The 57671-nt window shown below is 55.7% G+C and carries 51 protein-coding genes and 2 pseudogenes (2 of these 53 running past the window's edge); 24 read left to right on the top strand and 29 right to left on the bottom strand.

Features of this window, described 5'->3' with window-relative positions; all coding sequences use genetic code 11:
• On the bottom strand, positions 1-1508 hold the 5' portion of the coding sequence (locus ABQ278_RS17875; protein WP_349322384.1) for a TonB-dependent receptor. It extends 655 nt beyond the left edge of the window; 1508 of the gene's 2163 nt are visible here — the first part of the coding sequence; its start codon is at positions 1506-1508; its stop codon lies off the left edge, out of view.
• A gap of 115 nt (positions 1509-1623) precedes the next feature.
• Positions 1624-3024, bottom strand: a complete 1401-nt coding sequence (locus ABQ278_RS17870) for a P1 family peptidase (protein ID WP_349322383.1) — start codon at positions 3022-3024, stop codon at positions 1624-1626.
• 340 nt (positions 3025-3364) lie between these two features.
• Here ABQ278_RS17870 and ABQ278_RS17865 point away from each other — a divergent pair, with 340 nt between their 5' ends.
• Entirely contained in the window at positions 3365-3985 is a 621-nt protein-coding gene (locus tag ABQ278_RS17865; protein WP_349322382.1) for an FMN-binding negative transcriptional regulator, read from the top strand.
• 343 nt (positions 3986-4328) lie between these two features.
• Here the strand turns inward: ABQ278_RS17865 and ABQ278_RS17860 are convergent, their stop codons facing one another.
• From ABQ278_RS17860 to ABQ278_RS17845, 4 genes are all read right to left on the bottom strand, one after another.
• Positions 4329-5240: an NAD(P)/FAD-dependent oxidoreductase gene (locus tag ABQ278_RS17860; RefSeq protein WP_349322381.1), complete on the bottom strand. Its 912-nt coding sequence runs from the start codon at positions 5238-5240 to the stop codon at positions 4329-4331.
• A complete protein-coding gene (locus tag ABQ278_RS17855; protein WP_349322380.1) occupies positions 5230-5691 on the bottom strand; it encodes an Rrf2 family transcriptional regulator in 462 nt (153 codons plus the stop codon). Before ABQ278_RS17855 ends, ABQ278_RS17860 begins: the two co-directional genes overlap by 11 nt.
• A gap of 148 nt (positions 5692-5839) precedes the next feature.
• Positions 5840-6823 (bottom strand): FecR domain-containing protein, encoded by a 984-nt coding sequence (locus ABQ278_RS17850; RefSeq protein WP_349322379.1) that lies wholly within the window; start codon positions 6821-6823, stop codon positions 5840-5842.
• A gap of 58 nt (positions 6824-6881) precedes the next feature.
• Complete coding sequence (locus tag ABQ278_RS17845) at positions 6882-7748, bottom strand: RNA polymerase sigma factor (protein WP_349322378.1); 867 nt, start codon at positions 7746-7748, stop codon at positions 6882-6884.
• Positions 7749-7880: 132 nt separating this feature from the next.
• Here ABQ278_RS17845 and ABQ278_RS17840 point away from each other — a divergent pair, with 132 nt between their 5' ends.
• Positions 7881-8192, top strand: coding sequence for a helix-turn-helix transcriptional regulator (locus ABQ278_RS17840; RefSeq protein ID WP_349322377.1), 312 nt, complete (start codon positions 7881-7883; stop codon positions 8190-8192).
• 169 nt (positions 8193-8361) lie between these two features.
• On the opposite strand, the gene ABQ278_RS17835 is transcribed toward ABQ278_RS17840, so the two are convergent.
• From ABQ278_RS17835 to ABQ278_RS17805, 7 genes and pseudogenes are all read right to left on the bottom strand, one after another.
• Positions 8362-8970 carry a hypothetical protein gene (locus tag ABQ278_RS17835; RefSeq protein WP_349320115.1) on the bottom strand — a complete coding sequence of 203 codons (609 nt, stop codon included), beginning with the start codon at positions 8968-8970 and terminating at the stop codon, positions 8362-8364.
• Positions 8960-9466, bottom strand: a complete 507-nt coding sequence (locus ABQ278_RS17830) for an RNA polymerase sigma factor (RefSeq protein ID WP_349322376.1) — start codon at positions 9464-9466, stop codon at positions 8960-8962. Before ABQ278_RS17830 ends, ABQ278_RS17835 begins: the two co-directional genes overlap by 11 nt.
• Before the next feature lie 9 nt (positions 9467-9475).
• Positions 9476-9646 (bottom strand): hypothetical protein, encoded by a 171-nt coding sequence (locus ABQ278_RS17825; protein WP_349322375.1) that lies wholly within the window; start codon positions 9644-9646, stop codon positions 9476-9478.
• Positions 9647-9935: 289 nt separating this feature from the next.
• A complete protein-coding gene (locus ABQ278_RS17820; protein WP_349322374.1) occupies positions 9936-10463 on the bottom strand; it encodes a DUF3299 domain-containing protein in 528 nt (175 codons plus the stop codon).
• A complete protein-coding gene (locus ABQ278_RS17815; protein ID WP_349322373.1) occupies positions 10460-11680 on the bottom strand; it encodes an ABC transporter permease in 1221 nt (406 codons plus the stop codon). The genes ABQ278_RS17820 and ABQ278_RS17815 overlap by 4 nt, the downstream gene beginning before the upstream one ends.
• Positions 11677-12318 (bottom strand): ATP-binding cassette domain-containing protein, encoded by a 642-nt coding sequence (locus tag ABQ278_RS17810; RefSeq protein ID WP_349322372.1) that lies wholly within the window; start codon positions 12316-12318, stop codon positions 11677-11679. Before ABQ278_RS17810 ends, ABQ278_RS17815 begins: the two co-directional genes overlap by 4 nt.
• Positions 12319-12416: 98 nt before the next feature.
• Positions 12417-14396 (bottom strand): annotated as a pseudogene (locus tag ABQ278_RS17805) (S46 family peptidase).
• 316 nt (positions 14397-14712) lie between these two features.
• On the opposite strand from ABQ278_RS17805, the gene ABQ278_RS17800 reads away from it, so the two are divergent.
• The 4 genes from ABQ278_RS17800 to ABQ278_RS17785 all read left to right on the top strand — a co-directional run bounded on the left by ABQ278_RS17800 (position 14713) and on the right by ABQ278_RS17785 (position 19969).
• Entirely contained in the window at positions 14713-15528 is an 816-nt protein-coding gene (locus ABQ278_RS17800; protein ID WP_349322371.1) for a hypothetical protein, read from the top strand.
• Between the two features lie 380 nt (positions 15529-15908).
• Positions 15909-17186 (top strand): histidine-type phosphatase, encoded by a 1278-nt coding sequence (locus ABQ278_RS17795; RefSeq protein ID WP_349322370.1) that lies wholly within the window; start codon positions 15909-15911, stop codon positions 17184-17186.
• Positions 17187-17295: 109 nt separating this feature from the next.
• Positions 17296-19101, top strand: a complete 1806-nt coding sequence (locus ABQ278_RS17790; protein WP_349322369.1) for a DUF885 family protein — start codon at positions 17296-17298, stop codon at positions 19099-19101.
• Between the two features lie 295 nt (positions 19102-19396).
• Positions 19397-19969: a DUF3299 domain-containing protein gene (locus ABQ278_RS17785; RefSeq protein ID WP_349322368.1), complete on the top strand. Its 573-nt coding sequence runs from the start codon at positions 19397-19399 to the stop codon at positions 19967-19969.
• Positions 19970-20345: 376 nt separating this feature from the next.
• Here ABQ278_RS17785 and ABQ278_RS17780 read toward each other — a convergent pair whose 3' ends face one another.
• The gene (locus ABQ278_RS17780; protein WP_349322367.1) at positions 20346-20777 is read right to left on the bottom strand and encodes a hypothetical protein; all 432 of its coding nucleotides are present in this window, start codon (positions 20775-20777) and stop codon (positions 20346-20348) included.
• A 459-nt stretch (positions 20778-21236) separates the two neighbouring features.
• A complete protein-coding gene (locus ABQ278_RS17775; protein WP_349322366.1) occupies positions 21237-24467 on the bottom strand; it encodes an error-prone DNA polymerase in 3231 nt (1076 codons plus the stop codon).
• Positions 24468-24650: 183 nt separating this feature from the next.
• On the opposite strand from ABQ278_RS17775, the gene ABQ278_RS17770 reads away from it, so the two are divergent.
• Positions 24651-25772 carry a tetratricopeptide repeat protein gene (locus ABQ278_RS17770; RefSeq protein WP_349322365.1) on the top strand — a complete coding sequence of 374 codons (1122 nt, stop codon included), beginning with the start codon at positions 24651-24653 and terminating at the stop codon, positions 25770-25772.
• Between the two features lie 2 nt (positions 25773-25774).
• On the opposite strand, the gene ABQ278_RS17765 is transcribed toward ABQ278_RS17770, so the two are convergent.
• Together ABQ278_RS17765 and ABQ278_RS17760 are read right to left on the bottom strand one after the other, a co-directional pair.
• A complete protein-coding gene (locus ABQ278_RS17765) occupies positions 25775-27238 on the bottom strand; it encodes a DNA polymerase Y family protein (RefSeq protein WP_349322364.1) in 1464 nt (487 codons plus the stop codon).
• Positions 27213-27971, bottom strand: a complete 759-nt coding sequence (locus tag ABQ278_RS17760; RefSeq protein ID WP_349322363.1) for a damage-inducible protein — start codon at positions 27969-27971, stop codon at positions 27213-27215. The genes ABQ278_RS17765 and ABQ278_RS17760 overlap by 26 nt, the downstream gene beginning before the upstream one ends.
• A 399-nt stretch (positions 27972-28370) precedes the next feature.
• Here ABQ278_RS17760 and ABQ278_RS17755 point away from each other — a divergent pair, with 399 nt between their 5' ends.
• The 6 genes from ABQ278_RS17755 (at position 28371) to ABQ278_RS17730 (ending at position 33469) form a co-directional block, all read left to right on the top strand.
• Positions 28371-28775 carry a helix-turn-helix transcriptional regulator gene (locus ABQ278_RS17755; RefSeq protein ID WP_349322362.1) on the top strand — a complete coding sequence of 135 codons (405 nt, stop codon included), beginning with the start codon at positions 28371-28373 and terminating at the stop codon, positions 28773-28775.
• 202 nt (positions 28776-28977) lie between these two features.
• On the top strand, positions 28978-30186 hold the full coding sequence (locus tag ABQ278_RS17750) for an oxygenase MpaB family protein (RefSeq protein WP_349322361.1): 1209 nt from the start codon (positions 28978-28980) through the stop codon (positions 30184-30186).
• Positions 30187-30391: 205 nt separating this feature from the next.
• Positions 30392-30637 carry a hypothetical protein gene (locus ABQ278_RS17745; RefSeq protein ID WP_349322360.1) on the top strand — a complete coding sequence of 82 codons (246 nt, stop codon included), beginning with the start codon at positions 30392-30394 and terminating at the stop codon, positions 30635-30637.
• A gap of 75 nt (positions 30638-30712) precedes the next feature.
• Positions 30713-31384 carry an SOS response-associated peptidase family protein gene (locus ABQ278_RS17740; RefSeq protein WP_349322359.1) on the top strand — a complete coding sequence of 224 codons (672 nt, stop codon included), beginning with the start codon at positions 30713-30715 and terminating at the stop codon, positions 31382-31384.
• Positions 31385-31786: 402 nt separating this feature from the next.
• Positions 31787-32977: a Fic family protein gene (locus ABQ278_RS17735; protein ID WP_349322358.1), complete on the top strand. Its 1191-nt coding sequence runs from the start codon at positions 31787-31789 to the stop codon at positions 32975-32977.
• A 216-nt stretch (positions 32978-33193) separates the two neighbouring features.
• Positions 33194-33469, top strand: coding sequence for an HU family DNA-binding protein (locus ABQ278_RS17730; RefSeq protein WP_349322357.1), 276 nt, complete (start codon positions 33194-33196; stop codon positions 33467-33469).
• Positions 33470-33866: 397 nt separating this feature from the next.
• On the opposite strand, the gene ABQ278_RS17725 is transcribed toward ABQ278_RS17730, so the two are convergent.
• From ABQ278_RS17725 to ABQ278_RS17695, 7 genes are all read right to left on the bottom strand, one after another.
• Positions 33867-35216, bottom strand: coding sequence for an EAL domain-containing protein (locus ABQ278_RS17725; RefSeq protein WP_349322356.1), 1350 nt, complete (start codon positions 35214-35216; stop codon positions 33867-33869).
• 208 nt (positions 35217-35424) lie between these two features.
• Positions 35425-37065 carry an ABC transporter ATP-binding protein gene (locus ABQ278_RS17720; protein ID WP_349322355.1) on the bottom strand — a complete coding sequence of 547 codons (1641 nt, stop codon included), beginning with the start codon at positions 37063-37065 and terminating at the stop codon, positions 35425-35427.
• Between the two features lie 86 nt (positions 37066-37151).
• Complete coding sequence (locus tag ABQ278_RS17715) at positions 37152-37805, bottom strand: DUF2285 domain-containing protein (RefSeq protein WP_349322354.1); 654 nt, start codon at positions 37803-37805, stop codon at positions 37152-37154.
• Between the two features lie 280 nt (positions 37806-38085).
• Positions 38086-38316, bottom strand: coding sequence for a hypothetical protein (locus ABQ278_RS17710; RefSeq protein ID WP_349322353.1), 231 nt, complete (start codon positions 38314-38316; stop codon positions 38086-38088).
• A gap of 13 nt (positions 38317-38329) precedes the next feature.
• Positions 38330-38965 carry an acyl-homoserine-lactone synthase gene (locus tag ABQ278_RS17705; RefSeq protein ID WP_349322352.1) on the bottom strand — a complete coding sequence of 212 codons (636 nt, stop codon included), beginning with the start codon at positions 38963-38965 and terminating at the stop codon, positions 38330-38332.
• Positions 38966-39045: 80 nt separating this feature from the next.
• On the bottom strand, positions 39046-39765 hold the full coding sequence (locus tag ABQ278_RS17700; RefSeq protein WP_349322351.1) for an autoinducer binding domain-containing protein: 720 nt from the start codon (positions 39763-39765) through the stop codon (positions 39046-39048).
• 706 nt (positions 39766-40471) lie between these two features.
• On the bottom strand, positions 40472-42139 hold the full coding sequence (locus ABQ278_RS17695) for a Fic family protein (protein ID WP_349322350.1): 1668 nt from the start codon (positions 42137-42139) through the stop codon (positions 40472-40474).
• A gap of 266 nt (positions 42140-42405) precedes the next feature.
• On the opposite strand from ABQ278_RS17695, the gene ABQ278_RS17690 reads away from it, so the two are divergent.
• From ABQ278_RS17690 to ABQ278_RS17660, 7 genes and pseudogenes are all read left to right on the top strand, one after another.
• On the top strand, positions 42406-42690 hold the full coding sequence (locus tag ABQ278_RS17690) for a hypothetical protein (RefSeq protein WP_349322349.1): 285 nt from the start codon (positions 42406-42408) through the stop codon (positions 42688-42690).
• 823 nt (positions 42691-43513) lie between these two features.
• Entirely contained in the window at positions 43514-45277 is a 1764-nt protein-coding gene (locus ABQ278_RS17685; RefSeq protein ID WP_349322348.1) for a hypothetical protein, read from the top strand.
• Between the two features lie 134 nt (positions 45278-45411).
• A complete protein-coding gene (locus ABQ278_RS17680; RefSeq protein ID WP_349322660.1) occupies positions 45412-46704 on the top strand; it encodes an ATP-binding protein in 1293 nt (430 codons plus the stop codon).
• A 147-nt stretch (positions 46705-46851) separates the two neighbouring features.
• Positions 46852-47274, top strand: a complete 423-nt coding sequence (locus tag ABQ278_RS17675; RefSeq protein WP_349322347.1) for an SWIM zinc finger family protein — start codon at positions 46852-46854, stop codon at positions 47272-47274.
• 414 nt (positions 47275-47688) lie between these two features.
• Positions 47689-47802, top strand: a pseudogene (locus ABQ278_RS17670) (DUF2837 family protein); the annotation flags it as partial.
• Positions 47803-48267: 465 nt separating this feature from the next.
• Complete coding sequence (locus tag ABQ278_RS17665) at positions 48268-49179, top strand: hypothetical protein (protein ID WP_349322346.1); 912 nt, start codon at positions 48268-48270, stop codon at positions 49177-49179.
• Positions 49176-50525 (top strand): S1 RNA-binding domain-containing protein, encoded by a 1350-nt coding sequence (locus tag ABQ278_RS17660; protein ID WP_349322345.1) that lies wholly within the window; start codon positions 49176-49178, stop codon positions 50523-50525. Before ABQ278_RS17665 ends, ABQ278_RS17660 begins: the two co-directional genes overlap by 4 nt.
• 741 nt (positions 50526-51266) lie before the next feature.
• Here the strand turns inward: ABQ278_RS17660 and ABQ278_RS17655 are convergent.
• Positions 51267-52199, bottom strand: coding sequence for an IS3 family transposase (locus ABQ278_RS17655; protein ID WP_349322344.1), 933 nt, complete (start codon positions 52197-52199; stop codon positions 51267-51269).
• Positions 52200-52289: 90 nt separating this feature from the next.
• Between ABQ278_RS17655 and ABQ278_RS17650 the strand changes: the two genes are divergently transcribed.
• Positions 52290-53435, top strand: coding sequence for an IS110 family transposase (locus ABQ278_RS17650; RefSeq protein WP_349322343.1), 1146 nt, complete (start codon positions 52290-52292; stop codon positions 53433-53435).
• 183 nt (positions 53436-53618) lie between these two features.
• Here the strand turns inward: ABQ278_RS17650 and ABQ278_RS17645 are convergent, their stop codons facing one another.
• Both ABQ278_RS17645 and ABQ278_RS17640 read right to left on the bottom strand, forming a co-directional pair.
• Positions 53619-53981 carry a transposase gene (locus ABQ278_RS17645; protein WP_349322342.1) on the bottom strand — a complete coding sequence of 121 codons (363 nt, stop codon included), beginning with the start codon at positions 53979-53981 and terminating at the stop codon, positions 53619-53621.
• 79 nt (positions 53982-54060) lie between these two features.
• Positions 54061-54627 (bottom strand): hypothetical protein, encoded by a 567-nt coding sequence (locus ABQ278_RS17640; RefSeq protein ID WP_349322341.1) that lies wholly within the window; start codon positions 54625-54627, stop codon positions 54061-54063.
• Between the two features lie 300 nt (positions 54628-54927).
• On the opposite strand from ABQ278_RS17640, the gene ABQ278_RS17635 reads away from it, so the two are divergent.
• From ABQ278_RS17635 to ABQ278_RS17625, 3 genes are all read left to right on the top strand, one after another.
• Positions 54928-55407: a hypothetical protein gene (locus ABQ278_RS17635; protein ID WP_349322340.1), complete on the top strand. Its 480-nt coding sequence runs from the start codon at positions 54928-54930 to the stop codon at positions 55405-55407.
• Positions 55408-55587: 180 nt separating this feature from the next.
• Positions 55588-55794 (top strand): hypothetical protein, encoded by a 207-nt coding sequence (locus ABQ278_RS17630; RefSeq protein WP_349322339.1) that lies wholly within the window; start codon positions 55588-55590, stop codon positions 55792-55794.
• Complete coding sequence (locus tag ABQ278_RS17625) at positions 55784-56521, top strand: hypothetical protein (protein ID WP_349322338.1); 738 nt, start codon at positions 55784-55786, stop codon at positions 56519-56521. Before ABQ278_RS17630 ends, ABQ278_RS17625 begins: the two co-directional genes overlap by 11 nt.
• Positions 56522-56696: 175 nt before the next feature.
• Here ABQ278_RS17625 and ABQ278_RS17620 read toward each other — a convergent pair whose 3' ends face one another.
• Together ABQ278_RS17620 and ABQ278_RS17615 are read right to left on the bottom strand one after the other, a co-directional pair.
• Positions 56697-57614, bottom strand: coding sequence for a hypothetical protein (locus ABQ278_RS17620; RefSeq protein ID WP_349322337.1), 918 nt, complete (start codon positions 57612-57614; stop codon positions 56697-56699).
• A protein-coding gene (locus tag ABQ278_RS17615; protein ID WP_349322336.1) for an AAA family ATPase crosses the window boundary here: on the bottom strand, positions 57604-57671 show its 3' end. Its footprint extends 1369 nt past the window's final position; 68 of the gene's 1437 nt are visible here — the last part of the coding sequence; its start codon lies off the right edge, out of view — the gene reads right to left on this strand; its stop codon occupies positions 57604-57606. The genes ABQ278_RS17620 and ABQ278_RS17615 overlap by 11 nt, the downstream gene beginning before the upstream one ends.

The following is a 57671-nucleotide window of genomic DNA, read 5'->3' as shown; positions in this document are numbered from 1 at the left end:
GCTGGCAGGCCTGCGCTGTTGAAACCGCCCGAGCGGAAGCCTTTGGAGATATTGCCGTAGAGATTCCATTTCGGTGTCAGGGCGTAGGTTACATAGACGCGCGGATCGATCGAGTCGAACGTCGCTTTCTGCTCTGTGCCGGCCAGGTCCGTGGCGGTCTGATCATCCTTGAAGGACCGAATACCGGCGCCGATCAGGAGCTTGTCGGTGATCTTGTAGCCAATATCGGCAAAGGCCGAGATCGACCTGGACGTATCGTACTTGCGATAGGTGAAGGGATAGGTGCCGCCGGCATAGTAGGAAACGCCCTTATCATCGAGATTGCCCTGGGCATCCTTGTAAAAGGCCCCGATCGTATATTGCCACGGACCGCTGCCCTCAGAGGTCAGTCGGATTTCCTGCGTAAACTGCTGGGCGCGATCGCTGATGCCGTCGAAGCCTTCGTTCTGAATACCGGCGGATGTCGTCTTGGGTCCGGCGATGTAGGTTGTGGCATAGTTGCGGTCGAGTTCGACAAAGCTGGTTGAACTGGTCAGGCGGCCTATGCCGGTCTTGTAGTTGGCCGTGACGTTGAGGATTTGCGAGCGGTCATGGCGCGACGGCAAAAGGTCGTAATCCGGACTTACCGGAACGGGGCGGGTGCGGTCCGGGTTTTCGTAGTCGAGGCCGAACCGGCTCTTCATCGAATAGGTGGTGGCCGTAAACGTCATGTCGAAATCATCTGTCGGCTTCCACAACAGCTTGGCTCGCAGATTGTAGATGTCCTGGTTGTTACCGTCCTTGATACCGAGTCCGGGCTGGTCGATCCACCCCCCGCCGGATTCATAGGCGCCCGCCAGGCGCAGGCCCAGTGTGCCCTTGATGAGGGGCAGGCTGACCGCGCCGGACACCTTGGAATTGGTATCACCCTCGTCGATCGACGAGATATCGGCCCTGATGAAGCCGTCCACAGTATAGAGACTGGGATTGCGTGTAATAAAGCGCACCGTACCCGCCATGGCACCCTGGCCATAAAGCGTGCCCTGTGGTCCTTTCAGCACCTCAACACGGTCCAGATCAAGGGCACGCAGGTCGACCTGACGGAAGCCACCGGTCAGCGTCACCGGCGTATCGTCCATATAGGATGAGACCAGGGCGTCAGACCCGCGGATGTTGGTGGCGCCGCGCAGGAAGATCTGCGAAGAACCGGGACCGTCATACCGCAGGATCAAACCTGGCACCGAGAAGGACAGATCCTGAACCGTCTGGATATTGCGCTTTTCCAGGGTCTCGGCGCTGAGCACATTGACCGCGACCGGCACGTCGATCTGACGCTGGCGGCGCTTCTGTGACGTCACCACCACCTCGATGACGTCGTTCGTCTTGTCCGCCACGTGAGCAGCGGCTTCCTCGGTCTGGGCATGGGCCGTGACGGCGACGCTGCTGAGCAGCCCCCCCGCCACCATGACGGACAGAAGCGCGTGTACCGATACGCTCCCTTTCGTTGCTTTGAAAAATCTCGATGTCATTGTTGTTATCCCCTTCGTGTGTGTGGGTATCCACGGCATCAGATTGTTTTTGTGACGGTCCTGTGACTAGGCGCGTAGCCGGTTCGGAGCGGTGCGCACAACGCACCGCAAGCGGTTATTTTTTCGCCTTCTGCCAGAGACCGGTCTGCTTCCAAAGGCCAGGGTTCATGACAAGCGTACCTGACTGGTTGAAATCAAGCACCGTGGGGTAGCGTCCCGGCACCGCGAAGAGGCCAGGCCCGACCGGTAACAGCTCGACCGTCTGATCAAGCGGCACGTTGAAAGCTTTGCGCGCACCGGTCGCACGGCCATAGAGCTTGCCGTCCTTTTCACTGACCGTGACGGTGACGAAGTTCGAAAACCGGTACTCGCCCGCATAGCCCGCCAGAGCTTTGACTGGGATGGCCGGCTGCGCTGTGATGACGGGCAGCGGGTCCTGCGCGGGCACCGAATTGAGGATGGCGTCCCACATCAGGTCGGACGCGATGGCGCCGATTTCGGTGCTGTCGACGATACCCTTCTCAGCCTCAATCTCGCCCGTGGATACGGCGTAAAGCGCATCGCCGTCATTCATTGTCGAGAAAGGCTGGATACCACGCGCCATGGAGGTATGAACCTGGATCGCCAGGCGCTGAAGTTCCGCGGCGTCCATCTTCTGGTTGACGACCACAAGGCTGATCGTGGTGTTATGCATCGGCCCGCTGGGCGTGGCCCATCCGGCCTTGCGGCTTTCCGGCAGGTTGTGCATCAGGTCATTGACGGTAATATTGGCCGGCCAGCCGGCATCATTGTAACAGGCGGCCAGTTTGCCATCGCGGTTGACGACCACACCGTAGGGGTTGGCCACGGTGAAGACCGCGATCTTCAGGTCGCCGATTTGGCGGAAGGCACCGCCCTGCCCGGAATGCGCCTTGCAGCCGAAGAAGTATCCTGACATGGTCATGCGTCCGGCCCCGGCGGCGCCGTTTCGGAAGACACCCGGCTGAGCGGCGCGATAGGCGGCCTGAGCCAACCGCTTGTCGGGATAAATTTCATTGAGGCGGCGGTCGCCATAGTCGAAAATGATAGCGCCCAGGGCGACCGCGATGGAATCCCAGTTGCCGGTATTTTTGCCATCATCCTTTAGCGCGCTGGCCACAGCCGTCGTGGTTTCCAGTCCATAGGCCGAACCACCAGCAAAAACCACGGCGTCAAAATCCGAGGTCGGATAGCCCAGTCGCGCCAGGTCGGTATTGACGGTGGCAGGCGCGCCACCGCGTACATCCACCGCTGCCATGACCTTTTTATCGAAACTGAAGACCGTCACGCCGGTCGGCCCTTCGCTGTACTCACCCGTGCCTATCTTCAGCATCGGCCAGTCAAACTTCAGCTCCTTGCCACCAAAATTGATGACAGGCTTGAGATCAGCCTGACTATCGGGTGGAGTCGGCGCCGGCACTTGAGCGAACCCCGGGCTTGCGTAAAGCGCCGGCGCCAAAAACAGAGTAAGGGCAAGAGACAGGAAGGACCTGGGCATGGGGTTGTATCCTCGTGAAGTGAAGCAATAGTGGGCCAGCATCAGATTATGCCGCATTGCAAAAAATGTCGTGCGTGGTGCGCAAAAGTCACCACAAGGTGAAGGAACTGACTCTACTTGCGGCTACACACCTTATGCGTCCAGCCCTGTGGTGGATGAATCCAAGCTAGAACAAGGCTTTGTAACTGTCAGGATGCAAAGGCCGGAGGTGACGGTGACACAGGCTCACCACCCGATCCGCATTTTGTCGGTGTCTTGCAGCATTATGAGGGTTATGTAGGCAGGTCTTATGATGTGTTTTCAGAACACAGGCATGACCGACACACTTTCAGGAATTCCGATGAGCCCTACCCTCTTCCGTGCCGAGCCTTATATCGCCTCTGATCCGGCTGCCATTGTGCGTGACTATCCCTTCGCAACCCTGATCCTGGCCGATATGTCGGCCACGACCACTGCCATCGTTTTCGAGACGGATGACAGTCAGACAACTCTTATCGGGCATATGGCGGCACGAAACCCGCAAGCGAAGACGATGCGCACCGGCGACAGGGCGCTGGCGATCTTCGCAGGGCCGCACGCCTATATCTCGCCGCGCTGGTATGTGGAAAAGCCAGAAGTGCCGACCTGGAACTATGTCGCTGCCCATGTACGCGGCACGCTGGAGGTCATCGACGATGAGGCGGGTCAAACAGACGTGTTGCGCCGTACCATTGACATAGCTGAGAACGCGTTCAGTGCACCCTGGACGATCGATATGGCGCCCGAAGGTCGCGTGGCGTTCTTACTCCCTAAGATCCGCTCCTTCCGCGTCCATGTCGACAGCCTCGAAGGTACGACCAAATTAAGCCAGACACACCCTGAAGGCGACCGCGAACGCATCATTGCAGGCTTGAAAGAGCGTTCCGATCCAACCATTTCCGATCTGATGTCTGCACAGTGGCGTCGACCGCCGGCTGGCTGAAGGCATCTGCCTTTAAGGTGGGCTTTTCTGCAACCTTTGACCGGCAAGGGCTCGACACTGTCGGACCGTCTCGCCGTGGACCCGTTTGGTCCGGGCTGTCGCTCTTGCTGTGAGCGGCCTCGGCCCACCCGCTTACAGTCGACAGCAACACGCCACGCACCCGCGCTCCGCGTCGCCATCAACCGGATCAGTCTGACCTGAAAATTGGCCTCGTTACTCACGCCGGCACGGGTAAGGGTGAGCATCCGGCTTTCCTTCACCACCCATTTTTCCTACACAATCTGCGGGCGTGATGGACGACAAGCGACAGGGTGATCGTCACGGCCAACCACCAAACCGGCGGTTAAAATGTCATGCCGAGGGGATCGAAGATCAGCGAGCGATGCGCGGCCGAACCGGCCATCACCCCATCAGACGTTGCCCAGGTCGCATTATGGGCCGAACGAGCGATATCGCCTGCGGCATAGACGCCAGGCACACTGGTCTGGCCCATGCCATCGATCTGAATGACCGGCCCGAACATGCCGTCCTGTAAGGCACAGCCCAGCACGCCGGCGATCGGGCTGTTCAGTTCGGTGCGCGAACCCAGGTAAAGGGCCGTAATCGGGACAGTCCGGCCGTCTTCCAGCATGACGCCCGCCATATCAGGCGCCGCGCCGACAAATCCGGATATGCGGGCGGGTTCGATAATCACGTGCCGTTGCTGCAATCGCGCCCGTGTCTGGCTGTCGGGCATCTCACCGCCATTGAGGAAGAACGTGGTTGGCCCCCATTCCGGGATCATCAGCGCCTGATGCGCCGACATGGGGGTGAGGCTCAGCACGCCGAGCGGCTGTCCCTGGAACTCATAGCCGTGGCAATAAGGGCAATGCAGCACAGAATGGCCCCAGCGTTCTTTCAGGCCTCGCATATCTGGCAGGTTGTCGCGGATACCGAACGCGAGGATCAATTTTCGTCCCTGAATATCCTGACCGCCGGCTGTGACGGTAAAGTCCTCATTCTGGCCACGTGTTCCGGTTGCTTGCGCGTCAATGAAGGTGACGTTGGGATAGGCCGCCACCTTCTCGCGTCCGGCGCCGATCAAGACGCGTGGCGCGTCGCCGTCATGGGCGAAAAAACCGTGAGAATGGGAGGCGAAACGGTTTCGCGGTTGGCCGGCGTCGATCACGCACACCGAGCGGCGGCCTCGCGCCAGTTGTATGGCGGCGGAAAGGCCGGCGAAGCTGCCGCCGATGATAATGGCGTCAAAGATCATGGTTTTGCTCCTCAAGGGTCTGGCGGCGCGCCCGCATGCGCTGGCGGAAGTCTGCGGCCAGGGCGCCAAGAGTGACGTCCGCGAACCGCGCCATCAGCAGGGCTTCGGCCTCGGCGAAGGCATCGTCTAAGGCGGCATTGACCGCCTGCTCGACCAGGCATGATGGCCGTTCGGTGCGGTGGCCGAGCGCGAAGATCTCCGGCGCACCAACGGCGGCATAGATATCGGCCATCGTGACGGCTGCGAGATCACGGGCGATCGTCCAGCCGCCGCCGTGGCCTTTTTCCGAATGAACGAGGCCGCGTTCTCGCAGGCCCGCCATGATGCGGCGGACGACCACCGGGTTGGTGCCCATCATGGCCGCCAGTTTTTCGGACGTGGCGGGTGTGTCGAGGCTGGCCATGTGGAGAATCACGTGGAGAATGCCCGAAAGTTTGCTGTCCTGTTTCATGTAACTTTATATGTTACATGATGGCGGTCATTTCAAGGCTGGTGTTGAGAATAACCGAGGAAAGCGTGACGGTCGCCAAATTTGATAGGTAGGTTTCCAGCCGAACGCGTCTAGCTCGCACCTTTTGACCTCAAGCCCCTAAGTTCGACTATGACCGCGTCAATGCAATCACATCGCCTTCGTCTGATGCCTGGATACCAAAACTACCCTTTAGTGACTGCAGGAAGGCCTGGGCGTCATGAACATTGAACCGCCCGCCAAGCCTAAGGCCTTCGATAGACCGGTCGCGGATCACGATCTTGCGGGTGAGATAGCGATTGAATTCCGCAACGACGGCCGCGAGGGTCTGGCCCGTGAAAAACAGTTCGTCAGATTGCCATGCCTGAACGGTTTGGATGTCCGTCTCGGTTAAGGTCTTTATGCCCAGGTTCGACGACGCTGAAGAATAGGCCTGGCCCGGTTTGAGCATAGGCGGCGCGGCTTCCTCAACAACGACATTTGGGGCCCGCCTCACCGGTGGCTCAAAAATCTGAACCATGCCCTTCAGACATGTGACCTCCAGCGCACCGTTTCGGATACGCACATTGACCTCGCCCTCAGAGGGCTTAATTTCGTAGCCCAACGCATGGATCGAAACGTCTTGCGACGACGCCGGCACGGAAACAGCGATTTCGCCCTGCTTCAGCCAGACCTCTTTTTTACGCTCACCCCACGTCCACGACAGCCGGGTGTCCGTGTTCACCTCCAGGCGCGCGCCATCGGTCAAGGTCAGGCTTTTCCGCTCACCAATTTGGGTTTCCGCACGGGCGTGGCGATTGAGAAGCGCAAATAGCCCCCCTCCCCCAAGTACCACAGCCGCCGCGCCGGCAATGGCGCCACCTAACCATTGCCGACGGCTCATCGTCCCAGGCGGCACCTCGAATTCATCGACTTCGTCAATAAGCCGGAACTTCACATCCTCGATCAATTCATCCGTGCCCACGATGCGAGCGAAGGCCGCGGCATGGCGCGGGTCGGCATCGCGCCAGCGCTCAAAGTCCTTAAGCTTGGCCGTGCCTAGGTCAAGCCGCGCATGCCATGACGCTGCGGCTTCAAGGAGGTCATCCACTTCTTTGTCGAGAGGTTCAGTCACGTCAAACACTTCCAGCCACGGTCCGGTGCATCCCGATACCGTCCCAGCTTAAGGCAGTTCAATCTGAGATGGAAGTGTCGGCGGTGCTGTCTTGCGTATAGAGGGTCGCGTTCAACCCCAACCCCACAGCGTCTGCCTCTAAATGTTTGTTGAGGGCGACCATGCCGCGCGTCAGGTGGATCTCTACACCCTTCAAACTGATACCCAGCCGCTTGGCGATTTCTTGTCCCGACAAACCCTGGACCTTCCTCAGGATCATGACACGCCGACTTTTGGGGGGTAGCTTATTCATCGCCACCAACACGCGGCGCAGATGATCCCTTTGTTCGGCCTCCACGTCCGGACCTGGCAGTTCATCCTTCACATCGTCTTTGACATCGTCGCCGTGCGCTAAGGGCACGATGCGGCTCTTGGCCAAAAAAGCATAGGCCGCATGTACAACCGATTTGCGAAGATAGGCTTTCGGGTTCTCAATCGTACGCCACCGGTCGCCCACGAGAACCTGAGCATACACATCGTGGACCAGATCGCGCGCAGCCCCCTTAGAGCCGATCAGGTCTTTCGCCACGCTCAGGAGCAGATTTTCATAGGGCGCCACCCGGTCGCGGAACCAGCAATCGACCTCGCGCAACCAGCCCGGCCTTCGCGACGCCCCGTCAGGCGTCTCCAGAAAATCCAGAAAGAAATACCGGTCGGCCACGTCCAGAGCAGCACCAATAAACGCCAGACGCCGCGGCCCAATACGCATGGTGCCTGTTTCCATGGCCTCCAGCTCATCAAGCCTCAACCCCATGGCATCTGCCAGCCACTGCTCAGACATCTGGAGCAAAATCCGCCGGGACAGCAATCGCGCACCGATGTGGCGATCCAGCGCGCCAACAGCGCGGGCATTTATATAGAACTTTTCAACTTGATCGATATCCATTGTGCCACTCTGTTCGGAATGATGTTTGGTTGTTTAGAAAGGCGATTGACTGTAAAGATTTAGCCCAATTTGGTCTATAAATAGACCATATTGTGCGTACAATTGCACGCAGTTTTAGAACACTTTGTTCTAATGAAAGTCCTCGGTGAAAATCTAAAATTGCGCGCGAAAGAGCTCAAGCTCACTGATACGGCGGTTGCAGAGCGCGCCGGGCTTGATCCACGTCGTTATAGTCATTACGCGACAGGCGACCGTGACCCTGACTTCGGCACGCTCATTGGTATTTCAAAGGCACTGCTGACAACGCCGAATGCTTTGCTCGGCGTGCCCAACGCAGAGTCCAATCCTCGTATTAAGCGTCTTGTAAATACGTGCGCAAATCTTGGTGACGACCACCTCGATACACTTATCGCTGTTGCTGAATCACTGGCCGTCAAGGCGTAATTGGCGTTCAAATCTGCAGAGATGACAGGGCCATCCGACCTGTTTGCGCCCAAGGCGGAAGTGGAACTGAGAGAATATCTGCTTGATTAAAACCTTCCCGAAAGTAGACAGCAAACGGTTTGGGGTCTGAGAATCCTAACATGGTGCATCCGGTTGAACAGTACGCATGTCAATTCTCGACTTCGTATTGGTCGAGCAGGCGTTGCAACCGCTTACCTTCTGGTCGTAATAGGCGTACGTATCGGATGGTGTGCATAAGGCTCGATAGCCCCAGGGCGGCACCGAAAAGGATCGAGCCTTGCACCACATGCTGTAGCTCCATCTTACCGACCGAATAAAGCTGCCACAGACATAGGCCCAAAACCGCTATAAAGGCGATCAGCGCCATCGCCATCATGCGGGTTCTGGCTTGCGCAGTGCGGTTCTCATCAATCAGTGCCCGGAGAACTTCCGGCATTGTGTCGGTCGTGTGCGGGTGCGCATTCATATGCCGCCATTGTTGTACAATCGCTGCAAAGAAAGCTACCCATGAGACGATGAGCAGCGCGACTATCCCCCATTCACGAGCAAGACTAGCGATCTTGCCCACGGCTAAGGCATAGAGAATCATAAATGTCCATGTCGTCAGGGCGAGTCCAACCAGCCCCATACCGGTTGCGACCTTGCGCCGCCGGTTTTTCAGTGTCTTCAGGGTTGATTTGACGACATAGGTCTCAGCCACGCTGGCCTGATGATTGGCCTCACTCCGCCACAGGCGCTCAAGGGTATCAAAATCCATCAGACATCTCCCCGACAATGGCCACCAGCCGCGCACGGGCACGGCTCAGGCGGACGCCAATTGTATTTTCGCTCAGGCCATGTAGCGCAGACATGTCGGCATAGGCCACACCGTCCAGCGACAGCAGCATCAACGACCGGTCAACCGGCGCAAGCTGACGGATAGCGGTATAAAGCCCATCCAGCCTTTGTTGATCAGGCTCACGGCAAGTATCGGCGGCCATATCCGCCAATTCATGCCGCGCATTCAAAAAACGCAGGCCCATGAGGGCATCGCGCCGTTTCCAGGTCAGGGCACGGTTATGGGCCACGCGGTAAATAAAGGTCGCCGGTGACGCTTCGCCCCGAAAGGCCGGACGCGCCTTCCACACCGAAATCAGCAGTTCCTGCATGAGGTCGTGCTGATCTGCCGGGGCGGCGAAGGCACGGCTGATCCGCGCCAACCGGCTGAGGTGCGGCGTGATCCATCCGGTAAAATCGTCGTCCGCCTCTGGCATAGGCTTCCCTTAGCGTGCGTCTGTCACCTTGGCGGCTTCACGCTCGGCCCTCAGCGCTTCGCGGTTGTTACGTTGGAACGCGCCGGTGCTGAATCCATATACAAGGCCCGATATCGCCAGCGCTATCGCGATGAAAAACGCCACAAGGCGGTGCTTTGGTTCAATAAAAAATGCCAACATATCGGTCTCCTTCTTAAGGGTGTCAGGAGATTAGACTCAAGCTTATCCGCGAAACTTACAGGTCGTTGTAAATAATCTTCAGGCCTTCCTGATTACAACCTCTACTCCTGTGCACCAAAGGCGGAAGTTTGGCCATGATTTCCGACCCACGCCTGAAACCCGACATAACCAACGTCTGTGTTATACTGAGGTTATGCAGAAGCGAGTTGCGGTGGAAGGGCTGACAGAGACGCTGTCATGTCTGGAGATCTATTCCCCTGCCACATTCCCCCATGGAGTATCTGCCGCACTACCCCCTGACCTGACGTGCATTTGTCAGCTTGAAGAAAACGCCCATTTCACCATTGTTGATCAGGCTGAATGTCCCTTCGATCGTCGTCATTTTCTCGTCCCAGACGACCGGACTTTTTGAGATGACCTCGATTACTTCATTCGGCTGCCCCGGAGGATGGTAGAAGCAGACGGGTGTGTTCACACCAATCAGAAAGTGATTGGTCCGGTCGTTGCCATCTAACGGGAGCGTGAACCCTTTAGCTCTGACGATCTTTCCGGCCAGGGCCTTGACCTCCGGCGTGGCAACTATCGCATACATACCGGTCTTCTGGTTTTCAGATACCTTGCACTGACGTAGGAGCGACCACAAGGGATCGGGTGAGCGTGGCAGGCCCGCCTGGCTTTGCCTTTCAGCGCACAGTTCGACATCCACGCAATTGGATGTCGCGGCCGGCTTCGCGCTTTTCTTCGGTGCCGCCCCGCAGATGAGCGGCAAGGACAGCATCGCCAGTCCCGCTGTCAAGAGCCCACGTCGTTCCATCATGCTTTCAGGCCCTCCTCCACGGATGAGGCCGCAACCCTTACCACGGGAATGATGCTGGCCAGCAAGGCCAGGACAAGCGTACCCACATAGATAAGTAGCAATTCGCGCAGGCTTGGCCAGTTGGAAATCAACAGGCCATAGCTCAGCATACGGTCGGCGACAAGCGAGCCAAGCCCCGCCATTACAGCGATTCCGAGCAGGAACGCGCCGTGCACCAGGATTAGAGACTCCTGAAAAGCCATGCGCGCGACCTTGAAGCGGGAGGCGCCAAGGATGCGCAAAAGTGCGAGGTCACGTGCCCTCTGGTTTAATCCGCTGACAAGGCTGATCGCAGCCATGCAGGCGGCAACGATGCCGAACAGCACGCCGAACAGCACCATGATATTGAATACGGGACGCACAAGCGCACTGAGGCGGGCCATTTCGAGTTCCGGATTGGCCGCCGTCAAATCCGTCGTTGTGCTAATCTGGCGCGGCGTAATGGCGGCCGCGATGGGCGACGAGAACTTGGCGACCATCGCGCTGATGGCGATCGGCATGCCGTCTTTGTCATAGCCCTGACCCGCCACCTGCGTCGGTCCCTGCTCGTCCGGATCGTCTATATCGACGTGCACGACCCTGATGCTTTTCAGGTCGGCCAGGATGAGACGATCGATGACCGATCCGTTCGGCTTCAAAATCCCGACGACCGTATAGGCGGCGTTGCGGTGCAGTTCGCCACCTATGTCCAGACCGTGCGTGCTGATCATTTTCGAGCCGATCGTCAGGTGCTGTGACCGCGCGGCCCCGGCGCCCACGACGGCCTCCATGCCGCCAGACCACATGCGGCCTTGCGCAAGCTTCGCATCATAAATCCCGACAATGGCCGGCGTCGTCCACAAGATACGCGTGCCATTATAGCTGTCACCCAGAGCGACGGGCGCGCTGGCCTTCACGTAAGGATTTTTGACGGCCTCGGCGGCGGCTCTATAAGACACAAGTCCGCGTGTCGGCGTAATATGCAAGGCGCAGCACATGACGAGATCAAGTTCCGATCCCTTGGGGCCGACCACCATATCCGCGCCGCCAAGCGCTTTCTTGACCGCAGAAGGCACGTCCTCCGCCAAATTCATGACCGTACCGATGAGCGCTATCCCCAGGGCCCCGACGATGACAGTCAAGAGCGCGCCACCCCAACGGCGCAGCAAGTATTTGAAGGACAGTGACCAGAGGCTCATGCGCCCTCTCCTTCGATATAAATGACCGTACCGCACGCATCCATGACGCGTTGATCGTGCGTTGCAACGACTAAGGCGGCACCTTCCGCGCTCGCGCAGCGTCGCAGCAGGTCAATCAGCCTGGCTGCAGAGACAGGATCGAGCGCTGCTGTGGGTTCGTCACACAGAAGGAGCCTGGGATGGTTCATCAGCGCCCGAGCAATGGCGACCCTTTGCATCTGCCCCTGGCTTAATTGATCGGCCCGATGCCGCTCAAGGTCACGAAGACCCAGGTCTTCCAGCAGAGACCGCGCCCGGCTCTTGTCATGTGGCAACCCGGCACAGGTTCGCGCCAACTGCAGGTTTTCTTCGACCTTTAGCGCGTCCACAAGGTGAAAGGCGGCAAATACATAGCCAATCGTGCGTCCGCGAAATATGGCCCGTTTCTCTTCGGATAGCGTCCATAGAGACGTTCCGGCGACGTCGACGCGTCCGGACGCAGGCTGTAAGATGCCAGCCAGCGCCAATAATATAGAGGTTTTGCCTGACCCGGATGGTCCCGCCAGCGCCAGGGTGTCGCCTTCGGAAAGGGTGAGATCAGGACAAACAATCTCGCGGTCACGACGCCGAACGACAAGATCACGGGCTACCAAGGCCATCGCGCGTCCTCAAAGAAACACTGGCTGATGGTTATAGTATAACATTGCAATTCGCAACAATGAAAATGGCCCGGCGGGCTATGACCGCCGGACACCTCCTATTTACCCGTCAACAATTCAGCGACCAGAGCCTTGCGACCATAGACCTTGTCGAGGGCCTCGGTAATAGCGCCCGTTGACACCACGACGCAGCGATTGACCGATCCGTCATAGGCGAACGCGCCACCGAGCGAGAGACTATTGCCGTCGAACGCTGCGCCAATCACCTCGCCCCTGACGTTGAAGACCGGAGAGCCTGAATTGCCGCCGACGATGTCGTTCGTGGTGACAAAGTCGTAGACCTTGTTCGGATCGATCCGGTCTTTCGCCGCGAGGAACATCGCCGGCGCGTTGAAGGGTTCCTGTCCGGTTGCCCGATCGAACAGACCGCCCATATAGGTGTAGGCGGGTACGGTTGTGCCATTATAGGTCCAGCCCGCGACCTTCCCGTATGACAGGCGCAGCGAGAAGGTGGCGTCTGGATAGGTCGAGGTGCCATACGCCTTGAAGCGAACCCTGGCAATTTTCTCCGCCGCAATCTGCGCAGGCCCCGACACCTTGGCTTAATATTCGCTGCGGATGGCACGTGCTTGGTCATCTATGCGGATGGCATACTGGATCATCGGATCGTCGGAGGCCTGAAGGTCTGCCCAGCTCTCGTTCCAGAGCTTTTTGCGCACCGCCAGATCAGTCAGGTGCGTGCCGGCAACCAGTCGCTTCGACAGGCTTTCCGGTGATTCCTTGCCGAGCAACAGTTGGGTCACCGGGCTATCGACGGTCAAATTTTCACGCGCCTTCGACAGACCGAATTCAAGTTCGACCTGTTCCAACGGCTTTTCAATGGGGGCTTCCGAAAACAGGCGCGTCTCGACGCCCGATAAACGTGAGTCGGAAAATTCCGGCAGTCGTTCAGCCGACGGCTTCTCCCGCTCCTTGACGCCCCGAACGATTGTACGCGCCATGCTCAGCAGGTCACCAGGCGTCTTGTCCAGATAGCTGTAAGGCAGGCGCAACCGCTTATAATCCGTCTGAACGGCAGCCATATTGGCCCAGGGATCGCCGATGTCCTTCGCAAAATCCCCGGTAAGCGTTGATTTCAGATAGGCTTCTTCCCTCTTCTTGCCGGCTACGATGTCGGAACCGACCAGCGCCAGTTCCTCGCCGCTATAGGCCTTGAAAGAATTTTCGACCCCGAACAGCTCGTCCTTGGTGATACGTTTGTTTTCCGGGCTGGTCTCGGAGAAGGCGATCAGCCGGCCACGCAGTTCGGACAGTGTGATCAGGGCGGCTGGCAAAGACACATCGCGGCGGCTCTCCAGTTGAGAGGCCGTCAGCAGGCGTTCGGTCGTTCCGGGATTACCGGCAACAAACGTCAGCTCGCCGTCTTTTGGCGCCTGCGGATTCCATTTCAGATAGTGCTGCGCCTTGATCGGCTTGCCATTTTCATAAAGGCGGAGGAACCCCACATCGAGCGCATAGCGGGGAAAGTTGAAATTATCCGGATCGCCGCCGAAGAAGGCCGCCTGAAATTCAGGGACGAACACGAGGCGAACATCCGTGTACTTATGGTACTTGTAAAGCTTGTATTGCCCGCCCTGGTAAAAGTTGATCACCTGGCAACGCAACGCCTTGTCATCGCCGCAGACCGACGTTTCCAGTTCAGCGGCCTTTGCGCCATAAGCCTTGATGAAGGCCTGCCCGGTCAGTCCACTGGTTGCGGCATTGAGGGCCTGCGTCTCATCAACGATATCCGTCAGAATTTCCGCGTCGAGGCCAGGACATGATTTTTCTTCCGGCTTGCCGGCGATTATAAAACCGTTCGTGACATGGTCTTCGTTCGATGAGGACAGGTTCTGAGCGCATTCCAGAACGCAGTGATGGTTGGTCAGAACGAGACCGTCCGGTGAGACGACCGAGGCCGAACAGCCGACACTCAGGCGAACCGCAGACGCCTGGACATTATCAATCCAGGCCTGATCGAGGCTTACACCATAAGCCTCCTTGATCTTCGCCAGCGGAAGATTATCGAAGGTCCACATCCCTTCGTCAGCCGATGCCGGCTGGAACATTGTCACGCTGAATGCCAGCCCAAGCGCAGTCCCAGACACCAATAATCTCTTCATCATGAGCATGAGGTTCCTACTTGATCACGCGGGCACTTTTACCTATCCGGGGTCGCTCAAAAATGTTATGATATATCATTACTAGCGTAGCGCAAGAGACTTTTCGCCGCCGGCATTTAAGCGGCGAGACCGGGCGTCGAGGATTTATCGAAATCAGGCTGGATTTTCTTACTGTTACAATATAACACATTTCGTCGAGTGGCGATTTGGCGTGGACAGGACGGACTACAAAATGATTTCGATGACCTCTATTGCCCCAGAGACCTTGGGCCTGCTTTTTTTGCTAGGCATGCGCCACGGGCTCGATCCGGACCACATCGCCGTCATCGACAATATCACCTTCCGCGCCCTCGACGAGCGGCCCAAAGCCGCTGCCTGGACTGGATTTCTGTTTTCGACGGGGCACACGATATCCGTTTTGATGATTGCGGCCCTGTTTGGCTTTCTCGGGCAAATGATCACCCTGCCACCGGAATTCGAAACAGCGATGGCCATCTTCATCATCGGCCTGTTTATCGTGATCGGTACGCTCAATCTCAGAGCCCTGTTGGCGAAAGAGATCTACGTGCCCAAGGGTTGGCGCCACAGTGTGTTGCCCGGTCTTTTGCGCGTATCGACCCACCCTCTCGTGACAATGTCGATCGGACTGGTGTTTGGGCTGGTCATCGACACGGCGGCGCAAATCGCCGCCTGGGGCGTCGCCGCGTCACAGGTTAGCGGCATTGCCGGTGCCGTTGTCATCGGCCTGAGCTTCGCCGCCGGCATGATCCTCACCGACGGCCTAGATAGCCTGGTGATCACACGCCTGGTAACCGACAAGGCAAATCTAGCCCAGGCGCGGACGTATCGTCGCGGTGTCGGCTGGCTGATCGTTGGCCTCTCCTATGTAATGGCGGCGTACGCCCTTCTGCAGTTACTTCAATGGAATGCCGCCTTGTCAGACCGGACTTTCCTCGCTGTAGGTGTCCTGATGGCAGTGACGGTTATCTCGGTTGCCGCGGTCTCGCTCATAAAGCGAAAGAAAGTGAAGGATGGACCGTCCATATGAAATTTAAGTTTTTGTCAGCCTTCCTCAACCGTATTTTCTGGCTAGTCTTCGAAGCAATGGCGAAGCATGGTGCGGTGTTTTCATGTAAGCAATCACGGCGCAGTCTAGCTATTTTGGTGAGTTGTTTCGCGCGTTTAGCGTCCGCCGTACAGCTCCTCAAATGTCGGGCCAAGGTCACGAAACCTTCAAAGGGGCGCGTTATGACGATTGTTTGAGGGAACATCGCGACTCTACACGTTCGTTCGTGACCACCTTGCCTTCCAATTGCGTCTCCTCACCATGCTTATCCCGAAATACGTGCCGCGACTGCCCCAGTTTCGACCGAATTGGCAGGCGTCCTCCTTCCGCTGAAGCCACATAGCAGCCATAATAGAGTTTCCATGACCATTCATCACTGGCTTCGTTTCGCCCTCACTTTTGCCGGAGCTTATCTGCTGGCAGTCCAGGTCTCTGCGCAGCCTGTATCTTCCGATGAAAAGATCGAACGCGTCGTCATGCTGATGCGCCATGGCGTGCGATCTCCCATTGCCGATGAGGTTCCTTTGGACACCAAAACCGGCGCCCCATGGCCGGCTTGGAGCGTCCCGCCGGAGACCATCACAAACCATGGCGCCGATGTCCTGAAGGCGCTCGGAACAACCGATCGCACTTGGCTTTCGGCAATTGGCATTCTGCCCACAAAGGCCTGTCCCGATCCCGCCACGATGGTTGTCTGGACCAATACGGCTCCACGCACCATCGCCACCGGACAAGCCTATCTACAGGGCTTGGCTCCTGGATGCGCGCTTAAGGCGGGCCATCTGCCTGACGATCAAATTGATCCTTTGTTCGAGCCGACCCGCGCGCCGCCACCCTGGTTCGATGCCCAGAGGGCTGTCGCCAGCATCAATGCCTATACCGGCGGCATGTCTGTCTTGGTTCAGCGCCATGCCGCCGCGCTCGGACGGCTCGAACATGTACTGGCCTGTGACACTCGCCCGTGCAGCCCGCAGCGGGCGCCTCGCCTTGCCGCAACGGCTGATAATCGCGGCCTGGTGTTCGAAGGGCCGGTTCGCGATGCGTCAGGTACAGCTCAGGTACTGATGCTGGAATATCTCGAAGGCTTCCCGCTGAAAGAGGTTGGCTGGGGCCGTGCCAATCCAGCGACGCTGAAAGCGGTTGGTGAAGTCCATGCCGCCCTGTTCGACGTCTTCTCACGCCCGCCCTACATGATGGCATTTCAAACCGAACCGACCGCACGGAGAATCATCGATGACTTCAGCCGTCCGGACGCCCCGGCTTTCGACATGCTGATCGGCCACGACACGAATGTCGCGGCCCTGGCCGCCTTATTGGGTGTCGCGGTAGAAGCCCCCGGTTTTGCGCTAAATGATCCCTCGCCAGGCGGTGCGCTTGTGCTTGCCCTGATCCGAGATGCCCATGGCCGGGCCTTTGTCAGGGTCTACTACCGCAGTCAGACCGCCGATGACATCCGCGCCATGCGCGCTCATGCCACCTGGAAGCCGTTGGCCATGAAGGCTTGCAAGGAAGGCCCCAACCAGATGTGCCCTCTGCCTAAATTCATTACCCTTTTGAAGGCCAGAACCGCTGAGGCCAGTGCCCCCCATAGCGCGGTAGACCACGCTAATGATGATGAACCACACGGCGCACCTTCGTAATCATAGCGTCCACGTAGTGTGTCGATAAATAAATGTTATAACATACCATTTACAACAATCTGAATAAATTATACGGTTCCGGAACAATCTCCCTTTACAAAGTTGTTCCATGCCCCGTTTTACACGCCGCTCCACGCTTTTCTCCGGCCTCGCCATCCTGAGCGCGACGGCAGCTCCGAGCCTGGCTCTGGCCGGTGCTACCCGAGGTCGTAGGCCGACTGCGCACATCTCGCTAGATTTCGACGCCCACTTCGTTAAGCTCAGCACGGATGAATTTACATGGCGAAGCAGCCAAACCGCGTCCGACGAAAACACCTCCGGAGCCGCGCAGGCTGCGCACCTTCCGCGCGTTGACGAGGCAACCCAGAAATCAAAACTCGACCGCTGGAACAGCGTCCAGACCGAGTTGCAAACCATCGATCCGTCCAGGCTGACTCCGCAACATGCTGAGGACTACGCCGTCTACAAATTTCAGATTGAGACCCTCATCGCGGATCAAAAGTTCAGGCTCTACCAACGGCCGCTCAGCGGCGACACCTCGTTCTGGAGCGACCTGACTTATCTCACAAGCGGATCCTTCCATACCCTTGAGGATTACCGAAACTATCTGTCACAGCTCGGCGACTTCCCGGTCTACTTTGAGGAAAATATCGCCAACATGCGCGCGGGTCTCAAGCGCGGTTTCACCCTTCCGAAAGTGGTTCTGGAAGGACGCGATGCGAGTGTCGTAAGCGCCATAACGGACACCTCTGAAGCAAATCCCTATTACGCGCCATTCAAAAAAATGCCGGATACTATTCCGGCCGATCAGCAGGCCAAGCTGCGCATAGAAGCCGCCAGCGTTATTCAGGGGAAGGTCGTACCCGCCCACAAACAGGTCCTGGATTTCCTGCGCAACGAATACACCCCAGGCGCTGTGGCATCCATCGCCGCGATCGATCTGCCGGACGGCCCAGCCTTTTATCAATCGCAGATCCGCGAATACACCACGCTCGATTGGACAGCCGCAAAAATCCATCAAATCGGTCTTGACGAAGTAACGAAAATCAAAGCGGACATGATGGCGATCAAGGCGGAGGTCGCATTCGCCGGCGACCTGAAGGCTTTCAACGACTTCCTGCGTACAGATCCGCAGTTTTACGCCAAGACGCCGCAAGCCCTTCTCGACAGGGCGGCATGGATCGCTAAGGAATTCGACGGCAAGGCAGCGCAATACTTCGGGCGTCTGCCACGATCCCGCTTTGCCATCGTGCCGGTGCCTGATGACGTGGCCCCCTTTTATACCAGTGGCCGTGGCGGCCCCGGCATCTACCTGGTCAACACCTACGATCTGCCTTCCCGCCCCTTGTACGCGCTACCCGCCCTGACCCTCCACGAGTTGGCGCCGGGGCATGCGATGCAGATGCCCTTGGCGGCGGAGAACAAGTCCCTCCCGCCCTTCCGGCAGAATACCTTCATCTCGGCCTATGGCGAAGGCTGGGCCGTCTACTGCGAACGCCTTGGTGACGAGATGGGCATGTTCCACACGCCCTACGAACGCTACGGCATGCTGAGTTACCAGATGTGGCGGGCCGCGCGTCTCGTGGTTGATACGGGGATTCATTCACAGGGCTGGAGCCGCGAACAAGCCCGGCAGTTTCTTCTCGATCATACGGCCCTGTCTACCCATGAGGTGACAACGGAAGTGGATCGTTACATTGCCTGGCCCGCTCAGGCCCTGAGTTATTATCTGGGTGAACAGGTTATCTGGGACGCCAGACGCAAAGCGGAAAAAGCGCTTGGAACAAAGTTCGACATCCGCGCCTTTCACGACACCCTGCTTGACCTCGGCTCCGTGCCCCTCCCCGTGCTCCAGGCGCGCGTTGATAAGTATATTGCCAGCGGTGGCCAGGGCCCCTATGCCAATGACAGCTAAGGGCTCAAGTTCGATAACGCACGCAGAGATACGCAGACGAGGCGCGGCCGTTTGAGGTCGCCTAGCCTCCAGCAGCGCCTGGCGGATGGGCTTAACTGTGATGTCGTCCCCGCCGGATCGTTACGTCCCAGCCTTTTTCCGCCATAGCGACCTAGCAGAAACTTTGCCTTAACATTGCCGCATAACGATACTTTATATCGCAACACCCGACCCCTTCGCAAGGGGCTCCACATAGTAGACCTTCTTCACCCAAGGTGGTCGGCCGCAGGTTTTGGAGACATCGTAGGAGACCGTCATGATCGATCGGCGAGGCTTGGTTTTAACGCTCCTGGGAGCCGGCGGTACGGCTGCGGCCCTTGCAAGCCTGTTTATTTCCCCGCGCCAGGCCCTCAGCCTGACAAAACAAGATTTGTCCGCAGGTTGCTCGGCCGCCAATCCACAGGCTGCCCAACTCGATCCAGAACTGCGCGCCGAGCGCCGAGCACAAGCCGGTCTCCCCCGCGCCTGTGATCCGCTCTGGGACATGATGCACAGATGCCATGTCGGTTACGATGCCAAAACCGGCAACTATACCCTTACCCCGACACCCGAAATCGCGGCTTTGGACGGGACGACCGTGCGGGCCCGCGGTTTCGTGCTTCCCCTGGACGGGTCCGACCATACAAAGCATTTCCTGCTCGGTATCAACACCCCTGTCTGCTTCTATCATCCGCCTGGAGAACCCAACGAGGTTATGGAAGTGCTGTCCAACCAGCCCATCGCCTGGAATGACCGCCCCATGACGATGGAAGGCCGGTTTGCCAAGATCAACAACGGCGAACTGGGTGTCTTCTTTCGCTTGGAACATGCGAGTCCGGCCTTGGGTTGAAAGCCCGATCGTCCTGAAGGTCCTGCGCCTCGATCTTGGTCGCTTAGCACTTCCGCTATTCTTAGCAATGAGGTCTCCTAATGGCCAATGTGGAAGTGTTACATAGGACCTGTAGTAGCTCCGAGAAGCGGACGTTCACTTAGAAGGCCGGAGGTTTCGGATCACTTTAAATCTCTCTGCTGGCCATACCTATTGGCAGCTAATCTCACGCGCCAATGATCCGCCCGCTCTCAGCCTTGCTGCCAGTCGATACGGCGCATGACCAGCCCAGTAGTTTCTAAGACCCTTCTGGCTTCTTAGGCGCACATCTGCGTGAGTCATCAGGTTGTTCTGCCGAGCAAAACAAAAGGAAATCATTTATTCCCATTTACTCCCGTTAATCGGAATGAGATTGGTCTGGAACTTTCGTTTTGATGAACTCCCAGAAGGCTTTCATACTAGACATGAGGAGGACGTTGACTTCGATGGTATCATCGCCCTTCTTCACGATAAACGTATTGTCTGAACGCCACTGAAAGCTTGCGTCAGACCATTTGATAAATTTGTGCCTATTCCCGCGTCCAGCCCCAATACCTTCTTCAGTCAAATAAACACTGCAGCTTTCGCGTAACGAAAGCACGCCCCAAATCGTGGCAGCTAAAACCAGCAAGTTGATCGATATTAAGCCGATTTGTTCTGCCGGTGCGGCCTTTGAGAGATGAAAAAAGGTGCGGATCACAACGGCTACGGCCACCCCAGCGCCGAAAATGGCAATCCAGAGTGTACCTGGCCAAATTTGTGGGATCTTGGGGTTATGTGTTTTATTCATATTTCAAGCCCCCAAATTTACTTGCAACCACACACTGCCAAGCCGCACTCTCATACAGGGGTGTGAGCGCTACTTCCTATCTTTTTAGAACGTGCAAGCACCTACATTTCTATCCACATCCGCATTTGGCCGAGCCGGAGGCGTAGATTTGCCACTCGCAGTGCCCTGGTGCCTGAATTAGGCCAGAGGGATTATTTAGGTCAAGGGTCGTGTTAGCATTAATCGGCCCCATCTTAAATTCCATCAGGGCAATATTATCTTGGCATGGTGAGAACGGCCTTACCGGGCCTCTCGCGAAGGTTAAGTGACTTCCGCTTTTCTAAGATTCAAAACGAGCTGGTAGGCCGCTAAGGGCCAAAACCGGTAACATTAGCCGTTTGGGATCGAGCCCGCAGGGTGAGACCGTCACAGCTCTATCTCCGACGACAAGTACGGCGCCAGCCTTTTCGGCGAACAATCTCATTTGAAATCCCGGCTCTTGTGCTGTATTTCCGCCTGCTTCGCCACACGCGGATCGACGCCGGGCCCGCCATTGCGGAACTCATCCCCCGGCTGGTGCGGTGCGTTCAGCGGCGCATTACGGTCCCCAATGCTGGCCAACATATATGACAGGTCGACCACGGAACGGGCGATGAGGTGGACGACGTCGCCCTCCTTCTGGATAAAACCGGTGACCAGGACCATGGTGGCTCCAAACACGGCCTGCTTATATGCCTCCCCCACCTTCTCCCAGACGATGACATTGGCATCGCCACTTTCGTCCTCGATGGTCATAAAGATCACGCCGTTAGCCGAGCCTGGGCGCTGACGGACATTGACCATGCCGGCGACGGACACATAACGCTTGTCCTTCGACGTCATGGCCTCTTGGCACGACACGCAGCCACGGTGCGTGAGATCGCTCCTCAGGAAATGAACGGGGTGAACGGTCTGGCTGAAACCGACCTGGTTGTAGTCCTCCACCACATTGGCGCCGTCTGTCATAAGGCGGAAATTCATGTCCGGCTGACCGGTTTCAGAGAGGCTGCGGCCGTGTTCATCCAGAATACAGTCAAACAAAGGCAAGACATCGTCGCCAAGCGACTTGATGGCAAAGGTCGCGTCGCGCCGGGTGATCCGGAAGGCGCCCTCAAAAGCATTAGCCTTGGCCAGCTTACGAAGGGTCGGCTCCGGCGTCTTGGCGCGGCGCCATAGATCCGGGATCGATTTGTAAGGCAGGTCGCCGCGATGAAAGATCAGGTTGGCCACGTCCGCACTACGTATGCCATTGATCAGGCGATAGCCTAAGCGCACCGCGAACCGACCCGACCGATCAGTCGGCTCAAGGGTGCAATCCCAGCGGCTGTTGTTGACGCAGAACCACCGAACCTCGACGCCGTGCATCTTGGCGTCGCGTATCAGTTGTGCCGGAGCATAGAAGCCCATTGGCTGGCTATTTAGGATCGCAGCTAGGAAAACCTCCGGGTGATGGCATTTCATCCAGGATGAAGCTTCTGAGATGATGGCGAAACTAAAGGCGTGACTTTCCGGAAAGCCGTAGGAGCCAAATCCTTCAAGCTGCTTGACCAGAGACATAGCGAAGTCTTCGGTGTAGCCGTTTTTCAGCATGCCGTTGATGATGTCCTGAGACAGGGCACCGATGCCCCCCGTCTTCTTGAAAGTCGCCTGCGCCCGCCTGACCAGGTCCGCCTGGCCGGGTGAGAAGCCCGCACAGGTGATGACGACCTTCATGGCCTGCTCCTGGAAGAGCGGCACGCCTAAGGTCTTGCCCAGGATATTGGCCAGTTCGGGCGTCGGGAAGGTGACCTCTTCCAGACCTTCCAGTCGTCTTAAGTACGGGTGGACCATATCGCCCTGGATCGGCCCTGGCCGGACAATGGCGACCTGGATGACGAGATCATAGAAGGTGCGCGGTTTGGTGCGCGGCAACATCGACATCTGGGCTCTGGACTCGATCTGGAAGGTGCCGATGGTGTCGGCGCGCCTTATCATCGCATAGGTCTTCGGGTCCTCCGGTGGGATGCACGACATATCCATGTGGATCCCCTTGGCTTCGGCCAAGAGGTCAAAGCAGCGTTTCATGCACGACATCATGCCGAGCGCCAGGCAATCGACCTTCATGAACTTCAACGCATCGATATCGTCCTTATCCCACTCGATGACCTGGCGGTCCTTCATGCGCGCCGGTTCGATCGGCACCAGTTCGTCCAGGCGGTCATGGGTGAGGACAAAGCCGCCGGGGTGCTGGGACAACTGGCGTGGCACGTCAAGCAGTAGGAGATGTATCTCGAAGGCCAACTTCAGGCGCGGGTCGTTCATATTGAGGTTCAGCTCCGCCGCCATTTCCGGGGTGCAGCCTTCCGAGTGCCAATAACGGATGTTCTTGGCCAGAACCTTGATGGTGTCTTCTGGGAAGCCCAGCACCTTCAGCGTATCGCGCATGGCCCCGCGTGTGCGGAAGCGATTGACCACGGCGGTCAGGGCCGAATGGTTGCGGCCATAGGTGTTGAACACCCATTGCATGACCTCTTCGCGGCGCTGGTGCTCGAAATCGACATCGATATCGGGCGGCTCACGCCGTTCTTCCGAGATGAAGCGCTCGAACAGCAGGTCGTTACGCGAGGGATCGACGCTGGTGATGCCCAGGACATAACAGACACAGGAATTGGCGGCCGAGCCGCGTCCCTGGCAAAGAATATCGCGAGACCGGGCGAACTGGACGATCGCGTTCACCGTCAGGAAGTAGGGCGCGTAATCCAGTCGCTCGATCAGGGTCAGTTCGTGCTTCAGCAGATCGATGACGGACTGTGGCACGCCTTCCGGGTAGCGCCACTTGGCGCCGGCCCAGGACAGACGTTTCAGGGCCTCAATCGCCGACATGCCGGGCATCAGCTTTTCTTCGGGGTACTGGTATTCCAGTTCGGACAGGGAGAAGCGGCACTTGTTCGCGATCTCAAGCGTGCGTCGCATGGCCTCGCGGTAATCGGGGAAGAGGCGGTGCATCTCTTCGGGTGATTTGAGAAAACGGTCGGCGTACCTCGTCCTTAAGTCCCCCATATCATCGATCTTGCAGGTGTGACGGATGCAGGTGATGACGTCGTGCAGGAAAGCCCGTTCCTGAACGGCATAGAGGATGTCGTTGGTGACGACGGTCGGCACCCTCTGCTTGACGGCCAGGTTCGACAGCTCGTGCAGTCGCATATGATCGTTCTGCCGGTGCCGCAAACTGAGCGCCATATAGGCGTGCTCTGCGAACAGGGCTTTGAACTTGCGCAATCGGACGGCGCACAGGGCATCGGCCTCGTCAGGGATGAAGATGGCGAGCAGACCTTCATGGAAGTCCTCGACATCCGCCCAGTCGATATCGCACCTGCCCTTCCCGCCCCGACTTTTACCCAAGGACAGAAGCCGGCAGAGATTACGGTATCCGCCGCGATGCATGGGGTAAACCAGCAGGGACATGCCATCCCTCAGATCGAGCCGACAGCCGATGATCAGGCGGACTCCACTTTCTTGTGCGGCCACATGGGCGCGGACCATGCCGGCCAGGGTATTGCGATCGGCGATGGCCAGGGCGGCCATGCCGAGTTCTTTTGCACGCGCAAAGAGATCATCGGGAGAGGATACCGCCTGCAGGAACGAGAAGTACGACGCGCACTGGAGCTCAATGTAGCTCGAAGAAGAAGACATTCCACAACCACCAGAACCAAACGTTCTTTATTTGTTCTTTTTGTGGGAGAGTCAATGATCCAACCGCAGGACATTCTGTGATGGCTATGGGAATTTCTCCAAAAGCGGTATCCAACACCCGCAAATCATAATATCTTGTGCACTCGCATTTCGAGACCGATCAGGTCTTCCGGGGGGAAAATCATGAAGAAGACGATATTGGCATTTTGCCTTGCCGCGCTGGTAATACCGACGGTTTTGTTGGCGGACGACATCAGCCAACAGAACGAGGATCCCTCTCGGCCGAAGGAAATGACACCAGAAGCACGGGCCAAACTGATCAAGCGCCGTGCTGACCTGACGAAACGAGCCAAGAGTGGTGACGTCAATGGGATCGTCGATCTGGCCACGTCGTTGGAGCAATCAGATGGGGTAAATCCCGTCGATCGTGCCGCCGCCCTCGATCTCTATCAGAAGGCCGCCGACAAGGGTGACCGGATCGGTCGCCAGAAAACCTGCCTTGCCAATCTGCTCGGTGAAGGTCGGCCTCAATCGGCCGTGGTCGCCATGCCCTATTGCAATGCGCTGGGGCTTAAAGACCGGGTGGGTCTTTTCGCTGTCGCATACGACTATCAAAATGGGCTAAGCGGGCCCAAAGACGAAGATATGGCCATGACCGTTTACGTCCAAGCCTTCCAGGCCGGTAGTGGGGATGCGGCCAATGCACTCGGCATGAAGGCCCTCTCGCTAGGTAAGTTGGAAGCCGCCCGAAAGTGGTTTAAACTTGGCGCCTACCTAGGTTCGGCCAGTGCCATAGACCATCTCGCCGTCATGGTTGAGGCGGGACAAGGTGGCGCCAAGGATGACCAGGAGGCCCAGTGGCTTTATATCAGTGCGGCGGAACGCGGCAGTGCCCACGCCATTGAGCGCATGAAGGCCTGGCCTGAAGCGAAGGACCCGCCGTCCATCTGCGCCTTCTCAAAGACCGCCCATCCGACAGAGATCACCCATACCTGGTCAGACACCAAGGGCACACATAGCGAAGCGATCAATTTGCGGATGTTCCATAAACTTCTGTCGGAAAACTTTCCGGCGGACGCGCGCGGGGGGCTCGTTGAAGGCACGACACGGGTCAATTGCTATATCGGTTCTGACCATGTGCTGGATGTTTGCGTCGTTCGCCACGAATTTCCGATAGGTTATGGGATTGGCGCATCGGTACAGGCCTTCTTTAGTGGCCAGGTGACCATTGCCAAGGTCGACGCTGCGGGTGTTGACACTGCCAATAAGATTCTGGACCTGAGCGTCAATTTTAAAATCCGCTGACGCTACTCAAACTTTCCGTGTATATACCAGGCGAGCGAGCCCGTGTTACCATGCACGCCGTCACCGGTGCGGAACACCCATAAGCGCTCACCGCTATCGACTTCAAGAATGAAGTAATCCCGCACCTTGCCCTTTTCCCGGGGGTTTACCCACCACTCGCCCTGGACGCGCTCAGGGCCATCGGCGCAGGCGACGGCGTATCTCTGCCCACGCCAGGTAAAGGCGCGCGGTGGATAATCGGGCATGACGGCCATGGCCATGATGGGTTCGGGCTTGTGATAGATGCGCTGTGGTCGCCGGTAGAGCGCATTGCGATCGGAGCCCGTCAGCGTTGATGCCGGGGAGACGCGTTTGACGGAGCGCTCCGGAATATCGGTCGCCACCGGTATGGCTCTATAGACGCTCGCTTCGCCATAGCGGTTGGTCAGACCGTCGCACAGCTCGTCCATGTCCGGGCGCGCCGGCGCCTCGAATGGCGCCAGGACTTGCTTTATAATGAGCGGCTCTGTGAACGCGGCCGTCATGACCATCTTGTCGATGCCCCAACCGGGATCGACGGTTTCGATCTTATCGCACAGGAGTTTTGACAAACGCTTGGGCTCGCGTACCGGCTTGGCCGTGGCGACGAAGATCGTCTCCACCTTGTTGTCAGTACGCGTGTAATGCAGGTCGAGCCGGCGCACGCCAAGTCCATGCTCCTCCAGACGCTCACACATCTGACCGACAAGACGCCGGGTGTATTTCTCGATGGTCTCTGGCGCGCCAATGGGCTCGGCGAAGATGCGCTCGATCTTGATGAGCTCCGGAGCGTCCACCGGCTCGATTGGCTCGGCCAGTCTTCCAAAAGCCTGGTCGATACGGCGAAACAGCTTGTTGCCAAACGCCTTGGCCAAGGGCGGACGTGGCTTAGCGGCCAGTTCGCCGATGGTATCAAGACCCAGCAGATGCAGATCGGGTAACATCTCTGGCGGCAGGCGCAAAGCTTCGACCGGCAGTCGACGCAGCGCCTGTCCGGCCTTCCCCGTCTCAACGATCTGGACGGGTTGCCCGCCGAAGCGCGCCAGAGCATGAGCCGAGCCCCAGGTCTCGGCGACGGCTACTATGCCTGTGATCCCCAGGTCAGACAGCCGACAGCGCATATCGTCAATCAGGCCTGCCTCTCCCCCAAAGAGATGGGCAGCGCCCTGGATGTCGAGAACCAGCCCGTCCGGCGGGTCAGCAGCCACATTCGGTGAATAATGTCGCAACCCCCAGACCGCCAGTTTTTGCAACGCGGCCGCATCGGCTTTCGGGTCAGCCTCCAGGATGACGAGATCGGAGAACAGGGCTTCGGCCTTGGCGACCGGCATGCCAACGTAAACGCCCATTTGCAGCGCCAGGTCATCGGCTGCGGTAACGATGCGCCGCCGCCCATCAGATCCTTTTAAGATCAGCGGGACCTCACGAGATGGCCCGGAGGTTCCCATTGCCCGCCTCAGCCGATCGATCGGCCAGTAAGGCAGGAACAACGATATTACCCTTGGCATCACACGCCTCTACTTCAAAATCCGCACATCTTCCGCCGCGACAGCGCATGAGTTCCAGTTGCCAGCGCGCGCGTCCGACGCCCCGCACCGGTAAGCGCTCGGAGCTGATTTCTGTCACTCGCCACCGCGTAAAGGACGTCGTCTGATTGCCGAAGTCCCGCGCATCGACATTGCGCCGCCAACGCCTCAAGGCGATGGCCATGGTGCCGGACGTCTCCGCCGCCAGTTGCAGGCGCTGGGACGCGACCTGGGACAAGCCAGACAGTTCGCCGACGACCGCGGTCGGGCCGCCATGGCGAAGCGCGTATTCAAAAGCGCCCAGGACCTCGCTCTCATCGGCGCCCTCAAAGAAGATTACCCGATCGGCCGTCAGTCCGAACCTCGCCAGCGCCGGTTCATACAAGTCGGTGCGGTTGTAGCACCACAGGACCGAACCGCCCGTTCGCGCGGCGATCCCTGCTGCAAAGGCAGCGGACGCCGCGCCGTCTACTGCGTCCTGGGCGCCGCCGGCAATTTCATGAAGGGCTCCCAAGGCGAGTCCGCCCCCTGGTAGCTGTGCATCGATGGCGGGGACAGCGAATGGTAGGACCGTTCGAAGCCGTGTGTAGACCCGCTCAAGGCCGGCGATCTGCTGGCGGAGGTCTGTGAGGGTGGCCGTACTGGCGACTGACATGACATCAAACGTCCCTTCTGGAGCTAAATTAACACATTCGTTCTACATTTGTTCTTTTTGAAAACGGAGTCAATACGTAGACAGCGTATGCAGACAAGAGAGCGGCGTCATAGCACCTTGAAAGGGGATAAAAATCTGCGGCTGTCCAAAGGCTTAGATTTGAAATGTCATGCGTCATATTTTTATTGCCGAACCATTTAGGTCGCGCCATGATGCTGCACTGCACACCGGCTACGCGAAATATGGCAGAATATTCTTCTATTCATTTCAAACAGTATATATCTGGCTCAACCTGAGCCATAAGGCGGCCACACCTACGCGCAATACCTGTAGGCGACATCGCCAGAGCGATGAAGCCGACTATGCTCGGCGTTCAACACCTTCTCAACGAGGACGAAGATGGCCTTTGACGACAACAGCATTAATCCGGTCGATCTGCATGTCGGCGCCAGGGTCCGCATGCGTCGAAAGTTTTTAGGTTTGTCACAAACCGATCTGGCCGATGCGATTGGCCTTACCTTCCAGCAGATTCAGAAATACGAGCGCGGCTCCAACCGGATCAGCGCGTCCAAGCTTTACGAAATAGCGAAGTTTTTGAGAGCGCCAGTCGCCTATTTCTTTGAAGGCTATGCGGAGGGCGAGACACCTGAAGGATTTAGCGAATCCGACTCTGAGAGATTCGTCCACGAGTTCCTGATGACGACCGAAGGCATCGAACTGGCGGAAGTTTATCCTCGCGTCAGATCCGCGACCCATCGCCGCAAAATTCTCGACCTGGTCCGCGCCCTGTCAGACGACGCCTAGGTCATCCTGTTGCCTGTCTGGCAAACCGGTTGTTTTCGCTCTGCATTAGGCCAATATACTGGGAGGGGTGGCAAAAGGACAGACGATGCAAGAGCGGCAGTTTCACCCAGATCTGTGGCGACAGGTTGAGCGACAGGCGACAGACCTTCCGTCTATTTACGCAAAAGTCGATTTCAGCCAACTCCCGGAGCGATTTACCTTCATGCCCTCCAGCGAGGGTCTGCAAGAGTTTGCGCACCTGATCCCGGACATCATGGCTGACAAGCCTCTGATAGAACTGATGGCCGCCTACACCCTGACCGGCGACGCCGTGGCTGACGCCTATGCGGCCCGCATCCCTGAATTTGGTTTTCGGCAAATCGTTCAGTGGCTGCATACGGCGTGCGACAAAGGTCTAGAGGCTACACCGGAGGCACCGCCTGAGTTGGCAGCCTTCCTGAACGCCATGGAGGTCAGGCCCGCATGGCTGGACATGAATCTGGTGCGTGAAGGCGCCCGGATCGAGCGCAATCATTATGCGCACCTCGTGCCCTTCGCCATTCGTGGCGCCTTCCTCGCCACGTTCATGAACAAGTATTCGGCCCTGCCGATGGCCCTCACCGGTCAGTTGTCCGACCAGCTCGCGGCCAAGCGCGTGCATGAAACGGCGACATTTTTTACTCTGACGGTGATGCCCGGCGCGTTGGAGCGCAACGGTGCTGCGTTTAAAGCGGCGGCCATGGTCCGCCTCATGCATGCCATGGTGCGGTTCAATGTCATGCAACGCGACGGCCTTTGGGACCCGCAGGTTTACGGCGTACCCATTCCGCAGGTTGACCAGATGCCGGCGGGGCAGATCGGATCATTTCTGATCGCCTTTCAGGCGCTGAAGGAAGGTCGTGAAACGTTTACGCCTGCGGAACGCGCACGGATCGAAATCGGACGCTATCGCTGTTTTCTGTTGGGGCTGCCCGAGGCTCTGCTTGGCGATACACCCAGATCGGTCGCACGTCTTATGCTGGCGCGCCAGGCGACCTTGCGCCCCGCGTTCGATGAGGCGACCTGTGGCGCGCTGGTGCGCGGCACGATGAACACGGAACTGTCTCAAGACGCGTCCTTAAGCGGCAAACTCGATCGGGAGCTGGAGCGCAGCTTCTCGAAGGCCTTTTTCATCAAGCACTTCCTGCAAGGTGACGCGCAACGCGCCCGCCAGATGGGCGTCCACTACACGTTAAAGGATCGAAAGCTGGCCCTGATCGCGGCAGCTCGAATCTTTTCGCAATTGCGTGTCTTCGGGGTCCTGGCGGATATACCGGTGGTCAGGGAGCTTGCCGATCGCGTTCTGGTCGCTAAGCTGGAAGGCCTGCTCGAACGCTACGGACATGCGAAATTTGAATCCGACGCCAAGACCTATCGCGGCGCGGTGCGATAGGCCCCACCTATCGGATACTCTACCCCGGAATGCGGAACCTGACGGCTTGCGGGGAAAGCGCTTCGCGATCAGGTCGTCGTCTACGGCTTCCGCATGGAGTTCAGGCGCTCGCTCGCGTGGCACTTATCGTAGACCTCATCAAATTTGACGTGCGGACGCTCCTCAGGCTAGACCGCATGCCTCTTCACACGATATAGACACCTCCATGAGCATTCGATTGTATGACAGCGCCTGGGTCTTGTTCAGAGACAGCGACCAGCCTCAGCAGGTCTCCAAGAACCGCGCCAATCCGGCCATGTTCCAAGTCGGCGGCTATCACTACGACATCGACGGCAAGCCTTTCTTTGTTGCCGAAGCCGCGCCGGACATTGTGCGCATCCTCAACATGCAAGCAGCACGCGACCTTGGCCTGTCAACCCAGTATGCGGCGCCGAAAGACATTCACATTTAAAGGCATAATCTCTTTTCATTGACGTAAGACGTCAAGGCTGTAGCTTAGGGGCTTCATTTTGCCCAAGGCTTGGTCATGTGCAACGCCTATAATGTCACGACAAATGCCGATGCCGTAATAGCCCTGGTCAAAGGGTGGCGACAGGCGCGCCGCAAGAGCAATCAGGACATTTTGCCGGGCATCTTCCCAAACTACCGGGCGCCCATCCTCCGGCTTGAGGAGGGGGACCTCGTGCTTGACGATGCGGTCTGGGGCATGCCTACGCCTGTAGAGCATCTAGTTACGAAGACGGGCAAGCCAATGAGCTATGACCGCGGCATCACCAATATCCGCAAAACCTATGTTGATCATTGGCGGCGCTGGCTCGGTGTCGAACATCGCTGTCTGGTGCCCTTTACGATGTTTTCCGAGCCCGACGAAAAGCACAGGAACCATTACTTCGAATTTGCCGATGGGCGCCCGGTTGGTCTGTTGGCTGGGATTTTCGATACGCACAGTCGCCAGATACGGGCGAAAGACGAAGCGCCTACAGCGGGGCAGTTCTATGCCTTTCTGACGACGGAGCCCAATGCGGAGGTTAAACCGATCCACGCCAAGGCCATGCCTGTCATCTTGACTGAGCCCGAAGACTGGGAAACCTGGCTGACAGCCGATTGGTCGACGGCTAAAAAGCTTCAGCGTGCGCTGCCCGATGGTCTGTTAAAGTCCACACCCTTTGGCGCGCCCAGTGACGTGGTGCCGGCATGATGATTGCGGTCATTCTTGGCGGTTGGGTGATTATCCTGGTCATCGCCGCGCTGCTGGCACCCTGGCACGCGAAACGGGGCAAGCGCTCCAGGTAGCCTTCTTGCTCGGCAGGGCCGACCTTGGCTTGTCTTTAGCCGCATCTTTTGTGGCCTTCAAGGCGCGTCCCGCGATGCCGGAAGCACATCCGCACGACGTACCTGGTCGTTAGGCGCTAGATACCCTATTGGGCGTGTGCCTTAGCCTATGCATTTTAAGGCTTCAAAGCTGGACCACTGAACGACAACCATTAACGGACATTGTAGCGGACATTTTTTCGGCTATTTTTAACGATTTCTTTTCCAAATGCCTTAATGTATATGATCTTTAGCCAACAACGTAACGGACTTTATAGCGGACATAGAGATGGCTGATGATAGAGGCGAACATGTTGGTTTGATGGAGCCTGTGGTTCCCGGAAGCGAGGCACGTGGCCGCAGCGAATTGATTGATCTCGCATTGGATCTTGCCCAGAAGTCAGCCGGATTTCGCCGAAGCCTTCCAGCAGAAATTGCCGCGTCTCTAAGTGACCTCGTCCGTTCGATGAATTGCTATTACAGTAACCTCATCGAAGGCCATAATACCCATCCTGTCGATATCGAAAAGGCGCTGCGCCAAGATTACAGCACCGACACAGCCAAGCGTGATCTCCAACTTGAAGCTACGGCCCATATCTCAGTTCAGGCCTGGATTGATGGAGGCGGACTGACGGAGGGCGTACTCAACCTGAATGCCATTTGCGATATTCATCGCAAATTCTACGAACACCTGCCTGAAAGCCTTCAATGGGTAGAAAATCCCGATACCGGTGAGCGCATCCGGGTCACAGGCGGGGAATTACGTGCCCACGACGTTCAGCTCGGCAGGCACATTAGCATCAGCGCAGGTGCCGTGCCGCGCTTTCTGACAAGGCTTGAAGACGCATTCCGGCATTTGGGTAAGGCTGACCGGATTCTGGGTACAGCCGCCGCCCATCACCGCCTTCTTTGGGTTCACCCCTTTCTCGACGGAAACGGGCGCCTAGCGCGCCTTGTCTCTCATGCCATGTTCCTGGAACAACTCGATACGGGTGCCCTTTGGTCGATTTCACGCGGGCTGGCTCGCCAGGTTGAGGCGTACAAACGCCATTTGGCCAGTTGCGACGAAATCCGCCACGGCGACCGGGATGGACGCGGCAATCTGAGCGAAAGCGCTCTCGTCGACTTTACACGCTTCTTTCTTAAAACGGCTCTGGATCAGGTCGAATTCATGGAAAGTCTTGTCCAGCCAGACCGGTTGAGAGCGCGCCTCAAACTATGGGCAAAAGAAGAAATCGACATCGGCGCCCTTCCGGCTAATTCTGAACTTGTACTCGACGCCTTACTTTACAGAGGCGAAGTGAACCGTGGTGAAATTGCGAACATAACCGGCGTAGGCGACCGCCAGGGGCGGCGTATCATCTCCGGCCTGACCGACGCCGGCGTTCTTTCATCGCCGACCCCAAGGGGATGCCTGCGCCTTGCCTTCCCTGCAACACTTGCAGGCCGTTGGATGCCAGGCCTCTTCCCGGAACAATAAGCCTGCAATGCAGATTGCGGTTCATGGGGGCGTTCCTGAAGGTCATAAGTTGTTTTGCCGCCGATCGTTCTGTCACCTGCTTTGGTCCTATCGCCTGCCGGATATTGTGCTTTTACCGGCAGCCTTTCCACAACCACAGCAGCGTTTTGTGCAGGCAGTAATTGACCCAATGGGCGAATGGGTACAGGTTTGACAAAGATAACAAAGGATTTCAACATGAACACGACCGACCTGACCGAGACGCTCGCCGCAGCACACGGCCTGACCAAAACCGCCGCCAAAGCTATTGTTGACGGCGTACTGAAGGCCATTACAGACGCCGCTGTTGCCGGCGAGGAAGTCAATTTCCCGGGCTTTGGCAAATTCAAGACCAAGGAAACGCCAGCCCGTGAAGCCCGCAATCCGTCGACAGGCGCGACTATTCAGGTCGCTGCCGGCAAGAAGGTAACCTTCCAGCCGGCCAAGGCTTTGAAGGATAAGCTCAACGGTTAGTGGACAGGGGATGTTATCTCGTCCCCCTTCTTTTTTGACCTGCTACAGGGCGGCTCAGCGCGAATTATTCCGCACCATACCTTGTGAAACTTTATCCGGCGGCCGCATCAATCGCCGATATATGCGTGGCATATTGTTACTCGGCCGGTGATTAATGAGCATAAGTTTCGTTAGGTTCCTAACAGGGCAATGTAAGAAACTCTTGCGCGTAGGGCGAGAAGGACCTGTCACGCGCTCAAGCCTGTCTTCGGATGGTTCCGGCTTCCGTCGTTCTCCCCCTATTCGTCTGCAACTTGATTTTATGCCGAGGTTGTGAGGCCTTTTTGCCGGCAGGCTTCAAAATGCTAGAGGTCACACAACATCACTATGACGTGGACGACAGATTGTCTGCAGGGCGTCATACTGACTTCTTCGACCGAGCAGAATGGCGGGAGCTGCGCCAGACCGAAGACGAAAGTGACAACTCATCATTGACGGCCGCAACACCTTCATTTGTCTTTGATGCCAATTCACAAAAACTTTCGCCACGAAGGGGGCGACCGAGATAATATCCTTGTGCTGCATGGGTGCCAAGTTCAGTAAGTTTACACAGCTCCGCCGCGGTTTCTATGCCTTCGGCGACGACCTTACTCCCTATTTGGTCGGCGAACGAGATCAGGGCGCGAGCAAGTGCCTGTCGCGTCCGGTCAGCATCAATACCCCGTGTGAGGCTGATATCGAGCTTAATAACATCAGGGTTGAGATTCAGGATATGCCTCATGCTGGCGTAGCCGGACCCGGCATCGTCTACGGAGATTTTTACCCCACGAGCCCTTAGGGGTTTCAGGGCAAGGTTGAGGCGATCATAGTCTTCGACATGATCGTGTTCCGTGATCTCAAGCACGAGCCGTCTTGCAGGTACACCTTTGAGTAAGCTCTGCCAATCCGCGTCCACGATAGTTTGTGGCGAACAGTTTACACCTAGGTAAATATCGCCTTGCTTCCAAACATCTTTATAACCCCGTAAGGCCTTTGTAATCGCCTTGAGCTCAAGCTCCGCTTTCAACCCGACTGCTTCCGCGTCGGCAAACCAAAGATCGGGCGCTCGTACCGGCTCGGATGAAAAGCGCGACAAGGCTTCGGCACCAAGGATATGAAGGTTCTCAAGATCATAGATGGGTTGGTAGACAATATCGGGAAGACTTGAAGCCAGAACGGCTTCCACGCGGCGGCGCGCTTCTTGATGCCCCTCATTAAGGTAGAGCTCTGTTTCAATTTGGTGGGCCACGATTGCTGCGAAAGTACGCATAACATCAAGGTCCCGGGCATTTAGGGTTGTATCGGCAAGATGGCTAAAGCAGCAAAAGGTGCCGAAGAGGCGACCGTCCGAAAGCAACAGGGGAACGCTAACGTGAGAGCCAATAGGCAGCGCGTGGGTTGCCGGAATAGACAAGGCTGCAAGAACCTTCGCCGTATCGACGATAAGTTCAGGCAGGTCGCCGTCGACAACCTTCTTACAATAACCGTCATTAAGTGACATGACGTCACCTACCTTTACAGGGGCTTGCCCGGGTTTGGCATCGACATATCGAAAATAGCGTTGATCGCCCGAGAACTCGGAAATGAACCCAACATCCATGCCGAGGTGAATTCGTACAGCGTTTAAAAGGTTCTCGATACTGCCCTTTGCCAAGGCCGACATGAGCGGTTGCTGGCTTGCCCCCGGCCTTGCGGGAAACCCTGCCTCAGAGAGACCACAGGCGTTCATTGTCACTCCCCACCTATATCGACCTCCTCACTATCGTCGCCCAGGGGTCTATGGCACATCAGTCATTCAACCTATCATACAGTGACTAACAATTTGTTGTTGCTGTTCCTGCGGTGCCCAGACCATGAGGCCACGTGTCGCTCTACGCTTCTATTCGCTCGGTTCGGCGCGATCACCTTATGATGTGTTTCGGCCGCTGCGTGGCGCATCAGCGCAGGGTCTCCCACAATCTGGCATAGGCAGCGGAGTCCTGCATGAGCACCTCGTGTCGCCCCGCACGCAGCAAGGTCCCATTCTTCATAAACAGGACCTGATCCGCATTTTCCGCGACCGACTTCCGATGCGTGATCATGATCAGCGTCGTGTTCGCGCGAATGCCTTTGCGCAAGGTGCGGATCACATCCGCTTCACTCGCGGGATCAAGCGCAGAGGTGCTTTCATCCAGGATGATGGCCGGAACCTTGACCCCAGCAATGCGCGCCAGTTCCAGCTTTTGGATCTGGCCGCCGGACAGGCGCTCTCCCTGTTCGCCGACGCCTAGGCTGAAATCGATCTCACGCGCAGGATCGAAGAACCGCCACTCGGCGAGAAGCTGCGCAATGTCAGCTTCGCTCTGCCCCGAGGGTGGATAAAGGGCATTCGCCAGCAGGCTTCGATTCAGCAGGGTTACGGTCTGAGGCACATAGAGCATGAAACGATAGCGCTGATCCCAGGGCACCGTTCGCAACGGGACACCACTTATGACGACATCGCCCGATGTGGGCTCAAGCAAGCCTGCCATGACCTGCGCCAGGGTGGATTTGCCCGAGCCATTTGGGCCAACGATGACATTGAATGAGCCTGGCGCCAGTGTCACGTTGACATCATGAAGACCGGACAAACCCGGACCATAGCTGAACGCGACATTTCGCAGTACCAGTTCCGCCGCGCCGTCTGGCGGAGTACTGATGATCCGAGCCGCCTGCTCATCCCTTCCCAGGTCCAGAACCTCCCGGACGGTCAGGAGCGCGATCGCGGCTTGGCTGATCACAAAGCCGAAGCCGCTGAGCGGCAGCACCAGACGGAAGCCATAGGCCTGCAACAAAACAAACTCACCTATCGTCATTCGGCCAGCCAACACATCGTATGCCCCCAGCGTCAACAGACAAGCCAAGCCTAATCCGGCGGTGCCATATTGCAAAAGCGCCATGAGCACCTGTGAGGTGAGCATGCGCCGGAAGGCTTGCCGTTTCGCTTCGAACCGTTCGGCCATGAGCTGGCGCTCGGCGGAAAGCGCGCCGTTGAGCACGACGCGGCGGGCGTTGCGCAGGACATCCCCTAATGTTTCCGACACGTGTCCGGCGGCGGCCCCGGCCTCTAAGCTGACGGTATTTTGCCTGACCGCGCCAAACCAGGCAGAGATGGCAAAACCTAGAAGCGTCAGGGCCAGAATGACGACATAGAGCGGCTTTAGGATACTCAGGATAATGGCCAGGCTGATCAGCACCTGCACGAGTGTCGGCGCAATCTGCCAGATCAGGCCTTCCACAATGACCTGAAGACTGTAGGGCAAACGCTCCATCACACCGAGGAGGCGCCCACTGTCGCCATCTCTGTTGCCTACCAGTTGTGGCATGACCGAGGTCAAGGCCTCGTCCACAATGACGGCATTCAGCCTGTTGAGCATATTCTGGGAGAAACCTTGGCGCCAGGCCTGAAGAACGCCCCCGCCGAACCAACTGAGGATAAACGCGACCACCAGGCCCAAGGCCCACGCTGTGGACGCATGCCCCTGCCCCATGCCATCCACCAGGACTTTGAGCGCAAGCGGCCCGCCGGTTGCCAATCCGATGGCGGTCACTTCCAGCACCAGAACTCGCGCCGAGGTCGGCCCTAAGACCAGTCGCACGGTCCACCATCGCCGTGGCCAGAGTGGCTATGACGAGGGTTTGCCCCTTACTGGAGGAGTGTCTTATAATCGCCATCGACCATTTTCCTTCCATACCGGAGCAAGCGTTGAATGCGGCCCTTCAGAAAGGTCGAGCCACCGTTCCATTCCTCACGCACGAACGGCTCTGTAAACAGGACGCAGGCGATCTCCCTGTGCGAGGCCCCCGCGAGCATGCCGTCGTAGGCCTGGAGCGCGACCGCCCATTTTGGCGCCCGCCGCTCGGGCGGAAACAGGTTGTTCGGAAACCGTCCGAGGCGACGAAACGCCCCCAGACGCAAGACAGTCAGCGCCTTGGCGTCGCTGCCCTTGAAGAGCCCGATGTCACATCGCAGGCGTACGGGCCCTTGCGACAGCGTGCCGGAACACACCTGCAATTCAATTTGGTGGCTTCCGTCATCCAGGACCAGAAACTCACGTCCCTGTTTATCCATAACCAGATCGGACATGTCTGCGTATTCGGCGATATCGAACGCTTCTGGATCAGATGGGGGTACCGGTTCGGCATGTACTGCCACTACCGCCGGATCGTACTCCGGTAGCCAGAACAGCCGTCGTGTCGGATCGCCATCGCCGCGCGTTTCCGCATGAACCCATACCCCACCTAAAAATGGCGGCACAAGTTCTCGACGAGGACAATCGGTCCATTGCGTTGAGACCATTCGGTCAATTCCCTATTTCGGGCCGCCCGTTGAAACTCTGGACTGCGATTGAGCCAAAGCCATGCCCAGGTCCGGCGATCGCTTTGCAAAAATCTCGTATAACTGGCGCCATTGGTCCAATCATCGCCTTCTCCTGTTCCACTTATGCTCTGGCCCATGTGTGGTACTCCAGGCGGGCGTTCTGCCCACCGTACTGAGGCTACAGGTCCTTCAGGGACGCCAAGATTGGCATCTCTGAGGCGCCCGCCGCCGCCTATGCTTTGGCTGTAAACGCGGACATTTACTCAGGTTTGGGCACCGAACCCTTTGTTGGCTCCGGCGCATTCAAGGTCGCCTTGCTGTTCTCGCGATCGACATACAGCATGAGGCATTTGACAAGGATATCGTCGAGGTCGTTGGCCAGATCCTGAATGCCTTCACGGCGAAGATCCTCACGTAACAGGCTCATCGCATCAATAGTACGAGAGAGGCTGGCATCGAGGCTATGGCCATTTCCTGCAGGTACCGGCACGTTAGCGGTTCGCCTACGCGACATTTGCACGTCTCGCGACGGCGTGATTTAAAATAACAGACGAAAGGCCGGTGACCCTTTTGACGCGCTGCCATTGGGCTTTCGATATAGAGATGGACGCAGCCTGGATTTTGGTGTGGCCACCGACCCGTTGAGCCGCCCCCAGGCGATCAAGACTAACGCCTGATTTCTCGAACACCGACCGCAGGATCATCGTCGGCATCAAGCCGATAATTTGGTCGATATCCCGTGCCAATCCGAACTCAATATTGGCCGCGACCAGCGCGTGGCAGATGTCCTGACGCTTCTCTACCGGCAGGCGATGATCAATACAGAAACGTGTACTCTCCCAGACATTGTCGTGAGAACGGAAAACAGTGGTGTCATCGACCAGGTCGGAAAAATGATCGGCCAGCATACAACCATAGCGAACGGGTGTAAGCCGACTTAAACCCAGTACCTGTTGACCATCATCAGAGTAAACCAGATAGACGGTGGCGATATGGTCGTAAACATCAAACTCCAGACCATCTATCGATTTTACCTCGTATTTCTGTCGATCAATAAACTCTCTGTGCCTAAGCTGATGCTGGCCGATAAACAGTTCATAGTTGGTGGAGATGTCTTTGTAGCTGATCACTCTAATCATCTGATTACTCCTTTATGTGGCAGAACCAGATGAACAGAGAAATTAACCAAATAAAATCCAGCAAACGCGTGGTTTAGAGGTCAATCAGCCCCATTTTTTGTGCGGAAATGACGGCTGCGGTGCGATTTCGGACCTTCAGTTTTCGAAAAATGCTTCGCAGATGCGAAATCTATTGTGCTGGGTTTAATGCCCATCATTTGAGCAATCTGCGCATCCGTGAGACTTTTTACGATCCCCTCCAGCACTTGGCACTCCCTGTCGGATAGAATGGCAGATTTTGGTAAGGTGCGCTCGGGTGCGACCATTGCGCGGAAAACTTCAAAGAAGTGATTGCAATAGGCGACTATTAGATCAAGCGGTGGCAACTCCTTGACGACAGGCTCGGATGTCGCCAGAGCAATCCCCGCCACCTGCGACATAGGCCCCTTAAACGGAACCCCCACGCCGTTGTGCAGACCGGCCTTCTGGGCGTCACGAAGAAATCGCCGCTGTCGCGCCGTAAGCGGCAAGATCCGATCCAGCTCACTCCAGTAGAAAGGTCTGAAAGTGCTTGTCGCGCAACGCGCCACCGGGTCGATGCGTCGGCAGTCATTCAGGTCATAATACTTCCGCCAGGCGCCTGGGTAGGTGTTGATTCGGCCGAAACCCCAATGTACACTTGAGATGTCGTAGGCTGCGATGACTGAGAAGTTAATGTAATCGAACCCGAACGCTCGCATTGCGTCTACAAGGGTTTCAAAGAGCGCGTCCACTGACTTTACGCGCCTGGTCGCTGTAATAAAGTCGAGAAATGCAGGCATAATTTCCTCCGAATTGGCGTTTTATCCTCATGCGACTCTACACATGGAAGGTATATTTACACCACACTCAACCGGAGAATATATTTCAAGACGCTTACACTCCTAATTGACAACGCCCTGTCATGATTTTGTCACACTTGGTCGCGTTTTACATCAGCCAGCACAGTCGTGAGTATCAGAAAGCGCTCCTTGACCCTCTCTTTAAGGATTTTGACAGAATGGAAAGCCTTGCTGAGGCTCTCCATTCAACGCCGCCAAATCTGATCCAGGCCATTGCCGAGATGCAAATCGTCCCCATGCCGTGATCTGCCGCAGGAAGGCGCTGATTGATGGCGCTTTGTCGCGGTTTACCTTGCCCCCTTCCAGTCTTTGCAGAAAGTCAGACGCTCCGCGGCGGCCATTTTTCGTCGATGAGAGCCGGGATCACTTGGGCTGCGTCCATTCGACGTTGGCGGTTTGCAAATGGCCCAGACGCTTGAGGCGCTCGGTTTGATGATGATCGGTCTGGCCAAAAACGGTGCTGGGACCTGGGACTTCGCCATGAAGGTCGATATCGGCTAATTGCGGCGTCGCTTATGCGGAAATTGAAATAGAGGAGGATGCAAAGGAACGTAAATATCCTCATCTGGACGACGAACTGCCCTTTTAACGAAAAGGCCCGCCGGACAAGGCGGGCCTTTTCCATGCTCTTTCGTTCGATAGAGAATTAAATATCAATTTCAGGCTGCAACTCGGCGTTTAAAATGGCAATCACGTCTTCATCACTTAACTCGGAAACAAGAAGCGCTTCCCGTCGAGAAGGTCTGCTGCGCTTTGCTTCCGATTTCTCGTCATCGAAAATATCGCCATACGCGGTCTCCAACAGCGCCACTTCGTCATCGCGCAACGCCTTGAATTCCTTCTCACGCGCGCGCTTGGATAACCGGCCCTGCCCTTGATGCAGAAAATTGATCAGCAATTCGATCATACGATCAGGCATCTCGAAACTCTCCTCAACGACACTTTTTATTCTGTCATGCTTTGCGAGGTAGGTGACTTCTTCTGGCAGGCTATGTTCGACGGTTTGGCGGACGCATTCATATAAAAACTCGGCTTGTCTGGTTGCGTCAAAATAACGGTAGAGATCAAGCGTCTCGTTAAGCACCTCCACGTTACCCTTGTCGGTCGGTTTCCACTCGATAAGATCAAGGCGTTGGCGCGAGTATGCTTCCAGCACGCGGCGATAATCGTCAATGCGCTCCAGAATGACCGCTGATACGGGGAAAACGATGCCTTTCGGCGCAAAGCTCTTCTCCATCAGGACATGATGGATCAGGTATCGGTGTATGCGACCATTGCCATCTTCAAACGGGTGGATAAACACGAAGCCGAAGGCGATGAGCGACGCCGCCAGTACCGGATCGTAATCACCGGCGGTCAGTTTGTCGTTGACCGCAATAAGCGCGTCAATGAGTTTGGGAACATCCTGCCAGCGTGCCGAGATATGATCAGGAATCGGGATATTTGATATCCGGTCATGGACACCAATAAAGCCGCCCTCCTTTCGCCAACCCATTTTGACGAAACGCTGATCCTCGATGACGATATCCTGCAAATGGACAAACTCCCGAGGTGACAGCTTTTGCTGCCCCGCCTGTCCAATGGCGCGCCCCCAGCGTTCGGCGCGGTTATGTGGAGGCCGCTCCCCTTCGATTGCATAGGAGGCCTTGGAGTTTTTCAACAAAAGGAAAGCCGCTGCGCGTGCAAGCACGTCTGGATGGACTTGCCCTAACGCCTGCGCTGCCTTCTCCTTGAGGTTAGAACTCATCAGCGCATCGAGCTTTTGCGTGCGCCGGATCAAGGGACAGAACTCGGGCACGCCCGGAAGATTATTGCGGACGCGGTGACGCTTTGACGGTTCAGCCGCGCCGGGATACTGAATATCGGAATCCAGAAGATCGACAAAATTTGTCACTTGAGAGTCTGGAATATCCAGACGCGCTTGCATCAGCCATTCGTATATGAACCACAAACGGCGGCTATGCTTGCCTGTCGGCTCTGAAACGATGATTTTTTCTATGTCTTTCGGGCCGACAGCCATAAAAAGCGCTCTCAACACGGCCAAGTCCAGCGCCTCGTGTCTAAGGGCAAACATCACATGGCCTTGCAATGTTTCTTCCGGCGCGTGGCGGGGCGTGAAGACCATCCATTCTTCTGCATCGTAGCGCCGATGTTTCTGGCTTAATGCTGAAAGCCTGTCCGGCAGATGTACTTTCAGGTTATAATGCTGGATGAGGGCGGCATAGCCAGCAAGCGTCATAGTGGCTTCCGGGAGGCCGCGCCCGTGAAAAACATTTTCAACTTGTGAATTTTTAATTTTATTTTCTATTTTCATGAAAATCATTTTCTCATGAAAATCGTTTCCAATCCATGAAAATCGTATTTATTGTCTATTTTTTATGAAAATTGATTTCATCATCAGTTGCACCAAATACCTACGCCGCCATCCCGCTTTTGGACTTACCCCGTATATTCCGAAACAACGTCGCTCGGCCTACGCTGTATCCGGCCGCGACCGCTTCGGTCTTTAAGCCACCCCGCATCAGGCTTCGCGCTTCGGCAAACTGCACCGCATTCATCTTAGGCTTGGCACCGAGCCTCGTGCCCCGGTCTTTTGCCACCTGTAAAGGTACACACTGGACGCTGATCGCACGCGGTGCAACCTGCCCCATTCCTAACGGCGTCTTGCCTGGGCTGCGCATTATCCGTATCGGCTCTGATTGCGCCTACCAAGACCAGACTGGCGCACTGGAGAAGATTTACGACACGACAGAAGGCGACCTAATCCTCATACGCCCAGATGGCTATATCGGCGCGGTCATCTCCACCGCAGGCGGAGGCTGGATTTCAGACTATCTCGAAAACGTGCTCAACAAAGATTTATGAAATTGCAACAAAAGTTTCCGGCTCAGCGGCGCCAGCCGCACCCTGAGCCTTAACCCCCGGAAATTCTAGTTTCGGGTGGCCAAGAAATAGGGAGCAGGTCACCAACTGCCCGAGCGAACTCAAGATTGGATAACATCTAGGGGCAACGTCGCGGCGAAAGGACCAATACTGCACATTCAAAAGGAGATGTGCCGGATGTCCTCGTCAATTGGACGTCCGCTTTCGTTGAGGGGGCAGAATTCGAGTCACTTCCGGAATGGGCGCAAGCCTGTCCTATGCAATTGCAGGCAAGAAAACATCAGCGCTAATCGATGGCAATTAGATCACACAGGAAAATAGGTCACTGTCGATTTCACATCTTGAAATGTTTCAAGACAACAAATCAACCCCCTGAAAAAACGGGTTGGAATATACTTGATGTGCGCGCTTGTTGCGCGTTTATGGTGTGAGGGGCTACCTAATTTAAATATCTAGGGTGGTGAGTTATCGCGCAATCCACCTCTAGTGGCGAAAAATCCGTTCCTTAACGCAGATTTTTCCGCGTCTTAATGCAAATGCACACAGATATTGTGCGGGCCAGTTAAGCCGCGTTTTCTAACATACTGAATTTTCTAACATTGCCAAAATCCGCTCGTTCGCGCCGACCGGCGCATGTGCGTTAAGACGCGGAAAAACGCGCACTTTTCGCGTTAAGACACGGATTTTCGCGCAAGCCCCTCGTAACCTACTGAATTCACTAAAACACTTATTTGCGCATGCGCCACCTTCTTGTGCGCGTTTGTCATAACAGCGAACCTGGCCTTCCCTTTTTGAGGAGCCCGCCATGGCCAATGTTCTCTCCACCGATCGCGTCGCCTGGGCCTTGCGTGATCTGGGCCTGACCATATCTGGTGGCACGATCAAGGCCTGGGCCGACGGCCGGACCCGGCCGCGCGGCCAAAAACATTGGTCCCACTTTCGTGCGATTGCCGTCCGTTATGGTCTGGCGGAGAATACCCTGATCGAGCGGCTGTCGGTCTTGCCGCCTGTGCCCAGTAAAGTGCAGGCCTCCGTGCCGAAAGCCTTGCGCGACGATCTGGCCTGGCACCTGCCGGCCGACTTCGGCAATCGGCTGCCGGAAGCACAGGCGGAAATCCTCGACTGGGTCGAGCGGACTTTTGGCTCCGGCAGCACCGATTATCGCCGCTACCTGCAGGATCGCCTCCAGGCACCTTATGCCCTGTCCTTACGCGCCGGCGACGAGGTGACACCGCCACAGCTACTCGAAGAGATCGAGGCTCTGCTCGCGTTCAAAACCACGGCCTTCGTGCCAATCGGCTGGCAGCGCAACGGCGTATGGAATGCCGAGACCGCCGCGCAGAAACGCCTCCAGTTCGGCCAGATGTTCGGCGCCTTGAGCGAGATGGGCATCAAGCCGCATGCCCTGTCGCTCGGCCTGTTGGTACTGCCGCAGGTCTGGGATCTGTGGTTGCGCTGGCGGGAGGAACGGCGCGGCTTCTATATTGCTGGCGAAGCCGATTTCCTGCGCCTGGCCCAGGCACTAGCTCGGCCCGGCACCGGTTGGCTGAGGCAGTCACCCCATCTGGCGCAGCGTCTACGCGTCGTCAAAGGCCTGCTCAAGCGCGACCAGATCGCCGAAGCAAGAGGTGACTGGGCGTCGGCCTGCGACCGGTTGCTGGTTTACGCGCGCGGTCGTGCTCTGGATATCCGGCGCGTTGCCCGCGTGCACCGCGATCCGTTCGAGCCCATCCTTCCCGTTCTCGAAGCGGACAGCCCCATCGGGGAATACCGCAAAATCTGCGAAGAGATCGAATGCCGTCTCCCAGATGCCAAAGCGCATCCGATTGAGGCTGCCGAAGCTATCCGCTCGCTGCTGATGCTGCGGCTCGGTCTGCACCTGGGCTTGCGACAGAAGAATCTGCGCGAACTGCTGCTGTGCCCGCGCGGGCGGCGGGCGACGCCGGAGCGCAAGCTGGAAGTCCTGCGCCGCGGCGAACTGCACTGGACCGGCACGGCCTGGGAGGTGCTGATCCCTGCTGCAGCCTTCAAAAACGCCGGCTCATCGTTTTTTGAGGGCCGACCGTTCCGCGTTGAGCTGCCAGATATTGGCGGGCTCTACGCGCTTATTAGCGGATGGATCAGCAAGCATCGGCCGATATTGATCGGTCGCGCTGCAGATCCAGGCACGGTGTTCGTGGCAACGGCGCGTGGCCCGAAGGCTGACGTCACTCTGGACAAAGCCGCTTTCTACGATCTGTGGCGGCGAACGATCGTGCGTTATGGCGTGTTCAACCCCTTCACCGGGCAAGGTGCCATCGCGGGACTACTACCGCACGGACCCCATGGGGTTCGCGACGTCCTGGCCACCCATATCCTGAAGGCCACCGGCTCATATGAGCACGCCGGCTACGCTATCCAGGACACTGCCGAGACCGTTGCCCGACACTACGGCCGCTTCTTGCCCAAGGACAAATCCGCCCTCGCGGCCCAGATCATCAACAAGGTTTGGCTCGAAACCCCATCCCGACCTTCCATTGCGCCGCCAGATATGGCGCTGAAGGAGCATCTTGGTCGCTGCGCATTTTAATATTGTTCGCGAGAGCGCAAAGGCTTATTTTGAAATGCGGCGGCTATCCTTAATGATAGTTTCGCACATTCTCTAATGTACATTCCGCAGAGTATGTAATATACAAATCGCACGTTTCAATAAGCCCTCATGAGATAATGGACAACGATCTTTTCCCTCGGCACATGACATCGATGCTGACAGAGGCTTTGCAATCAGCCCGCGTCGTCAATGTCATTGGCCCACGGCAGGCCGGCAAGACTACACTCGTGCGGGAACTCTATGGACGTGGCCGCTTCGTAACCCTCGATCACGAAGCGACCCTTACCGCATTCGAGAATGATCCGGCCGGCCAACTTGAAGCCCTCATGGCCGAAGGCAATGCACCCCTCATCATCGATGAGGCACAACGGTCAAAACGCCTCGCCCTGGCGATCAAAGCCCATGTCGATCTGCATCGTCGCATGGGCCAAGTGCTGCTAACGGGCTCATCGAATATATTTTCGAGCGCCGAGGTCATGGATTCGCTCGCCGGACGCGTCCAGACGCTCGTACTACACCCGTTGTCGGCTGCGGAAATCTACCGTGGAGCTCCGACCGCTCTCCTGGATTGGGCGCAACATTCCGCCGACCTAGCCGCCTTGCCCAACCTGCCTGAATTCACGCGTAGCGAGGCAATCGACCTCATAACAATGGGCGGCTATCCTGAAATCCGCCCGCTCGACGAGCGCGCCCGGCAGCGCCGGTACCGCGCCTATATTGACAGCATCGTCGATCGCGACGTCGCCGATATTCTGAAAGTCCGCAAAACAGACGCCCTACGTCGCACGATCGATCAATTAGCCGCACGGACAGCAAATGAGCTGAACATGCAAGAGCTCTGCTCGAATGTCGGCATCCAGCGCCAAACCGCCGAGCAATATTGCGATGTCCTTGAGAGACTGTCCCTGGTCAAACGCCTTGGAGCCTGGGCGTCTGGGGAAGTACGCCGCGATATCCGCCATCCCAAAATCCATATACTGGACACCGGGATTGCTTCAGCGCTACGCAACCTGGGCGCCGATAGCTTCGCCGCCGACGCCCATCCGGCGGCGCTGGGCGGCCTCCTGGAAACTTGGGTCTTCAGCGAATTGATCAAGAACCTTCCTTACGCGGATTCCGAATGGCGGCCATGGCACTGGCGTGGCGACGCTGGCCGCGAAGTGGATATCCTGCTTGAAACAGGACGAGAACTCGTCGCTTTTGAGATCAAGGCATCTACCACGATAACGCCAGCGGACCTTAAAAACCTGAAGTGGTTCATGTCCGAGGGGCCCGGCAAAAGCTGGAAAACGACTGGTATTATTATGTACCTGGGATCTCAACCGCTCAGTCTCGGTGACCGATTGTTTGCCCTGCCGTTATCGGTGTTCTGGGCGAAGACCTGGCGCAAAAGCCGCGGGATTTGATAGCCATGCCGGTCGAGGATACGCCGGGAAGACCAACGTTCGCATCTATGATTATCGAGACGGCAACGAGGTGGTGTTGTCGAGAATGGCCCAGAAGCGCGAGTCAGGTTACAGAAACCTCGGTTACAACATCGGAACGCGGCTTCTATGAAACTGACGCTGGAGCAGATCAGAGACCTGGTAGATGACCGCTACATCGATCGTGGTCGCGCCTACCTTGCCGGCGGGCAGTTGCAGTTGACCAAGGTGACAACCGACGACGTGACCGCCAAATGCGCTGGCACGCACCTTTACAATGTAACGTTACGGCTCAAAGGCGAAAAACTGTCCGGCGGCTGCACCTGCCCAGCGGTCGACGAGTTTGGCCCATGCAAGCACATTGCGGCGACGGCCCTGGCCATCATGGCGCAAAACTACAGCCCGAGCGCTTCGTTCCTAGCGCGCCAGGAACAGGCCTCTCGCCTCGAAAAGAAATTGCTGCTAATGTCGAAATCCGATCTTGCGGCCCTCGTCATGCAACTGGTTCCAGATGATGAGGAATTGGAGCAGATTTTGTCAAGTGACGAATAGACTTGCGAAACGCCGCGGGCACACTTAAAGTATTGAAGCCGTTTATATTAAGCCAAACCTGTTGAGCCCATCCAGGTATGTTGCGTTAAGCCGCCGAAAAACGCGCAGATTTAGCGTTAAAGAACGGAAAAACGCGCAAGCCCCTCGTAACACACTGAATTCAATAAAAAACAAGTTTGCACTAGCGGTACGTTCTTGAGAACGTCTACAGCAGCTCTATGCTGGGCCCCTCTTTTTTGGAGTCCGAATGCCCAATGCTGGGCGCCATCCTGCCGTTGATGGCGCGTGCGCTACCCGCAAAAGCGCCGCCGCCCCATTGCAGACATTCCCACCGTACCAAGAGGCAAATGGGGAGTGGCTTCGAACATAGAACGGGATAATATATGCTGAGAAAACTACCTTCAGGGCGGCGATATGGACATTCAGCTTATTTTCCTATGCGTTCTCACCTTTGTCATCCATCTGATCGGCACGTTGGCCTATTCTGTTCGTATCGCTGGAGTTCGCACAGGGCGTATTGCTGTGTCGCTAGTGAACCGCCCCGGATTTGCCGGAGGCCCTAACTCAATCTCGCGGAGGTCGGAGCTTTGAAATCACCTCAGCGACTTCGGAACATATAGCCGCAGCCAGCAAAAGTGTAGCCGAGCAGTCGAAGTGTTCCATTGAGAAGGGCCACACTTTGTGCAGAATGGGAAAATTATGATTTAAGAACAGAACGACAAAATCAATTGCCATTGCCAAGCGAAAGATCCACGGCATCGAGCTTCTCCTGTATATGAGCCAATGCCATTACACATCAAAGCCGGAGCAATCTCACTGAACGTTTAATAGAATTGCGGGTTAGAATAATAAATATAACCATCATAGAATTTAATACATATTCGAAATTTATCAAAAAAACATCTACTAAACTTCTAGCTTGCGGCATGGACAAGGGCGACAATATTATAGGATGATTTAAGTATGCGACCCAGAGCAAAGACAATCTATAAGTTGGACACGAAGCTAAAGGACCTTTACGATATCCTTTTCGCGGCAGGCCAAATCAAAAGTCGAAGCATAAATGCTTTAGCAGACGCAGCATGCGTTGGGCGACAAACGCTTCACGCATCAGGCGGTACAGGGCGAATCAGCCGCCAAAACGAGGATAAAATCTCTGCGCTAGGCAATTTTGATCCTAACGCGCCATATTGGTGCGACCTCACAATTCCAGAAGAAAAGAGGGAAGTTTTCAATACTAATTATCGTGGTGCCGACACTCCAGAAGCGTTTCGGAAGGCACTGCAGTCAATTTGGGGAATAGGGAGAAAGCGCTACAAAGTTTATCACGAGGCTCCGGTTGCAGCTCATCCCGAAGTAGCCTGTCATGAACTAACTGGCAGTGGCCAGGGTGCGACTCTCGACCTTGAGCTTCCAATCTTCTTAGAGGCAGATTTTGGCGCCATCCACGATCTTGCGAATAATCTAAAGTACGGATTTAGACGAGCACGCCTTCGCGTCGATCTCACTTGCAAATACGGCTCGAAAAGCGTCACGAGGTTTGCCACGGGCGGCAGCCAAGTTATCAACGGAGCAGAAATTACCTCGCGTGGCATTCCTTCGACGCCTAGTTGGGAAATACAGTGCCTCCCAGGCGACACGATTCTCGCCAAACCTGTGTCCAAGAACGACGAGCCCCTTATGGCCGTAGTAGGCTACGGAGAAGGAACAAGGATAAATTCGACACTGTCAGTAAACCTGTCTGATGGTGAACTTGTGTTCTCGAACGGAGATCCAATTCTTGACGACAACAAAGCCGCAGTTATTGAGCGCATCTGCACCCTCCTTTTACAAGAAAATATCAACGAGCAGGGCCGGCTCGACCTCAGCTTTCATTCATTGCAAATAAAGGAAGCTGACCATTGAAACAGGTTCCTTCGGGCAAGTCCGCCGCCATAGGGCGTGTACTGCAAGCAAGCAACGGTGCTCCCTTTCAGGAGCTCGTCAGAATAGCCGGCCTCGATCCTGAGCACGATTTTCGAAATTGCATGCTTCGGAAAGTCGATTTTTCTGGCAGTGATATTTCAAGGTTCGATTTTACGGGCTCTCAATTGATCGAGTGCAAATTCAGTCGCGCCAAACTTGGTTCAGCGATCTTTCTCGGCGCACAATTTCGCGGGACAGATATTACCGAGGCAATCGACTGGGAAAAACGTCGGGCTAATTCTCCCATTTTACTGGAAACTTGGGACCCGGAAAGCTATTTTGACCGTGCAGAGGCCAGGAGTGTCGCAGGAAAAGTTATCGCGATTGAAGATGATGTTGCGATAGTAGATATTGGTGGTGGGCTTTGTAGGCGTCTCCACTCAAGTCTAATCAAACCGGTCATTGAAAAACGCAGAATAAAGCTCGGGGACTCGATTTCTATCTCAGAAGAAATTGCTGATCAAGCGCCAGCGTATTATTTTGACGCGTCCGAGATGCCGATGCCTCTCACATTTGAACAAATCGAGATCGCCTTTAGAGAAAAGGCCACACTAAAAGGAATTATCCAAAGGGCGATTAAAGGAGGTTACCTTATCAATATTGGAGGATTCCAAGCGTTCTTACCGGGAAGCCAGGTTGATCGGGGACGCTGGGTGGACGCGAGTCCTATTATTGGAGAACCGCAGCCATTTCAAATTTTAGAGCTGCACGAGCGTTTTGGAAAAAAAGAAATAGTCGCTTCCCGGCGCGCCGCAATTGAGGCGGCAGAGAAAGCTCTCCTTCGGGAAATGTTTGAGGAATTATACATAGGCCAAGAATTTGACTGCAGGGTAAAAAATATCGTTGATTACGGTGCCTTTGTAGAAACAGATTCGTTTGATGGATTAATACAGGCGTCCGACATCGCATGGGAGAGAATCACTCATCCAAGTCAATACTTATCCCAAGGGAATGTTGTTCGAGCGGCAGTTGTCGCTATAGATCCTGATAAAGGACAAATAGCACTCAGTATGAAGGCTTTGCTTCCAGATCCTTGGCAGGCTGCTCCTCAAAGTTATCTCCCAGGCTCTTTGCATATTGGCGAAATATCTAACGTTGTTGACTACGGAATATTTGTGATGCTTGAGCCCGGTGTAGAGGGATTAGCTCATTTGTCGGAAATGCCCCCCCTAGCGACAGGTAAAACTCACCGCCGAACCTGGTTCAAACATGAAAAAGTCCAGGTTCAGGTTATAGATGTGGATATTAAAACACGGCGAATTTCCCTTCGAGTTCCCGCACCATGAGGCGGCAACGTTGGTCCAAATCGCGCACGTAATTTGAGATAATGTGCCGAAGTATAAGAAACGTTTGTGTAACTTCTGCCTAAGCTCCGTTCATTCCTTTGCGGACGCGCGGGGGGAGACGCCACTTAGAAATTAGACTTCAATGATATTATCTTCGCCAAACCACTCACGGGCACAATCAAGGGCCTTGGCAGATGGTCCACGGAAATAGACCACAAGAGATGCCTTGGCACGCGTGCAGCAAACATAAATATCTTACGAGTCCGGTCCAGGACAGAAGGGGTGCCTGCATTTTCAAAAAGATACTGAAAATTGTATTTCGAACAGTTTCCGTTATCGAGCACCACGAGCACGTTTTCGAACTCGTCTCCTTTAATTTTGTGCTGCGTTGAAAACGCGGTCTTACCTTCAAGATATTCATATACCTTTTGAAACACGGAATATCGCACTTTGGACACCTGCTGGAGGCTTGCGACGATCTTTGCGGCTCCCGTCGCGTCGAATGTTTACATCGCCCTGTATGGTCCATTTTCCGACGACGATTTCCAAAAACTGCGGTTTCAACAGCATCCGCCCAAAGCGGAAATAGAATGACCTTGGTTGGCCATTCTAAAATACTTCCCGAAACCGGACATAGTTTTCTTAGGTGGACCCCGTCAGTTGGACAGAAAGTGGGCTGACTTAAGATAGAGAGTCTTGCCGGTTAATTGTCGCTGGCGATTTTGCCAGAATGTCGGTGTTTCAGGCTACCATCTTTCCTTGATCGATTGCATCCCTTTCTTGCTGTTGAGGCTGTGGGGATGTGTGTAACGCGCTTGCGTTATGCACATATCCACAGGCGCGGCCCGCTTCAAAAATTTGCCTCGGGGTCTTGTAGTCCAGAGCCTGGTGCTTTCTCTGGTCGTTATAAAACGTCAGCCACATGCCGATCCGCATTCGGGCATCTGCGACAGAGTTATAGGCGCGCATGTACACGTCTTCGTATTTCAAACTCCGCCACAGCCGCTCGATAAAGATGTTGTCGAGATAACGGCCCTTGCCGTCCATGCTGATTTTCACGTGATGGGCTTTGAGGGCGTCGATGAATGCCCCCGATGTGAACTGCGCGCCCTGATCGCTGTTGAAGATCTCTGGCGGGCCAAAGCGATTGATGGCCTCATTGAGCGCCTCAACGCAAAAGTCGGCCTCCATCGTGATCGACACGCGCCATGACAAAACCCGACGGCTGAACCAGTCCATAATCGCCACCAAATAGACAAAGCCCTTGGAGAGCGGCACGTATGTAATATCGGTGCACCACACCTGATTGACCTTGTCGATCGTCAAATTCCTCAACAAATACGGATAGATGACATGGTCCGGGTGCTTGCGACTGGTGTTCGGCTTTTGATAAATCGCCTGGACGCCCATGAGCTTCATCAACCTCTGGACACGCTTGCGGTTCACAGGATGGCCGTCACCATTAAGCTCAGCCGTCATCCGGCGTGATCCGTAGAAGGGCCACTTGGTGAAAATGATATCGATCAGCTTCATGAGCTCAAGGTCACGATCGCGCTCGCCCTTCGGCTTATAATAATGCGTAGAGCGAGGGACCTTCAGCAACTGGCATTGGTTGACGACCGACAGATGGGGATGAGACTTCTCGATCATCGAAAGCCGTTTGGCCTGGCTCATCGACCCGATCTCTCGCGAAAAAAGATCCTATGATTAGAGCCGACGACGAAAGGGCGTATTGTGGCTTAGGTTTTTAACAGGAGAGCTATTATGTCCAATACTGTTGAGAGTTCGCCTACCGTTTATGCCGCCATAGAGCTGAGCAAGACCACTTGGGTTCTTGCCGTGAACCAGATCAATCGAGAGCAACCGAGTATTTATAAGATCAAGGGCGGAGACCTTGCTGGCTTGGTCAAGAGATTGGAGTCCTGTCGGGTAGATGGCGGCAAAATTGTTGTCTGTTATGAGGCCGGATACGACGGCTTCTGGTTGGCCCGCGCTATGCTTAAATTGGGTATAGATTGCCGGGTTCTTGATCCGGCCAGCCTACAAGTCAATCGTCGGGCCCGCCGGGTTAAGACCGATAGAATTGATGTTTTGATGCTGTTACGAGCCTTGATTGCCGTGGAGCGGGGAGACCAACACGTATGTTCTATTGTGCGAATTCCTACTGTTGAGGAAGAAGATGCCCGTAGATCTCATCGCGAACAAGAAAGGTTGGTTCGGGAGCGTACGGGTCATATCAACCGCATTAAGGGCTTATTGTTTGGGCAAGGCATCCGGGGTGTCGAACCTAAACTTCGTGGTACCCGCATAGATTTTTGCGCCCTTCGTACAGCCGAGGGCTTGCCACTTTCGAGTAGACTTAAGGCGGAACTTGAACGTGAATACGCCCGCCTCGACTTTATTGAACAGCAACTGCGAGCGCTTGCAGAAGAACGAGATAGGCCAGATGAGCAAGACCCGTCAGTCGAGCAAAAGCGCAAATTGCTCATTCAATTGCGCGGGATTGGTGCACCGAGCGCCGCCATCTTGGCGAGGGAAGTCTTCGGGCGGACCTTTTCCAATCGAAAGCAGCTCGGTTCTTATTTGGGTTTGACACCGAGTGCGTATGACAGCGGGTCTGTCACGCGATGCCAGGGCATATCGAAGGCCGGGAACAATGCTGCCAGAAGGATCATGGTGGAGCTTGCCTGGCTTTGGGTCAGGTATCAGCCACAGGCGGGGTTGACGCAATGGTTCCTCACCCGATCGGCAGGACAGTCTCCGCGTTTGCGGCGAATCCTCGTGGTCGCGCTCGCTCGCAAATTAATTGTTGCGCTTTGGCGATATGTAGAAACCGGTCTCGTTCCAGATGGCGCCACACTGTCTGATCCTTCCTCTATCTCAGAGGGAGTCACTACAATGGCCTTATGAAATTCCTTTCCCGACCAATTGAGTGGATCGGGGTTCAGGGCGGCGCGTGTTCGGGAGAACGATTGGCGTTTTAAGCGCCGGCAAAAAGTATGAACCCGCCAAACTGATGCTAGGCCGTGCACGCAGGATTGTGGTTAGCCGTAATGGAGCTGCCGGATATAAGTTGATGCGCAAAGCGCACGATCACACGACCACCATCGAACCCAAAACGCCAATCTGCCCGCTTCGGATTAAATTGATAGGAGAATTAAAATGAATATTGACACGTAACCAATCATATAAATCGTTTTCTATCGTCAACCGTCCGATCTTGGCATGGAGCTCGTCGAGCTTGGTTTTATCGGCCGCCTCGCTTTTTGCAGCCTTCTTGTCGCTCTCAAACAGGGCAGCCATGCCGTCCTGGGCTGCCTTCTTCCAGGTATTGATCTGGCTCGGGTGGACGCCGTACTTACTGGCCAGTTCAGACACCGTGCCCTCCTCACGAAGGGCAGCCATCGCCACCTTCGCCTTAAACTCAGGACTGTGTTTCTTGCGGATATTCTTCATTTAAACCCCTTGGCCGGTGGCCACTATAGGGGCAAGATTATATCTAAGCCAGCTGTCCAGTTTTCGGGGACCACCTCATTCAGCTTACGGCGAAGGAAGAACTCTCGAACTGTTCGCCGTACATGGATTTAAAACAAACTCTAAATGAAACTCGCCTCATCGCAGCGAGCGCATGGCTATCTAGGTGTTCATTTTGATTAACGTAGTCGATAAGGCGCACTGTCGTGCCAGCACCAATTGTCTCGCCGGGATAAAAAACGACAAATTCCATATGCTTCATACAGCTATCAAAGAGGGGCCGAAGCACTGCTTTATATTCTTCAAAGTTGGTGACGAAAGTCTCTATGTCGTCAATTCTCAGAAACATTCCCTCCACAACGGCGGGGCCGAGACCAGTGTTGGACATATCTATCCAGTGGCCGCTGCTCATTTTAAGCCGTCTATCAAAGGTCAACGCCGGCCGGACAGATATCCTGTTATGCAGTCTGGCAATATGCCACTGCCAGATAGTGAAGGCCAAAGACCCAAAGGCGATGAGCAGAGACATCATCGCGATTATGTCGGAACTGGACAATCCGTAAGGCCAGTGGAATCCCTGGGCAGTCGGCAAGCCTACAGATATTGATATACCACCACTGCTTGACATAAGCCCCCCTGTCAGTGCTCAAAGGAATAAAGCTCCTTCTTGATACCGTGTAAAGGATCTTAGGTAGATGAAACGGATCGCGCACAAAGGAGACGTGCGGGAATTCGGCTGGAGGCGGGAACAACGGAGCAGCAAAACTTAGCGCTGCGAGTCCGCAGACTTGAGGTTTATACTCGCCGAAGTCGTTCCTCTCAGACATTGGCAATTCTCTGCAGCTTACAAAAATCGGCAGACTTACCACTAGTCCGAAAAGTCATTGAACAGTCAGAGATTGACGGCTCGTCATCGGTTTTGAGCTATATGGCAAAGTTTGGGAATTGGTCCGACATAGACCGCATTAAAAAACTTGGCGATTATGTATCTGACCGTAGTCACATTCTGAGTTTGCGTACAACGAAAATGCCTGTTCAAAAAGCTAAGGCTATTTTGGCGATCGGAGCGACTAGAATTGCTGACGTCTTGGATGTCGATCTTGAGATGGCCACGAGACGTGCGATCGCCTACCATGTTCCCAAAAAATCGATTGCTGATCTTGGTGACGAAGTTCTACTACGCGAATTAAGCAGGGACGACGATAAGTATCGTGTCATATTCGGTATTCGTTGTGTTTTGTCACTGCCCAAGTCACGTGTATCAGCCCTCTTAAAGCGGTATGTTAATCGAGACGCCCATCGTTATTACAACAGCATTCACTGGTTGGACCTTGGTGCGTCGATCCCGCAGGCACTGGCACGAATAGTCGCGCAACGCGAACTTCAGAGATATGACGAGTATATCTAACCGACGTTTTGGGGCGGCGGGCTGGCATAATGTCGCGGGGGGATTTGGTCTCCTCACTGTTAGCGTTGATGACCAAGTCCAATTGCCGGCTTAACACTTGTCGCAGGAACGCGTATGATGTGCTCAACTTTAACTAAGTGTTAACTTGGCGGTGAGAGGCTTCTTTCAGGAGGCCACATCATGTCGAAGTCTGCTTTAAAAGTTTTCGCAAGCGGCAGTTATATTGCCGGGGCCAATGTGGCCTTGGCGACAATAGTCAGCGCTATCCTGGGCGTGACGGGACATCCGCAAGCTGCCATCTGGATCTGCTCTATGGTTGGAACTGTCTATGGGACAGCCAATCTTCTTACTGCTTTGAAACCGAAGGTGCCGATTAGTGAACAGTAAGGTTGACGCATCCTTTTTCTCCGTTCCTGTATACATTCTTGATGGACAGCCCAACTGGAGACTGGATCAGGCCGTTAAGGGGCACGGGCTTTTCGGGCCGCTTGCAAGCGCAATTATGATTGAGGATCTTAGTTCTGTGCGTTGGAACTTTGCTTCCAAGATTGCCGTCGTTATCTGGCCGATGCTGGCGGGAGATCTTTCGACGGCGAAAGTGTCTTCATTTAAAGGCAAAATTGAGGAAGCGCGTGCCCTCACTCGAGAGAGGGGCGTATTGTTTGTGGGGCTGCTAGATGCTGTTGAGCCTGATTTGCATATCGATATGGTGAAGTCCGGGTTCGACATGGTCGGTATCAGGGGAGAGATAGATCAAGCCCTTACTAACGTATTCTCCCTTGCGCGCTGGGGGCGAGACCTTCTCCCGGATGTCCCTGTTTCCCAGAGCAAAAGCCCAGACCGCGGCATCATGGTCGACAGATGGCAATTTCAACCACTCTCGCATCAGGTGGTCCTCCCCAATGGAAAGCCCGTGTCGCTCACTGAACGCGAAGTTCAATACCTGCACTATTTGATTGATCGTGACGTGAAGAATGCAAAGATCGAAGCGTTCACCGAACGAGCGATGCAGGACCAGAATGAACGGGCTGTTGTCTATAAGCTGAAAAAGAAACTGGGGGCCAATTTTCCCATTATGCCGACTGGAAATGGCCGCTATCTTCTGAAGGTCTGATCATGGGCACTAAGCGGAAGTAAAGCTCATGGCTGGACAGGGTATAGATAAAGCGTCAGTAGGCGCATTAAATCGTGCACTCGTCATACCAGCTAGGTTCAAGATATGCAGTTTTTAGGAACGTCACCCGTGCTCATGTGCGGTATTTCAATCGAAGTGCCCAGGCAGAACCTAGTCAAGCCAGAGCCTGGTCCATCGGACTCAAAGCGGCAGTACCAACCTTCATCAGCCACGTGTGCCAAAATCTTCGTCTCTCATCTTTTCGCCCAAATGCCAGTTCGTCGCACTGAGCATTTGGGACGCCGACGTATGCAGCTATAGCGGCTATGGCTACCCATATTGTCATCTCACCAATATGACCATGTGTGTGCCAATGTGACTCCTGCGCCCAAGGCGCAGCACTCCATTTAGTCGTATAAGCATGCATAACATCATTTACAAATCCGGCTGGATCGACAATTTGCCGCGCTCTAAGCCGTGGCACGAGCGTTGTTGCTAGGATGAACTTACTTCCGTCCCAAGTGACATCACCGAGTTGCATAACATCACAGCATCTAGTTATTGCATTCCTGCGACGGGAAATTTCAGAAAAAGCAGCGGCGAGGTTTAGTACGTCTGCAAATGACGACTGTACTTGAGTTTGCAAGTTTGGTGTTAGTGTTCCTGATCCAAAATGCGCAATATATTCAAGGATAAACTGGGAATAAAAACTGTAATTTTCAATGGAATGACCCGAAGACGTAATCCTAGGCCCTGTAGCCACAGGGGGCGTCCACGCACGTGAATCTCCAGTCACTTGATCGACTAAATTTTCCCATTCACGATCGACGAATGTCCGAAATTTCGTTAATATTGGACTGCTAGCCGGTATATTTGACAGGAAAGCGTCCACTTTTGCCTTTGCACCCAGGCCAGCGAACTCTGTGCCGCTTAATATTTCGGCCGCGTCGATATCGATAATATTATCAGGGCTGATATGAAGATTAAGGCGCTTGAATAATTCTTTGTCATCTTTTCCCTCGACGAGCAGAGTCTTCCTCGTTCTAGCTTGGATTGCTATTTTATAGCCACCAAGTGAATACTTATTGCTCATCCTGAATTTCCTCAAAGTCTCCGTCTCCGTCTTCCCCTTCCTCTTCAAATGGGGCGG

This window comes from Asticcacaulis sp. MM231, assembly GCF_964186625.1.
Lineage (GTDB): Bacteria > Pseudomonadota > Alphaproteobacteria > Caulobacterales > Caulobacteraceae > Asticcacaulis.
This window is presented reverse-complemented; position numbering and strand designations above follow the sequence as displayed.

What these genes read in the sequence shown, in the direction of transcription:
- ABQ278_RS17725 (WP_349322356.1), bottom strand. Translation starts at nt 35,216, where the DNA reads ATGAACGCCTGTGGTCTCTCTGAGGCAGGGTTTCCCGCAAGGCCGGGG.
- ABQ278_RS17735 (WP_349322358.1), top strand. Translation starts at nt 31,787, where the DNA reads ATGGCTGATGATAGAGGCGAACATGTTGGTTTGATGGAGCCTGTGGTT.
- ABQ278_RS17715 (WP_349322354.1), bottom strand. Translation starts at nt 37,805, where the DNA reads ATGGTCTCAACGCAATGGACCGATTGTCCTCGTCGAGAACTTGTGCCG.
- ABQ278_RS17800 (WP_349322371.1), top strand. Translation starts at nt 14,713, where the DNA reads ATGATTTCGATGACCTCTATTGCCCCAGAGACCTTGGGCCTGCTTTTT.
- ABQ278_RS17770 (WP_349322365.1), top strand. Translation starts at nt 24,651, where the DNA reads ATGAAGAAGACGATATTGGCATTTTGCCTTGCCGCGCTGGTAATACCG.
- ABQ278_RS17760 (WP_349322363.1), bottom strand. Translation starts at nt 27,971, where the DNA reads ATGTCAGTCGCCAGTACGGCCACCCTCACAGACCTCCGCCAGCAGATC.
- ABQ278_RS17675 (WP_349322347.1), top strand. Translation starts at nt 46,852, where the DNA reads ATGAAACTGACGCTGGAGCAGATCAGAGACCTGGTAGATGACCGCTAC.
- ABQ278_RS17780 (WP_349322367.1), bottom strand. Translation starts at nt 20,777, where the DNA reads ATGAATAAAACACATAACCCCAAGATCCCACAAATTTGGCCAGGTACA.
- ABQ278_RS17695 (WP_349322350.1), bottom strand. Translation starts at nt 42,139, where the DNA reads ATGAAAATAGAAAATAAAATTAAAAATTCACAAGTTGAAAATGTTTTT.
- ABQ278_RS17825 (WP_349322375.1), bottom strand. Translation starts at nt 9,646, where the DNA reads ATGTTGGCATTTTTTATTGAACCAAAGCACCGCCTTGTGGCGTTTTTC.
- ABQ278_RS17730 (WP_349322357.1), top strand. Translation starts at nt 33,194, where the DNA reads ATGAACACGACCGACCTGACCGAGACGCTCGCCGCAGCACACGGCCTG.
- ABQ278_RS17650 (WP_349322343.1), top strand. Translation starts at nt 52,290, where the DNA reads ATGTCCAATACTGTTGAGAGTTCGCCTACCGTTTATGCCGCCATAGAG.
- ABQ278_RS17645 (WP_349322342.1), bottom strand. Translation starts at nt 53,981, where the DNA reads ATGAAGAATATCCGCAAGAAACACAGTCCTGAGTTTAAGGCGAAGGTG.
- ABQ278_RS17685 (WP_349322348.1), top strand. Translation starts at nt 43,514, where the DNA reads ATGGCCAATGTTCTCTCCACCGATCGCGTCGCCTGGGCCTTGCGTGAT.
- ABQ278_RS17755 (WP_349322362.1), top strand. Translation starts at nt 28,371, where the DNA reads ATGGCCTTTGACGACAACAGCATTAATCCGGTCGATCTGCATGTCGGC.
- ABQ278_RS17745 (WP_349322360.1), top strand. Translation starts at nt 30,392, where the DNA reads ATGAGCATTCGATTGTATGACAGCGCCTGGGTCTTGTTCAGAGACAGC.
- ABQ278_RS17795 (WP_349322370.1), top strand. Translation starts at nt 15,909, where the DNA reads ATGACCATTCATCACTGGCTTCGTTTCGCCCTCACTTTTGCCGGAGCT.
- ABQ278_RS17790 (WP_349322369.1), top strand. Translation starts at nt 17,296, where the DNA reads ATGCCCCGTTTTACACGCCGCTCCACGCTTTTCTCCGGCCTCGCCATC.
- ABQ278_RS17655 (WP_349322344.1), bottom strand. Translation starts at nt 52,199, where the DNA reads ATGAGCCAGGCCAAACGGCTTTCGATGATCGAGAAGTCTCATCCCCAT.
- ABQ278_RS17870 (WP_349322383.1), bottom strand. Translation starts at nt 3,024, where the DNA reads ATGCCCAGGTCCTTCCTGTCTCTTGCCCTTACTCTGTTTTTGGCGCCG.
- ABQ278_RS17835 (WP_349320115.1), bottom strand. Translation starts at nt 8,970, where the DNA reads ATGGATTTTGATACCCTTGAGCGCCTGTGGCGGAGTGAGGCCAATCAT.
- ABQ278_RS17815 (WP_349322373.1), bottom strand. Translation starts at nt 11,680, where the DNA reads ATGAGCCTCTGGTCACTGTCCTTCAAATACTTGCTGCGCCGTTGGGGT.
- ABQ278_RS17830 (WP_349322376.1), bottom strand. Translation starts at nt 9,466, where the DNA reads ATGCCAGAGGCGGACGACGATTTTACCGGATGGATCACGCCGCACCTC.
- ABQ278_RS17620 (WP_349322337.1), bottom strand. Translation starts at nt 57,614, where the DNA reads ATGAGCAATAAGTATTCACTTGGTGGCTATAAAATAGCAATCCAAGCT.
- ABQ278_RS17750 (WP_349322361.1), top strand. Translation starts at nt 28,978, where the DNA reads ATGCCCTCCAGCGAGGGTCTGCAAGAGTTTGCGCACCTGATCCCGGAC.
- ABQ278_RS17765 (WP_349322364.1), bottom strand. Translation starts at nt 27,238, where the DNA reads ATGGGAACCTCCGGGCCATCTCGTGAGGTCCCGCTGATCTTAAAAGGA.
- ABQ278_RS17740 (WP_349322359.1), top strand. Translation starts at nt 30,713, where the DNA reads ATGTGCAACGCCTATAATGTCACGACAAATGCCGATGCCGTAATAGCC.
- ABQ278_RS17855 (WP_349322380.1), bottom strand. Translation starts at nt 5,691, where the DNA reads ATGAAACAGGACAGCAAACTTTCGGGCATTCTCCACGTGATTCTCCAC.
- ABQ278_RS17785 (WP_349322368.1), top strand. Translation starts at nt 19,397, where the DNA reads ATGATCGATCGGCGAGGCTTGGTTTTAACGCTCCTGGGAGCCGGCGGT.
- ABQ278_RS17840 (WP_349322377.1), top strand. Translation starts at nt 7,881, where the DNA reads ATGAAAGTCCTCGGTGAAAATCTAAAATTGCGCGCGAAAGAGCTCAAG.
- ABQ278_RS17630 (WP_349322339.1), top strand. Translation starts at nt 55,588, where the DNA reads ATGTCGAAGTCTGCTTTAAAAGTTTTCGCAAGCGGCAGTTATATTGCC.
- ABQ278_RS17865 (WP_349322382.1), top strand. Translation starts at nt 3,365, where the DNA reads ATGAGCCCTACCCTCTTCCGTGCCGAGCCTTATATCGCCTCTGATCCG.
- ABQ278_RS17860 (WP_349322381.1), bottom strand. Translation starts at nt 5,240, where the DNA reads ATGATCTTTGACGCCATTATCATCGGCGGCAGCTTCGCCGGCCTTTCC.
- ABQ278_RS17775 (WP_349322366.1), bottom strand. Translation starts at nt 24,467, where the DNA reads ATGTCTTCTTCTTCGAGCTACATTGAGCTCCAGTGCGCGTCGTACTTC.
- ABQ278_RS17640 (WP_349322341.1), bottom strand. Translation starts at nt 54,627, where the DNA reads ATGTCAAGCAGTGGTGGTATATCAATATCTGTAGGCTTGCCGACTGCC.
- ABQ278_RS17810 (WP_349322372.1), bottom strand. Translation starts at nt 12,318, where the DNA reads ATGGCCTTGGTAGCCCGTGATCTTGTCGTTCGGCGTCGTGACCGCGAG.
- ABQ278_RS17635 (WP_349322340.1), top strand. Translation starts at nt 54,928, where the DNA reads ATGGCAAAGTTTGGGAATTGGTCCGACATAGACCGCATTAAAAAACTT.
- ABQ278_RS17820 (WP_349322374.1), bottom strand. Translation starts at nt 10,463, where the DNA reads ATGATGGAACGACGTGGGCTCTTGACAGCGGGACTGGCGATGCTGTCC.
- ABQ278_RS17700 (WP_349322351.1), bottom strand. Translation starts at nt 39,765, where the DNA reads ATGCCTGCATTTCTCGACTTTATTACAGCGACCAGGCGCGTAAAGTCA.
- ABQ278_RS17845 (WP_349322378.1), bottom strand. Translation starts at nt 7,748, where the DNA reads ATGGATATCGATCAAGTTGAAAAGTTCTATATAAATGCCCGCGCTGTT.
- ABQ278_RS17705 (WP_349322352.1), bottom strand. Translation starts at nt 38,965, where the DNA reads ATGATTAGAGTGATCAGCTACAAAGACATCTCCACCAACTATGAACTG.